Here is a 57,671-nt window from a genome sequence, read left to right on the forward strand (position 1 = left end):
TATTATCACTACCAAGCGACTCTTCTAAGCCTAAAAAGAAAAAATCCATAAAAATTAAAATACTAATATCTGTAACACCTGTATTTTACAAAATATATCTAACAATTTGGGATATTAATTCAACAGTCTTTAAGAATATTTATGATTGATATTAAGAGTATAACTCAGTATGTACTCTAGTATGTACTTTTTTGTGGGTTTAAATGATATCTTCTGATACAGTATGGTATATAAAATCTTCTCAAAGTATTGATTTTATTAGGATTATGATACTACTTGAAACAGTATGAAATAAGAATATGGTGCCCGGGGCCATCTTATAACAAATCTCTTCAAACCCTTTAAACTCAATAATCTTACTTAACTTAAATTAACCAGTCGTACAAATAGTCGTACAAATGAAACATAAATCATATTAATATAATCAAGTTTCTAGCAAAAAATTATACCATAATCACTGGAAATTAACTGACATTACTGACAATATTTTCAAATGCTTATATATCAATACTTTTAGCATATAATAATTAATCTACTTACTGACATTTAAATGACAAATATTCTTTTAGCAAATTTTCTATTATATTATCTTTTCTTATATCTTATTAATTATACTTTTTATGAGATAAATTTAATCTGTTGAAACCTCTGTATATAGTTGAGTAAATGATTCATCATAAAAAGTCCTCGATATATAAATTAAGTTTAACTTTTGCTAAGGATAACTTTTCTAATAGTATTTCACTATTATTAAGATCTACTATTATTAATAATTAATACCCTCAAAATCAATATCATCAAGAATACTATACGTTAATTATAACTAAACTTATATATTTATAGTCTCATTTTCACTCTTATAATATTCTGGCCTATATGCTATTTATAACTAGTAATTTATTATGTTTATTATAGTATTCAATACGATGAACAATATCTGGAATAGTCTCCGTGATATTTACTAAAAGGTAGATAAGCCTCGTAATAAAGTACATTATCTAAAATGTTATTTGCATTTATAATGATTTATTATTATCTCAGGTTACTTCTTTTGAAATCAGTAATAGCTATTGCAGCAAATACATTTTCATCAATATCAATGTTTGCTATTTTTGCTAACTTAGATACCAGGCTCACAGTTGTATCAATTAAGTTATAAACTACTGTCTAACCAATCAGATAGCGTTTCAGATTGCTTAAACTTATTATAGGTTTTTTGAAAATTAGTTGTAGAATTTTATTGCTAGTTCATTGATATATTTTTAGTTATTTCATTTAGATTCATATTATTATCCTTGTAGATTTATCTAAGCTATCGATACATTTTTTATAGCCTAATCTTTTTATAGTATATTTTTTAATGCCTCCAAAGCACCCTCTCTAATAGCCCAACCAGTGCCTGCTTCAACATAGTTATCATTAGGATTGATTCTAATTAATCTTGTATTACTACCATGTATTGTCAAAGTCCATTCACTATTCATTCGCACAGTTTGGACTGTTGTACCACAGCCTATTTCTATGATTGCTAGCTTTTGGTTTTTCGCCATAACAGAATCATGTAGCCACTCTTTATACTTATCTTTTTGTATGTCAGCACGACGACTTGTCCAATAATAATCACCAAACATTAATATATTTGGTCGAGCTATACCACCACAACCACTGCATCTTGGAAACTTATCAACTCTCATTTGCTCTTGGTTAACATAGATAGTTTCACGGTTATTCCATATTTCATCATTACAATCCATAGCACATTGTAAATGATGAATACTTCCGTGAACTTCATATACCCTATTTTCATCAAAGCCAGCTTTTTGAAAATGCCCATCAACATTAGATGTATATACAAAGTAGTTATTATTTTTACTCTTGACTAAATCTAATAGCATCTTAAAACCTGCATGAGGTTGAGTCTTACGATATAAATCTAATCTATGTCCATAAAACGCCCATGCTATATCAGGGTTTGAGAAAAACTGTTGTGGGCTAGCTGCTTCTACAAAGTCTATATCTAACTTCTCAAATAATGGATACTCTTTCCAGAAACCATTCTTACCTCTAAAGTCAGGTAAACCACTATCTACACTCATACCCGAACCAGTCGCTATAAGTACAGCATCGGCTTCTTGGATATAGTCTTTTACTTGTTGTAGTATTTCTTGCATAATATCTTAATAATTTTTTAAATAGGTATAAATATCAGTATCTATTTATTATCTTTTATATCCAATGCATATAACTTTTAGGATGTTCTACTTTAAATGAACAACCTTTCTCACTAAATGATGATGTTCGTGTTGAAATAGTCTTCTCATATTGCTTACCATTTATTGATATATACACTTTCCAAGACCCTTTATCCTTTGGAACAACTGCCTGAACTATAGCATTGCCAGATCTAGGAATTACTGCAGGTGTTGGATATTCCTCTTGTGACATTTTATTTGTTGCTTTAGCGCCTATAGCAGACCAAATCATTTTTGATATAAATCCCATTTTTGATTCCTCTTTCTTTTATTTAAAAAAATTCTTAAGCTAATTTCTTATATCAAATGCATATATAACATTTAATTGTTTTATCAGGAATTAATAGGATACTTGGATTTATTACTTGATTTATTCTATATAACATTGTTACACCTCTCGTTACTTTTTTGAAATTTTGGTCGGGCTGTTCAAAACTGGGTAACAAGTTCCAGCACTGTACCTTTCCCTATTGCTAGGTATTGTATGGGTACAGTCAACCCGATTAAACGAAAAGGTTTAATCAAGGTTAAGCTGTCTAGTGTTGCAGATAACTAAACTAGAGGAGTATTTATTAAATATAAATACTCCTCTAGCTATCCACAGACGTATAAACGCACCACACTACTTGTTACACGGCTTTTGAAGACCGACATGAATAGAATAAGCTCTTTGAATAAATTTGTAAAGACTAATTAATAATAGATAGCGAATCTAAATAATCACTAAGCAATTAATACAACTTTTTTATCTTGTTATAGTAACTTATATTATTAGCATATACTTTTAAGTTTTTATCTTTTAATAGTTCTTCATGAATAAATTTTCTATCTGACTGACTTAAGTTAATAATAATTGCTTCACTACTATTATTGTAAATATCATTAATAGAATTCAATTTTGTATCTTCACAAAAAATCTATTTTCACTTCTAGGAATTGGTTGTGCTGAGATATCTTGATCTTTAAATTCTTTTATAAGATCTATTTGATCTATTTCTTTATATTTCTTAAAGAAATAAACTTTATCCTTTAAGCTACTATCAATGTTATTTTGCACGCATTCAAGCATAAAATCATCATAGTCAGTTTTTGACTGCTGATCTAAATCATACTCTTTCATAGCATAATCAGGTCGGATAGTTTGAGAGTCTTTAGAATCAATAACTATATAGGCTAGAGCATATAATTTAGGTTTTTGTAACTCATTTAATAAATCTTCAGTATCAGCTTTATTTGGAGCTATTTTATTCGCGTGATTTCTTAAATATCCAAGAACTAATTTATAGTACTCTAATAAATCAGCTTTTGAACAAGTTTTTAAAACAGTATTTCCACTAGTGTTATTCTTTAGACCTTGGGATTGTATTGGTAATCTATAGCTAAAATCAAAAGTTTTTATATTAGCTGGAACTGTGCCATATGGACTAGCAACACTAGGAGCTATTTCGACCCCTACTTTACTAACAATATATAGATCAAAAACTATTTTAATATCTTTGGGATCTTCAGCAAGTTTAGGGTAGTTTAAACTTGCTGTTATTTGGTTATCATCAGAAATATCTATATCTACATCCAAAGGATCAAATATAGTCATACAAGTTTCTAATTGTTGTTCAGCATCTATAAATTTTTGCATTTAATTTCCTTTATAATCCTTTCAACTCTTTCTCAGCACTTGCTAAATTTAGCTTATCTGCACCTGTTTGGCAGTATTTAAGGTTTGCCTTTGTTGGTTTAGTTGTCTTGTATAGATCTATAGCTTGATTTAGATAATCTTTAGCTTTTGAGTTATCTTTAGGTAATCCAGCAAAGCCATTTATATATGCTTGGGCTACTAGTTGTTCTCCCATAGCTATACAATAAGGTGCTTGTTTTTTAAACCCATCTAAATTAACATTTAGAAAACCATTTTTTGCTTTTTGGCTACCATTTGCTATAGCTATTTCTGTCCATTTATAGCCAGTTGCTATATCTCTAGTTATTTCTCCATTCTGTCCACTTTGATACATACCTCCTAACTGATATTGTGCAAAAGCATTACCCAAATTAGCTGCTTTTGTAATATATTCCAAACCTTTGGCTTTATCTGGTTTGCCTGCTTGACCAAAGTAGTAGATGTTGCCCATCATATTTAAAATATTTGTATAAGTGGATTCGGCATCAGTTGTATTTAATGAATTATTTTTCTCATAATAGTTTACGTACCATGAAGCATAATTTAATGACTGCTTATAGTCAGGAGTTGCAGCTGCTAGAATGGCTGTCGCTTCAGGATATTTTTCATCTTTTAAATATGGTGTACAATACTCTATTTCTAATTTCTTATCATGACTGGTTGCAGCCGTTGCACAATCTTTTACACTAGCAAAAGAATATGCTGATACTGTTAATAGTGATGCTATTAATAATATTTTTTTCATTTTAATCCTTATATAAATTTGATAATTTAATCCATTTTTGATAAATATTATCTTTGTTTGCTTCTTCCCATGCACTCCATAAAGTTGTACCTATATCAATAACCAATAAGATTTCTCCCAAATAAGGTATAGATAAAGCTCCTGCTGCCTCGATTCCCAATCTTTCTAATAAGGTTATACCTGCCCTAGTTTCTACAAGCTCTCTAGTAGCACTGGTGCCAACTTTTATACCTGCATTAGCACCTTCTTCTAAAATATTACCTTTTACCTTTTTAGCTCCAGTTTCAGCAGCTTTCTCAGCTCCTTTTAGTGTATCAGCAATAGTCTTGGCAGATGATAGAGTAGTTGAGCCTGCATTTATCATATTAGCCATATCTGCTCTAATTATATGCTCATCATTGTTATTCATATTTTTAGCTAGCTCTCTTACACTTTGCATTAACTGTAAAGTACTGATACCTAAGCCTAATGTCCCAGATACTACATCGTGCATCTTAACTAATTCACTTAACTTAGCTTTCCTAGCCACCATGCCCTCTATCTTTCTATTATTATTTGTTTCCAAATCCCCAAATAGTTCGGTACATGGCACAACTTTTAGCATCTTGTTAAGTCTGTAATTATTCCACTCATTTATCAATGAAACACAGCTATTTTGAATATCAAATATTTGTTTATAAATACCTAAACAAAGTATTGTGTTTTGTATGCTGTTTTCTGATTTTAAATTTTTTAATTCCTCATTAAGATCATTAATAGCTGTATATGTACCATAAGCACTATCTATTATCCCTGTAACAGCTTTATATCTTATGCTACCTAGTGAGTTTTGTTTCAGGTCTTTATATTGCTTCTCATCTATTAGGTTCTTACCTTTAAATTGCTCAAGATAGTTTTTTGTCTCTTTATGAACATCTTGTTGGAAACTCTTATAATTCTCTTCTTTAAGATAATAATGTGTTTGACCTCTATAGAATCTCTCTTCGACATTTATATTTCTACTTCTAGCAGCTGAGGCTAAGATAGGACTAACTTCTTGGGCTACTGTTACATTACTCTCAAAAGCATCACTTAATAACATTCTTGATATTGGCTTACCTTCCTCTGCATCAAAGAAGTTCTTTAGCTCAAAGCTATCTTCTATCATTCGCGTGAACTTCTGTTTTTGAGGTTTATAACTAAGTAAGTTTTTTGTAAATGCAGTATTAGAGTATCTGATATGTACTTTATTAATGAAACTTGTAATAGCTGTCTCTACTTTCTCATCCTTTGCTATAGCTAATATACTCTCTGGTATCTTATCTCCATTTATTATGCTTTGTACCAAATCATATACTTTTACATTAGTCTCACCAGCTATCTTTTTAGCTCCTTTCTTTATATAGTCTTCGGAGTATTTTTTTACAGCTTCTTGGAATTGAGTTCTATCTATTGTGGCTGGTGTCGCTTGAGATAGTATTAGCTCAACACTATTACTTAAAGCTAGTTTCTTAGGGTTATATGTACCTTTAGCATCATCAATAGCACTTTGATTTGGTAGTAATAGTTCAGCTATCTCAGGTCTATCACCATCTAAGAAATCTTCAGCATTTTTACCTGTAACTTGTGATAATACATCAGCCACGTATGTACTAATAATATCATTATTATGTTCGTGTGGTTTAAGTGCTTTGGTAATGTATAGTAAACCTTTAGGAGTTTTACCTTTTATAAAGCTACCTAAATCACTTATCTGTGTATTTGGATTATCTTTTTGTACATGAGTAACCTTAGTATCAGATAGATCAAGTTTGTCATTATAAGTTTTTACAGTCTTTGTATAGTAATCAAGATTATACTCATACGTTGTAAGTGTATAGCCTGTTAAGGTATTAATATACTGATAAATAGGCTTACCATCAGCACCAATATTTATAGTCTTTGTAGAGTATGTAGCTTCTAGTTTATCTACTGGTCTATTTGCAATTACATCATATAAACTATCTGTAGTTCTAGGATCTATACTTAGATTATTAATACTATCAAACCACTTTTCAAAACTACTTGCATAGCCATAAGCTCCTTGACTGAATACATCTCGCCAACATTCTATTAAGCTATCTGTAGGATCTACCCAGGCTAAACCTTGATTTTGAAATGCAATCATTAGATTACGCATTAATTGTCTAGCATTAGATCTAAGATTGTATTTTAGATTATCTAAACTTATAGTTTGTTTGGCTCTATCAACTTCATTTAATTGATCTTTTCTATTATTCCAGGCAGTAACCTTTGACTTAAATACTTTTTCAACTGCATCACTTGAATAAAGATTAGCTTGCCCATAACTAGCTAAAATACTATCGGTATCCATTCCACCTAGATCAACATCTAATAAACCACTAGCTTGAGGGTTAAATAAATAATTAGCTACTAAAATAGCACTTTTACCATAGCCTGTAGCTTGGATATTGACACAAATATTACTTAGCTGAGTTTGTACCCATTGTATAGCACAGTTATTATTAGTCATTACCCCAAGAGGATTATCTAAGAGTAGATTCCACTTGATATTTTCCTTTACAAGGATAGGGTAGCTTTGTAACTTAGTCCATTCTGTCTGAGTAGCACCTTGAGTTTTATATTTCTTTTTTATATCTCTAGCTTTGGCTTTTGCAAACTCAATATTTTCAGACAAACTCATATCAAAATTATCTTTAAGATCTGAAACATCTAAAGTTTGAGCATGCTTAGTTTGTAATGTAGTATCTGTCTCAATCTTAGCTATCCTAGCAGCCGATAACTGTACTGTACTAAATAGCACTACAACCTTTTGTAGTTCAAAGGTCTCATTGTCTTTTGCATAGCAACTAGGTAATTCAATATTTGTAGTAGCTCCGCTTTCAGAGGGTTCTCTATAATCACATATCTTATATTCAGATATATCAACCTCTGCATAGTTTGTAGAGCCATTTTTAATTGTTGCTTTATATTCTTGATGTAATGCTAGTTTCTCAAAACCACTAACGTTACTATCTTGAAGGAAGATATAAACATATCCCTCTGCCATAGCTTCAGCATTTATAGGTTGTAGATCTTTTATTATCTGAGATTGTAGATTTAATTTAGTTGTAGAAACTCTAGTTTGATTAGATTCTTTTTCTTCTTTAAGTTTATTTTGCTCTTTATTGAGATTTATATAAAGTCGCTGACTTTTTTGAAGTGAAACGTTTATTTCAGCTAATTGTTGTTTTTTATACTCTATATCAGATTCACTTACACCTGTACTTTGAGCCATTAAGATAGCGTTTGAGCATCTTTGTCTATCTATATTAAGATCATCTATCTGAGATTCTAAATCTGATTTTTGCTTTTCAATATCATTAATAGCTACTTGTTTTTTAACAACAAAACTATGAACTGCTTTATCAATAATTTCATCTAAGTTTGTAAAATCTTTAGGGATTTGAACTTGCTTGTCCTCATCTGCTGACTCTGGCATATATAGATCAGCAATTTCTTTTAAAATATATTCTTGCTGCCCATAAGATAATCTACTTAAAACCTCAAGGCTCTTAATGCTATCTGCTTTTGTACTGTTGTTAGGTGTATTTTTACGCCATCTAGGATTTACTTTAAGGTATTGTAGCCCATCTGTTAAAGAAGTTGGTTTTTGATTCCCAGTTTCTCCTGTAGATGAATCATCACTAAGATTATCATAACTATTTTCAAAATCATCAACCTTATCAACATCTGATTTTTTACTATCATTTGTAATATGAAATGAAGATGTTGAAAATTTTTTATTTGAAATATCTGTATATTTAGACATTAAAATTCCCTATAAGTTATTGAGCAAATAACCCAAATTCTAAAATTATCTTATGTGTATCCATTTTAGTATAGTAGTACAAGTTATCTTACTCAATGATTTTTGATTTTTTTATTAATAAGTAAACCTTATATCAATTATTTCGTAATACTAAGAGGACTACATGATTACTTATAAAACTTGAAATACAATAGTTATAACAAAGTATAAACTTATTTTAATAGAGAATGTTAAAGACCTTTTAAATAACCTTCTAGCATACTTTTTAGAGAAGTATTTAGCGATTGTGGCTCTATGACTTTGATATCTGGTAACCATCTTTTGATAACTGGTAAAATCTCCATTTCATGACTAACTGTTACAGATATTACTAAACCATTTTCATCTTGCTTGATAATCTTTTGCGTTGGTGAACATGGTTTTCTTATTAGATATTTTGCAATGTTATTGGATATAGCAAGCTTTACTTCAAATGGTTCATTGCTCTCTTCAAACCATACATTTGTAGATTCTGTGAGCATCTTATTAATATTTCTAGTTATCTTAAAAGCCTGATCTGTGATAACTATATTACTGATACCTTTCAGATAGTACTTTTTGACAATCTCATTATGTACAGCCATTAGATACCAAAAACCATCATAATTAATAATTTTTAAAGGTCGAGCTTTGACAGTATAGCTAGCTTTATTTGAAGTATATTTGAACTGTACCCAAAGTTGCTGACTAATAGCCGATTCTAATTGTTTAAGCTCAGCTAAGTTTGCTGATACATCTTCTATATGTAGCTTTGCATAGATTGGATTATCTTGTTCATTTGTGATTTTAGCCAGTAGCTTCTTAGTACGGCTATAAAACTGCTCGCCAACACTCTCAGCAAATTTATCAAGGATTTTAAGCACAAGAGAATCTTCAGTATTTAAGTTCTTCTCAAGTGTATAACCTTTGATAAAATACCATTTTCCCTTTTCCTTGTAGATTGGAAACATCGCTAGCCTTTCGCTAAAATCTCTTTGGATAGTTCGTACCGAGACATTAAACTCTTCGGCGATATCTTTACTAGCTACCCCCTGCCCTGTATTTAGGATATTTAGGATACTTACAAGTCGTGTCAGAGTTTTGTCGTAGTCGTGTTTATATGGCATTTTGGAGTTCCTGTATTCCTAATATTTTAAGCATTTCATTCTGATGTTTACTGATCTCAGAAGTAGACCAACCCTCGGCTTTGTCCATCATTAGAAACTGTTTAGGACTAACTCCATCAAAACCGTTATAATGACTCTTCTTACCTTCTGGCTGTAAGTTTGAAAACTTTGAGTTTTTACTCGTACTAATCAAGCATAAATTTCCAAATGAATTTAATACTTCATCCTCCAATTTATTTTGACCATCTAAAGGATTTTGAGGATAAAAATGCTCGACAGAGCTTCTAAAGGTAAATTCAAACTTATCATATTCTTGCTTATTACTTTTCCATAATAAATAATCTAAATAGTTAAATACAAAGTTCTCAACTGCCGTACCTTTGTCCAACTCTTTTATATTTATGTCATTATTTAGACCACTGTCTGTAAAAATTATTTCATGATATTCAGCTGGTTCATTTGCTATATACCTATTCCTAAAAAACTTTTCTGCTAAATCTTCTAGATAATTAATGTAGTCATCTGCAGAAATATCACCAATATTTTCTCGATTATATAAATAGTTTAAAACTGCAGTTAACCAATGTTTATATATCATTGATGGATTCGATACATGAAACATTGAAAGAAGCTTTATTAATTTCTCATTTGGATTGTTATCTTCATCACTACCGAAACTATTATTATATTGAGCAGACTTATTTTGTATTAATTTCTTTAAGCTCCAACTGCCATCTTCTCCAGTATCTCCCGTATACTCTCTTTTTATAATAAAATTATCAAATAAGAACCTTAGTTTTAATAGGTTATAGACAAACTCTTTTACAAATCCTACTTTACCAATATAAACACTAAATATATCTATTAATCTTTTATCATCAAGTGGTATATCTTCTCTTTCATTAAATGATATATTTTCTCTCTTGTCATTCATGACTTGTATTCGTAATACATGCAGTAAAAAATTCTGGAAATTAATCGGTGATGTAAATCTTTCAGATATCTTTTTATCATTATCACTAATTGGATAATCTATTTTGTTACTCTTTATAATATTTTCTAATGTATTTTTATCCTTATTGTTATCACTATTGGTATCGGTAGAATTTTGTGATTGCATGTTAAATTCATCAAAACTTTTTAGTTCTAACTCACCCCAATTATCACCAAACACATGCTTTCTTTCATCAGGTGAAAAACCATATTGGACATATCTGCTCATATCAGAGCAAGCATCCCATATCTTAGCAAAAACTTTTCTATTAGCTTCATCAAGCTTACTTAACATCTGAGACTTTAAAACTTCGTGCTTTTCTAACTGCTCACCACGGTTATTCATAATCTCAAAATAGTGATTTAAATCGGTATCTTGAGGAACATTCACTCGTAAGATCTCTACTTTCTCAAGCAAATACCCTCTAAAAGACTCTCTTTGTGAGCATTCCATTTTAGAAAGCTTAGCCTTAATTGTTTCATATGCGTTTCTCATTGTAGCATTACAATCATCTGCAAAATCTCTATCGTTATAAATAGACTCAAATGTTTTATTTGCTATAGCTCTACTTTCATAACTCAAAATATGATTAAATCCAAAATCACTCTTAAAGTCATTTTTTAATACACTCAATAAAATAGACAATGTAGTAAGTCTCTGCTGCCCATCTATCGTTTCATATATAGTAGTATTACCATCTTTTCGCTCGAAGACTACTAAAGTACCAATATAGTACGAGTTAGCTGACTTACATTCAGAAAAATCTAATATATCTTGTATAAGCTGTTCAACTTGACCTTTACCCCATGCATAATTTCTTTGATAAATGGGGATTCTAAATTTTTCATTTGATTCGAAAAGAGCTTTTATCGTAAGTGATTGTATGTCGTTGTTATTTTGCATTAAAATACCCTAATATTTTGTTTTTAACACTCTCATCAATATTTGCTTTAATATCTGATTTATTAATAATATTAACTTTCATATTAACTATATCTTTATATGAAATCGCATCTCTTATTGTTTTGAAAACTTTTGTCTCTAATGCATAATTATCAATTGTTTCTAAATAAATAGCTTGCATTGAAAGTCTCTTACTATATGCCCAAACAAATAGCTTTTCGATAACCCTATCTATTTCTTTTTCGCCAAACTTATCGACATAAAATATTAATGCACAATCAAATAGCATTCTTATGTATTTATCACCTGTTCTATTTCTTTCAGGATAAGTATTTAGCAAATCAATAATTTTATTATCTTTTTTAAATTCACCATACTTATTTTGATAGTAACTAATCATCTCAAAAAATCTTTTACCATTTAGCACTGGTAAATCAAGTTGAAATGGATAAAACATCTCATTATTATCGAGGTATCTATCCTTGTTATTATTGTATTTATCTACGTAGATATTGGCTATCTGGTAAAGCTTAGCATACGGTTCTAAATCTTTTGTTTTATCATTAATTGATATACCTTTAAACAAATCAACATCATTCTTAGTAAAATACTTTGCACTATTACCTCTAGACCAATTACGAATGCGATATAATTTATCATTAAAAAGTTTGGCTAAGTCTGCTTGATCCATATTTTCCCATGTTTCAACTACCTTAGTCTTTTCAGCCGCAGTACTATCAGACATCTCTCTTAAATGAAAAGCTTTAAGCAAATCATGTGGCTCTAAATCCTTACCTCTAGCATTCTGTGAGTCAAAAAACTGAAATGCTTCAGATATATCACCAAGAGTTACTAATACAATTTGACATTTTTCAAGAAAAAAATCTATAACATGTATATCATTAAACTCACTAGTAACCCTTCGTTCTATTTCTCTATAATTTTTCTGTATATTATATTGCGATATTTTGTTATCAAACTCCAAATTACAAACAAAATTAATATTTTTATCTATATGATTACTCAATAGTGTTTCTTTTGTTTTGCTAATAGCTAAATATATTAAAAATAAGGTTGTAGTACGTTGTTGACCGTCTACTATACTCCAAAACTCTTGTTCTTCATGTAAAACTATAGTGCCTAGTCTATAAGATTTTTTATCTTTGAAATATAAAATATCATCTATTAACTGATTTACATTTTTTAACGTCCACTTATATGGTCTTTGATATTCTGGTATTTTGAGTTCTTTAAATCCTATTAAATCTTTTACTTTTACAATTTCAGCTTTCTTTATCATATATACCCTTCACAATATAAATATCCAAACTTTTACAGAACTGCTTATAATTCATAATACACCACAACTATGACAATATCATGTCGCAAAATTCTTTTTTATTTTAGAAAACTATGACAAAAGACTTTTTTAAGCTAAGTTTCTAACACTATAAGCATTAACAACCTTACCAATTATCTCAGCCTCATCAGGTTTGAGAATACTTTGGTTATCTTGGTATTTTGAGTTTAGGGGCATTAGTGAAATTTGATTATTTTCTTTATGAAGTAGCTTAACTGTAGCACCATCATTATTTCTTGCGACAACTACTTTACCCAATAGGTTTTGAATATTTTTATCGCTTGGATCTATGATTATATTCTCACCATCATATAGAGTGAACTTTGAGTATTTAGACTCTAGCTTTTGATGCTCAGAAGTATCATAGAGCATACTATCACCTTGTACCTTTAGTGAAAAACCATCTTTAGGCACTAATTCTTTTGGCACTTTGAGATAATCTATTGGTTCAACATCTATAGCGGAATCTGTAAACTCGCCAGCTTGTACATAGCTTAACACTGGAATACTAATAATATTCTCATCATTAGCATACTCATTCTCAATACCTAAAATTTCCATTAGTTCTAGATGTCTTTCGTAAGTAGGGCTATTGATCCCAGAAATCCAACCTTTGATAGCTCTAGTGCTAATACCTAGCTTCTCAGCTAATGTAGCTTGCTTGATACCTTTTTCTTTAAGTAATGGTTTTAGATCTTTGCTATATACAAACATTACAAGGTTTATGAAATATCTTATTAGTTAGATTATAAAACTCTCTTTGGTATGTATCAATATTAAAAGTGAAATAATACTTCACATTTGAATCTTAATCATCTATATTTTAAATAAGTGAAGTTATACTACACTTTATTAAGATTGATATATGAAATGGAATAGTGAAACCTGTATAGCATTAGTCGATATGCAGGCATTTTTCCCAAGTTGCGAACAGATAGATTTTCCAGAGCTAATGCATAAACCAGTAGCTGTAACTAATGGTGAAGCTGGTACTTGTATTATCTCGAGTAGCTATGAAGCTAGAGCTTATGGTATTAAAACTGGTATGCGTATGCAGGAGGCTCTTAGATTATGTCCAGAGATTATCAAAAGACCATCTAGACCCAAACGATATGCTGAAATTTCTGGGAATATAATCTCAGCCTTACGCAATATAACCCCAGATATAGAAGTATTCTCTATTGATGAGTGTTGGATAAACCTATACCCAGTTTTAGATTTATACAAGGGTGTAGAGAATATAGCTACTATGATAAGACAAGCTGTATATGATAGTAGTGGCGGTATTAACTGCTCTATAGGTATATCAGAAGGCAAGCTAACAGCTAAGTTTGTAGCAGGTGTTAATAAAGGCAAAACTACCATAGTTCCAGCAGATAAGATAAAAGAGTATATGGCACCATATCCATTGTACAAACTATGTGGTATTGGTAATAGAATATTACAATATTTAAATGATAGAGGTTTTAAGACGATTGGAGATTTACAAAAGATTCCCCATGATGTTTTAACAAATAGATATGGAGTAGTTGGTAAGCGTTTACATTCAACATGTAATGGTCATGATCCAATAGAGTTAATAACTAAAGAAAGCATGCCTAAATCGATCGGACATAGCAAGCAATTACCACCATTTCTAAGAGATAGAAATGTAATAGAATCAACTCTTCTACATCTAACATATCGACTTACTAGAAGAATGAGATTATTAAATATCCGTTCTAAGTCAGTAAGAATTTACCTATTAGCTAAACATAAGCTAATCCGTAATATATATGTCTTTGATCAAGCTAATAACTGTAATCATGAGTTTATCAAAGCTGTAAAAGCTCACATGAAACTATACCGAGGTGAACCACTTTTAAAACTAGGTATCAAATGCTGGGAGCTTGAATATAATGATTCTCAACAGTTAGATCTATTTGCGGAACCCTATGATTCAAAGCACCTTAGATGCGATATAGCTATGGATAGAATCAACCAAAAGTTTGGAGAAAATACTATTCGCCCAGCTATGGAGTACATTGTCGATAAATTAGATTTAGTACCTGTGATAGCATTTAATTTCAATGCTACTTCAAAGAGTAAGAATAGTTTGTAACCAAACTACCCTTCAAAGTTAGATACAACAATATTCAATCAAGTAACTTCTCTACCTTTGTTATAATATGAGAAAAAAAAAATCATTAATATTGAGATTTTAATACAAATATAGCTTATAAAAAACTATACAAACCGATAATCATTTTATTATGAATAATAATATTTCTATAACTCCGGATTAAGGATATAGTGCTTATATTTTTTAGTTTTTTTATTAAGGTTTATTAAATAATTATACTCTTCTAAAATATCTATAACTTCTTGAAGAGTATCATCGTCTTTTAAGCTACTTCGATTAAGTCTTCTAAAGTTTCTTTGTGCTAAGTATCCATTTGTCTCTTGTTCTTTTTTTAAAAAGTCTAAGCTTTCATCTAAGATATCCCTTGCTATTTTCATAGGTGCTGATAATTCTTCGTAATATAAGCATCTCGCATTATCAATAAAGAACTCTGTTAGCTTTATAGCTTGAGTTACCTCTTCTACACCTATTTCTTTATCATTATATTGGTTATTAATTAAATGGAATATTAATGCTAAAGTACAAACAGTGTTAGCCGCCTTAGATAAAAACTCAGCTATATAATCATTGCTTTCTACACATATATAATCTTGATTATTATCAAACCAAACACGGAATTTATCGTATGCTTTGTCCGAATATTTATAAATCAAAGGATCAGTTACTAACAATTTGTTATTTTCAATATTAAAGCAATGAGGTAACGAGTTAATTTTATGAAAACATTGTTCATAATCTTTATATGAATTATAAATAATATTATCTTCTGGTAATGTTTTCTTTGCCTTAGTATGGACTAAAATAGGTAATTGAAATCTTGCAAGTAATCCAGAAGAGTCATCTTTCGTGATCACTTCTTTCATTTTTGCAAGCTGAATACCACCAACTATAGAGAGTGCACCATTTTCAACTATATCATTTCCTCGTGATACTGTTTTATTATTGATATTTGTGTAGCCATTATATAATGATAAGTATATTGCTTTAACTTCTTGATTATCATATTTATTAAGTTTTGCAAAAAGACCACTTAGCTCATCAATCATCATAAGCATTCCTGATGGACTTTCTTTCTCTAATGTCTCATATATACCCTCAATTGACCCTGAAGATAACATAAAGTTTCTACTAAAAGGACATAGGATTTTTTCTCTTTCCAAGCTTTCTATCTGCTTCAAGACCTCATTCTTTGACTCATCAGAATTATTATTTTTAGAGTTATATTCTCTTTTGAGTTTAGTCATTTTGATTTCTTGTGTCTTTTGCTGTACTTTAAATTCTTGCTGCAACTGCAAAAACTGCTCATTATTTACCTTACTTATCTCTTTTAAAGGTTCATATGCCAACTCCATACATGGACTTTTCCCTGAACCAGAAGCGCCGATAAGACATGCCCACAAAACTGGAGTTACTTTATATTTAGAATTAACTTCAACTCTTGCCCTGTTTCCTAATAGTCCTGCTAAATATCCTAAAGCGGACCCAACAAGATATTCTTTGGGTAGCTTTGTATTTTCTGATATCTCAAATAAATAATCTGATAATGCTCTAGGAAGCATATCCTTAGTTAGCTCTTTTATAGAAATTTTACTCTTAGGCAGTTCGATTATAGTTTTTTTATTTGTATTCAATTTAGACATGTGTTTGTACCTCCTTATGTTTGTTTTGCTGATTAAAATAGTCGTTCCAATCTGTTAAGCCTTGTGATTTCTCGAACTCATTAAATGGAGGAATTTTTATGGTTGCCCCTACCATTTCTTGCACTTCTTTTGCTTTTCTTTCACCGATTCCAGAAGAATCATTATCTGCCCAGATTTCTATATTTGATGAACGAAAATTCTCCCTTATATACATACCGACATCTAAAAGGTTGTGACAATTAAACGCAACTATTACAGATGCTGCTATTTGATTCTGCTTAAGATGCTCTAGAATACTTACTCCAGTTGCATACCCTTCGCATATAACAAACATATTTGTACTACCATTATCTAAAAGCATATAACCCTTTGAGATTCCTCCTTTAGCAAATCTTTTACTACCATCAGGATATATAAACTGAATGCTTTGTAACTCATCAGCAGGCACTATGCCGCCTATACTATAAATTGGAATTATCAACATATCATTAATCTGTTTTATATCTACAGGATCTATGCCTTTTCGCAATAAATATGGATGCTCATTAGAAGCATCATGAGCCATCTCAAATATGGTTTTTAATTTGTTTGCCACCTCCATTTTTTTACTCTCAGCTTCTTGTTTTGCTACAAGTGATCTATATGCATATTCAGCTTTTTCTGTATATGAAATAGTCTTTTTCTCACTTATTACTACTTTTTCACCTGTGCTCCAATTACCCATAATGTATACATCCCAATCAACTTGAGTTGCCCAAATATCTCTGTTATCTTTAGATTTCATGGGATCACGAAATCTAGTAATTTCACCATAGCTAAGAGAATATTTACTACTCTCTAATAAGTTTTTTAAATCATACATAACCACTACCCTCTTGACTCTTGAATTTTCTTCTCAAGAAAAGAATCTATTTCTGTTGATACCCAAACCGTTGTTTTTTCAGTAAGTTTTATTGGTTGTGGCATTTCTTTAGAGTTTACTAGTCTGTAAATTGTTGATCTTGATAGACCTGTTTTTTCTATTACTTGATTTATTCTTAGCATATTCATTTATTGTTTCTCCTTTTGTTATTAGTTATTTGTTATCTCTCGTAATGTGCACTTACGAAAGACTATTTAGCGCTAAACTTCAAAAGGAATATTATCAATATTTTAAGAGCAAATCTTTTTGACTAATTAGACTAACTTCAAAAAAATAAACTTTTTTTGAAAGCTATATATAGCAATGGTTGTAGAGGGTTTTCATTAGGTGTAAATTATTAGTTTGACTAATTAGCTAGTAGTTAAAAAGTTATTTAGTTTTATGTTTATAGTCATTTGGAGATACACGAACTAATCTACTAGAAAGTTCTTGTTTTGCACTTGTTTTATCAGGCAATCCTAACTTCTCCTTCATATAGCTAGCAATAATCGCTGACTCTTTATTATTAAACTTTCCTCCTTGGGGAGAGGTTAGTAAGTCTCTGAACTTCCCTTCATTTGATAACCAACTTGCAATATCAGTTTTACCAATATCTTTTAATGTAGGCATCACAGGCTTATCAGGTTCATATCCCTCCTTAATTTTTTCTTCATATTTTTCTTCTAGCTCATCATATTTTATTGAAAGAATATCATCTAAAGCATTTTCGATAAATTCTTGAACTAGCTCATCTATCTCTCTATCAGTAATTCCGTAAATCAAATCATCTTGACTAAATGAGTTATCTTTTTCATATACTTGCATTATCTCTTTCTGCAAAGAAAAATTTAAGCTTGAAAGTTCTATGATAGTTTGATCCACCCTAAAATATAAATCACTATCATAGAGCAATATTTCATTACTTAAGCTCGTTTTTGCCCAAAATAATGGTTTTTTACTAAACTGAGATGAAGTAAGTTCATCGATCTCTTTTTCTATCTTTTCTTTTTCATCTAAGAACATTTGATCATTATAATCCATTCGATGATAATCAATTCTTTTATCTAATAGCTGTACTTCATCATATAATTCAAAAATATAATGATCTAAATCATGGTTTTGCTGAAAACTACTTTGGGATATATCTCTAGGTATAAAAGTATACTTGATATAATTGCAACTTTCTTTGACATAAAATGTAAGTTTAGCTAGTTCCACCAATTTGATAATATCATGTTTTTTAAGACCTTCACCTTTATATAAGTCCAACAACTCATTAAGACTTATATATTCTTTCATAAGTATTATTTTAGAGTGATACATATAATAATATATTAGTTATTAGTATCTTTAATAATAAATTATTTCATATACTGATGATACTTAATTAGCACTAGTTCAACTATCTTATAACAACATTTGTCACTCTATTGTCAGTAAGATATATTATTTGAATTTGCTCAAAGCATTGCACCCTAAGTCTTATAGATATTTGTCAGTAATGTCAGTTAATTTAACCAACTTTATCAAAATAAATTTTATTAGAGAAATCTTTTATACTATCAATAAAATCTGCCCATCTAGATAGAATTTCTCTCCTTTCATCTAAATAATCATAATTATTATATACTGCCTTTACCTTATTTCTCTCTTGGTGATCTAATACCATTTCTATTGCTTCACTTTGCCATTTATATTTTCTTTGTAAATAATATAAACCAGTACTTGTAACATGTCTCCATCCATGTGTAGTAAATCTTGGTTTATCATTCTTACCATCATAACCCAATCTAGTTTGTAGTGCTGCCCTTAATGAATCCGGTGTTATATGCTTACCCTTTCTATTAGTAAATATATATTCACTTTTACCAGTTAATTGTTTTAATTCTAACAATATATTAAATGCTTGATCACTTAATGGTTGTTTGAACTCTTTTTTCATTTTCATATTATCACCATCAATAACAAGTAATCTTTCTTTTTCATTAAAATTATTCCACTTAAGACTTACTATCATACTAGGCCTAAATGCTAAGTATGGTGCTAACTGTAATGCTTTTTTTACTAGGTAACTACTATTATAGTTATCTATATCATTTAATAATCTAGATAAATTATATTTATCATCTATTGGATGAATAAATGAATAGTTATTATTAGATTGTCTTTCCATAACTATACATAAATCTTCATTTACTGGGTTTATATTACATAAACCATTAGCTTTAGCTAACTTATATATACCTGATAATGTTGTTTTAATTTTACTTTGTTTAGTTGGTGTTGATTTATACTCTTTTAACAAAGATACTATTTCTATATATTCTATTTCATCAATATCTCTATTTTTAAATACTGGTAATATGTCTTTATCTAGATAACCTTTTATCTTTTTATATGTATTAGGTGACCATTCTTTTTGTTTCTTTTCTAACCATATATTAACCATATTAATAAACAGTTTATTCTTTTGGTTTTTTTGTTTTAATATCTCTGACTTAGGATCTATTCCTTTTGCTTTTAAGATATTAAATTCATATACTTTTTCTCTAGCTTCTTTAATTGATATCTTTGGATATCCTCCTAAGCCAACCTTATTAGTTCTTCCATTCATATAGTATCTATAAGTCCAACTCTTTGTATTACTTGGTTTTATTTCTATGTATAAATTTTCTATATCTTTTATTACATTATTATTTTTACTCTTACCACTATGTTTTAACTTTTTAAGTTGTAACTCTGTTAATTTAGCCATATTATTTTCCTCTTATTAAATTAATTAAACTTATACAAACTAGTTGTATTCGTGGTTAATCTAATGAGAAAAATTAAGTCTGTAAATTTGACTAATTTGACCAATTAAACTTTTTTAGATTTTTTTATATCTAGAGTATATATAAACCCAACAATATTAATTTAGTCGTACAAATAGTCGTACAAATAAATGTTAGGTTTTAATAACACTATATAAAACTATATGGAATAATAAATCCCTAAAAGTATTGATATATAAAGGTTTAATGAAACAATATGAGATTATATGATTTGAATAAATGGTGCCCGGGGCCGGACTCGAACCGGCACGGAGGTTAAGCTCCGAGGGATTTTAAGTCCCTTGTGTCTACCAATTTCACCACCCGGGCATTTGTTGGAGGCTGAGGCCGGAATCGAACCGGCGTCCAAGGCTTTGCAGGCCTCTGCATAACCATTTTGCTACTCAGCCACACATGCAAGAGTATGGAGCGGGAAACGAGGCTCGAACTCGCGACCCCAACCTTGGCAAGGTTGTGCTCTACCACTGAGCTATTCCCGCTTTATAGAGAGATATATTACCTTATTTTAAAGTTTTGTCAACACTGATATACACTAAATAGCTATAATATTTATGTATTTTAAAACTAACTATTAACATCAAAAGTTATTTTAAATATCTTTTGAAGATCATTTATTAATTTAATATCTGGAGATTTACTTAAATCAACTCTACCATTACTATTTTTCATTGGATTTTGTTTTTTCAATGACTTAGTATCATCAACTAACATATTTAATAAAGCTGTTTGATTCACAGGTTTATTTGCTTTTGCATGGATACTTATGTTTTTAGGATTTTGTAAAAACATTGCAAAAGATGACAGTGTTTCTCTTAAGAATTGATCTTGTTGTTGTACTGCAAAAAGCTGTAACAATGCTCCATATGAACCAAGTATTTGCTGAGGAGTTGTATTAGGATCTTTATTAGTATATCTTGCAATCTTTTCTAAGAATCCATTATTTACAAAGCTAAGATCAATATTTGTCAAACATAATTGATTATTACAGTTATAGAGATCTTTTTGGTTTTTATCTGCCACACCAAGATATGGTAATAAACTTAACTTACCATTGACTACAGCTTGAGTACTAGCACTCAAACTTGCTAAGCCATCTGTCTTCATATTAAAGTTATTATTATACTTAGAATCTTCATAACTACTGTTTGAGGTTATTTTTATATCTAGTTGTTTTTTACCTAAAAGATCAAGAATCTGCTGGAATGGAGATTTTTTTGAAAAAGAATCTTTATCAAAGTTTAATTCAATTGCAGCATCTGCTGTATTTGACTGAATATATGCATTTTTCAAAAATGCATTAGATCCATTTAATATATCTTTTACTTGAGTATTTTTCAGATCAATACCATCAACTACAGCATTATACTTAACATGGCTTTCTGAACCTAAATTACCATCAACATTTAATTCAAACTCACCAGTCGTTTTCCCTAATGTTCCATTAATATCTAGGTTAGGAGTTTCTTTATAGTCTTTACCCAAATATTGAGATGTTATTTCTTTCAAAACTTCTGAAAAATTAACATCAAACTCCAACTCTTTTATCTTTGAAGTCATTGCTTTATTTCTTAAGCTTGCCAAAAAGTCATTATCAAAAGCTGTATCTGACAAATCAAAATTAGTTAATTCAAAATCTTCTTTTACAAAAGGTTTTTTATTAACTGTAGAATCAAGAGAAAATTCTAATGTACTATCGCTATAATCATAGTCAAATTCAAAGTTATAAACACTTTTCCCTATAGTATCCATAGCTATTTTATATAGATTATTATCACCTGATAAATTTTTAGAATTCACATTTGCACTAACTGCATTACTATTAGCAACAGAGGATGCTAAATTAGTGATTCTTAAACCTTCAACTTTTATCGATACATCTTTAGTGATTTTTTGGTTAGCTTTTAGGCCTTTAACTTCCAACTTATCTATAGATACATTGGGATTATCATTTCCACTACTTACTATTAGAATATCAGAAGCAGTAATATCACCATTGCTATCTTGATCAACTTTACCAACTGTAACGTGCGTTTGGAATGGGAATAAAGAATCCAAATTACTAATAAGTGTATTTTTTATTAGACTACTATCTTGAGTCGCTGTTTTCTGTGAAGGTACAGCTGCTGCAGCATATAAATTAGTTGTAGCAAAAGTAGCTGTACATATTGATGTTACTAAAAGTACTTTTTTAAAACTCATTTTACCCTCTTTTTAATTTATTTTTTCTAATTTTAAAAAATTTAAGTCTTTTTTACGTAATGAAAAGATCCCACAACTAGTCTCGAATGCTACAGGACCTCCAAATATTGATTTATTTATAACTCTCATTTGTTGTCCTTCTATAACTCCCATTGCTATTATCTTATCTTTAAAAGCATTTGGGCAACTTTCATGGAAACCTTTAATAATAAATTTATCATTTTTATGGTAGCTCATAACAAAACCCTATATATTTTTATATCACTATTAATTATAATCTTTCTTTAGTATAACACTAATAAAGTAAACCTTAGTTTAGTTTATAAAAAAATTATTGCCAAAACAAAGCTTATGAAAGATCTATCAAAATTAGATATACCTAAAAAACAAAAAAATGAAATTCAGCAACCACCTGAAAAACCTAAATTAAATAAGAAGAAAAAAATACTTATAATTGTAGTTATCATACTTTTAGGTGTAGCAGTTACCTCAAAACTGATAAATAAGCACTTGAAAAAAATCAAAGCTGAAGAGAAAGCTAAAATAGAGCAACAAATTGATAAAAAAGAAACTAAAAGCTCTACTAAAAATACTGCTAATGAGCAAAAAACAAATAGTGAACATGATGAAGTCTCTGAGAACACTCCAAGTGGTAAAATGGTATTTACATTTTATGATAATCTTAAGCATGATAGTGTTAGTGTAAATGTAAAACCTGAGTCTAAAAGAGCGCAATATAAATATACCTATATTTATCAAGTAGCATCTTTTAGAAATCTGGATGAAACTTTATGGTATGTTAAAAAAATGAAAGAAGATGGACTAAATCCTAAGTTTCAACGTGTTGGCAATTGGATTAGAATGTATATAGGTCCATATGATAGCCAACGTGCTATGGCTCCAGATATTATTAAACTACAAAGATTAGGATTAAATGGTGGATTCCCTAGGGAAATCAGTCGAACCAAAATAGAGCCTAAGGATGATAAAAAAGAAACAAAGACAGAAGCATCTACAACAGATGAAAAAAATAATCCTGATAAAAAAACACCAGTAACTAAAAATTAATTTTTAAAATTTATTCTTTAACTCTCTTAGTTTAACAAACATTTCTCTACCAAGAGAATGATTTGGTAAGGCTTTTTCAAGGCCACTATCACTTAGTGATCTAATAAAGATATTAAGTTTACTTTCCTCAGCCAAATTAACTATTGGTTTTTCTTCAGCTTCTAAGTTAGCTACCTGATCCCTATAGTAATTAAAGTTTTTATCTTCAGGAAGTATACTTAATGCAAAATCTAAATTACTCTGCCAATAATCATGTGCTGGATATGATCTAATGTCACCATCTAAATCTACAATTTTAACTAATGATTCATATAATTTATTTACATCTGCAGTCTCCGCATGAATACCACCAACTCCTGCATTAAACAAAGTATCACCACAAAACAGAGCTTTCTCACCTTCAAATAAAAAACTTACATGATCAGAAATATGTCCAGGAGTGTATAAAACCTTAAAAGTAGTGAATCCCAAATCAATAACATCGCCTTCTTTAACATATATATCTGGTTTAAATAGTTCATTGTCAGTATAAGCATATATCTTGGCATCAGGATAAAGTTCAACTAACTTTCTAACTCCGGCAATATGATCACCATGTTTGTGAGTTATAAGAATTGCTTTAAGCTGAAGACTGTTTTGTCTAATAAAATCATCAAAAACATCAGCTTTCAGAGGATCAATAATAATTGCATTATTACTATCATACATAAGGTATTGATAATTTCTCAGACTATTATTTAAAAACCATCTTTTGATTTGCATATATACCTCTTATCAATTATTTCTATAAACCAGTCTTGCTTCTGATAAATCTATTCCTGCAACTTCACCATTTTTTATAAAAAACTTACACAAAATATGTGAATATCTTTCTAAATCTAATTTAGACAATAAATCTTTAATATTTCTTTCAATATAATCATAAATCATTTTAAAGCTAATATTATCTGACTTAACCACTGCAAGTTCTAACAATGTGATAATGCTACTATAGTCACTATTACCTTTATCAAGAACCTTACTTGTTAATTTAGAAATAGGTATATTAAAAGCGTTAACATAAAGCCTCAACATTCCTGCAGATATATTAGAGTTATTAAATTGCTTCTTAGCAAATTTCTCTGCAAAAACCATTTCATCTAAAGCTACTAACTGCTCTAAATAAACTCTACTCAACGTTGGGGTAGCATCTGCTTTGTTATAAACATCTGATAGTTTATCAATATCTTTTGCCGATTTTAATGCTAGTATTATCAGCTTTTCTTCAATATCTTCCTTTAAAAAAGCATCATACTTCTCTAAAATCTTCAACGCAAAGGTATCATCTTTATCTGTTAAAGCAATACTTCCAGCCAAATTAGCAATATTTGGCATAAATCTATTATCTCCACATTCTAATAAAACCAATACTCTTGTTCGAGCTTCCGTTAGCTTCTGAACTAAGTAAAGCTTGTACACTTCAAAGAACTTATATGTAATACTATCATTACTTAAGTGTTTCAAAGACTTTTCTAGTTCTTTAATATCTTCTGAATTAGATATTATTTCAAGTTTCCTAAATAAAATATAATCTCTCAAATATTTAGGAGTTATTTTTACTAAACTTGAAATACTTGTCTGTCTTATTAATTTATCATTTTTTAATGAAATATCTGCTATTACATCAACAAATTTTTCTTGTTTATTAACCATAAACAATCCGAAGAACCAACTAAATAATAGGTAAGGAAAGCTAAAAGCAAACTTAATTACCCTAATGCCAAAAATCATTAAGAAAAGTAGTACTGCGACTACAAAAACAAATGCTACCAAATTCATTTTTATAGTCTTATCTGATAAAACAAGCATAATGTAACCATGGTATTTGGTAGCCCAGATACCTACCAATGTAGCTATGATAACTGCTATTATAAGCTTTATAATATTTATCATTTGTTACTTTCCTTTTTACTTGCATTTACTTTAAATACTGATTCTTTAGTTAAAAGCTCATTCTGCTGATTTGATAGCTGGGTAATAACTTTATCAAGAGCATTATCTAGATCCTGAGTTTTACGAGCTTGAATACCTTGTATAGTTTTTTCTAAATCCTTGGCGTTACTATTTTGGACAAAATATTTTCCTAGAATATCGATAAGATTCGCCTTAGCTTGAGCAATATCTGTCTCATTATTTGTATACATCGCAGTTTGCAAAGATATTAGAGACTGATATAAGCTATCAGAAATAAACTGTTTTGCCTGCTTAGTCGATACAAGAATCTGATTTTTAGGAATATCTTGAATTTCAACAATTGAGCTTAGCAACTTCATATATTTATTCTTAGGTTGTGTGGCTTTTTCTAAACTAGTATTTTCAGGAGTAATATATTCTAATTTGCCGAATTGCTGCTCAATGTTAATAAACTCTTTTATAATATCTTCTCTAGATGAGTAACTTTTTAAAATATTTTTTATATTCAGACGATCACTTGCACTAATGTTTGCAACTTTACTTGCCTCAATTTTATCAAAAGCCATGCTAACCAAATCATTAGCTCTTTGAGTATCTCCACTAAAAATCACAACATCTTTAGCTAAGATTAAATAATCAATAGCTGATTGAATATTTATAATACTCATTTGCATATATAAATCTTTAGCAGGAGTTGATAGTTGGCTATTTACAAGCGAAAGCTGTGTCTGAACTGCTTTTATACTATCTCGCTGTGAATCACTTTGATTACCTATATCATTAAGAATAGCATCTTGATTACGCTGATCTTCTTTAAGTTTATTTATTTGCTTTTCTAAAGCTGTATATTGATAATTTTCATTATCAATTCTTTTTGACTTAATTATCGAATCAACTGTTACATAACCAGCCATACCTATAGCAACCAATGACAAAACAAAACCAAGTTTAGAAACAATCGCCTTTGGACCCTTAGCTTGATTTTGTTCTACAAGAGCATTTTCAGCATCACTACTTTGCTGGTGAGATTCTTTTGTTACTGACATTTATACTAGCCTCTGTAATTTCTAATATTTTTCTACAAATATATTCATTATTTATTTCTTCAAGCTTCAAAGTATTTTTAAAGCCTTGCTTACTTACAAATTCTAGCATTTTTGAACTAGTTATGGTAATAATTGCACCTTTTGGAGCTGATGTTTTTGCAAAAACTCTAATTAATGATCTAAATACATCAAGACTTGTAGCAACTATCAGATCAGGATTTTTATTCGAAAATGATTGAGCATACTTCATCATTAAATAATCAAGATCTTCAAAAACCCGCTCATAAACCTCAAACTTATTACACCTAGTGTATTTAGAAAGCTCTTTTACTAAAAAATCATTACCTCCAATACCAGAAATAATAGCAAAGCTATCTTTCAATACATTTTGTCGATAAATTAATTTAAATAATTCTTGAGAGTTATATTTCTCGTGAGGATATTGTGAGCTTAGCCCAAACTCCTTGAGGAGATTTGCAGTACTCGCTCCAACTGCATATATTTTTTTATTTGCTAATAGTTCTGGAGGATATTGCTTAAACAAACTTTCAACAGCATATTTACTCGTAAATACAATTACACTATATTGAAAAATTTCTTCAGAAATATCCTTATAGGAAATTTTTATAACTGGTAAGCTAATAGCCGTGTGATTCTGTGAGTTAAGTAACTCTACTAAACCCTTAGCATCTTTTTCTGGTCTACAAACAAGTATTTCCATCTACTGATTTTTAGATGCTGTTGCATATATATAGTTAAGCATAGACTTCAAGCCATTTGCCCTATTTGAACTTAAATTATTCCCAAAGCCAATTTGTTTGATAAAATTCATATCTGAACTTAATATATCATCAGGCGTTACATCATTGTATACACGTAATAATACTGCTATGAGCCCAGAAACAATCAAAGCATCACTTGTTGCAATAAAGTTTAATTTACCATTTTCAACTACACTGTCAAACCAAACTTGAGATTGGCACCCTCTGACTAAATTATCCTCAATCTTCTTACTTTCTGGAAAATCTGGTAATTGTTTACCTAAAGAAATAATATAATCATACTTATCTTCCCAATCATCAAAGAAAGATAGTTCTTCTACTAATTCCTGCTGTCTTTGTATAACTTGATTTGTCATATCTAAGTAAATAATCGACTTAAAACTTAGCGGATATATTAACACAAATATACAATCATATGAAAGCTTATAAAAAGCTATAAAATTTCTAAAAAAATATTGACAGTATATAAAAACAATCATATAATACGTCTCGTTACTCCCCGATAGCTCAGTCGGTAGAGCAGTTGACTGTTAATCAATTGGTCGGCGGTTCAAGTCCGTCTCGGGGAGCCAACAAACAATATTCAAAAATATTTTTTATTACACTACAATTAAAGTTTTGACTTAGAGCTGTTTAGTAGTTTATATTTTTCTCCTCCTTTCTTATCTCTAAATTTATGAATTCTAAACAGCTCTAAGTATGCACTCACATTATATATAAATATTACTTATATATTATTAAATAAATATTTATTTAATTTATATTAAATCTCCATATATAATTCATTTTATCTTCATAAATTGGAAAGATAAAATGATTACATTAATATTCATAACTACTCTACTAAGCCTCATACTTGCTGTAACAAATAAATATAAAATAGCTAAGATACTTTTTCTTATATCTTTAATATTATTACTATTAGTCTTTATTCCTCACACTATCAGATATATAAATATTCAATTATAGGAGAATATATTATGAAACAGAATATATTAGATTTTTTTGATTCTATAGCTCTTATCGGAATATGTGTAGTATTAACTTCTGCTTTTTACTATCAAATTTTTCTTAGTGAGTTGCCATGTGCACTATGTGTATTTCAAAGAATGGCATTAAGCCTAATTAGCTTTGGAATAATACTAAATTTAATTCATGGAAATAAATCTGAACATTACTTTTTTGTAATATTAGTCGCATTATTAAATTCTGCAATGGCTATCACGCAGATTCTTTTACATATTGTTCCAGGAACAGGCAGTTATGGAGATGCAGTTTTTTCATTACATATGTATACATGGAATTTCATCATAAGTATCATATTTATCTTATACAGCACAATTTGTGGTCTTATAACATCAAATCAAGAAAAAATAAAAAAAGGTAACAATATCCTTGTGAAAATAGCTGTTATATTAATTATATGTTTAACCTTAGCAAATACCATAAGTGTTCTTATTGAGTGCGGACCTCATTTATGTCCTTCAGATCCGAATAATTACTGGCTCTTAGAAGTTTTTTCTAAATAACCCAAATTAAACAAAAAATATTTATTACGCTACAATAAAGATTGACTTATTTTATTTTTAACATAAAATAAATACTTCAAAAAGTTACAAATATTAATATCAGACTACAGTATTATAGTATGTAACTTAAATGTTTAAAATTTGACTTTAGATATTGGCTCTTTTTAGTTTTTTCATATCTCCTTACTTTCCCATATCTAGAGTCATTTTTTATATTTTATAATATTTTTTTTGCTATAATTTAGCTCATATCTTTATTTATAAATTTACAAAATATATGAAAGCAACTCAAACTCTTATTGCAACAACAAAAGAGCTTCCTAAAGAAGCTGTTCTAATTAGTCATCAATATATGTTAAAAGCAGGTCTTATTAAGAAGCTTGCTTCTGGAATATATACATGGATGCCAATGGGTCTTAAAGTCTTACAAAAGATCCAAAATATTGTCCGTGAAGAAATGAACAAAGCTGGAGCCAGTGAATTACTTCTGCCAAGTGTTTTACCATCAGAACTCTTACAGGAGACTCACCGTTGGGATAAATTTGGTCCAGAACTTCTAAAATTAAAAGATAGACATGAAAGAGATTTCTGCTATGGCCCAACACATGAAGAACCTATAGTTGATATGGCGAGAGATACTATCAAAAGCTATAAGCAACTACCTCTAAATTTATACCAAATCCAAACAAAATTTAGAGATGAAATTCGACCTCGATTTGGTGTAATGCGAGCTCGTGAGTTTATAATGAAAGATTCTTATTCATTCCATGAGAATATTGACTGCTTACATAATACTTATGAAACTATGTATCAAACCTATTGTAATATTTTAGATAGAATAGGCTTAGAATATCGTCCTGTTAAAGCAGATACAGGCGCAATTGGTGGTGACAATAGCCATGAGTTTCAAGTGCTTGCAAATGCTGGTGAAGATATTATTTGCTATAGTAATAATAGTGATTATGCTGCCAATATTGAGTTAGCAACTTATGCTAAACCTGATTTAAGTAAAAAAGAAGCTTCTAAAAATACTATAGTAAAAATCCATACACCAAATATTAAGACTATTGAAAAGCTTTGTAACACAATGGGGTTTGACATTAAAAAAACCATAAAGACTATGGTTATTAAAGATGCTGAAGGAAGCTTTTTTGCGTTAGTTGTTAGAGGTGATCATGAGCTTAATGAAACAAAGATCAATAAACTCCCACAAATAACAGCTCCATATAACTTAGCTTCACATGAGGAAATCTTTAAGATTTTTAATGCTAATCCTGGTTCACTTGGTATATATAACAGTCCTATTCAAATAATCGCAGATTATAGTGCTGTAGCAATTTCAGATTTATGCTGTGGTGCTAATGAAGATGATTACCACTTAACAAATGTAAACTGGGATAGAGATGTTACTAACTATCAAGTCGCGGATATACGCAATGTAGTAACTGGTGATATATCTCCAGATAATAAAGGTACTTTAGAGCTAACAAATGGAATAGAAGTTGGGCATATTTTTGAACTTGAAGATGTATATTCAAAACCAATGAATGCAACAGTGATTGGCCAAGATGGTAAATCAAAACCTATTTTAATGGGATGTTATGGTTTTGGAGTATCTCGAGTTATAGCTGCTGCAATTGAACAATCTCATGATGATAATGGTATAGTATGGCCAGAGGCTATAGCTCCATATGAAGTTGCTATACTTCCAATCAATTACAACAAATCAGAAAATGTAAAAAAAATTGCTGATGAGCTTTATAAGGAGTTATTAGTTAAAGGTATTGATGTATTACTAGATGATCGCGGTGCACGACCTGGAGTAATGTTTGCTGATGCTGATCTTGTGGGATATTCTCATCATGTTGTAATTGGTGACAGACTTCTTGAGCAAGGACTTATAGAGTATAAAAATCGTAAGACTCAAGAGAAGCAAGAAATAAGTATAGGGCAATTACATAATATACTAAAATAAACTCTTTAATTTTTATCTACATTCTTTATTAATTTTAAAATAGTATGCCAGCAAAATTTGTAATATAATCAAACTAATATATTATCCTAAATAGAGTAATAATTATGATACAACCTAAGCCATACCTTAATACCTCTCCATCGATATATGGTAAATTTGGAACATTAGCAGCACAATACAAAGCTCTTAACTTTACACAAGGAGCTCCTGATTTTGATACTCCTGAATGGTTAATTGATCGCACTAACTTCCATATGAAAAAAGGAGAAAATAAATATTCCCCAATTCCTGGAGTTATAAGTTTACGTCAAGCAATGGTTCATAAAACTAAGGCCTGTTATGATGTAGACATCACTGTTGATAATGTAGCAATTACTGTCGGTGCACAAGAAGGCTTATTTACTACAATATCTGCATACCTTGATAAAGGTGATGAGATTATAATGTTTGATCCTGTATTTGATGCTTATGAAGGTATTACTAACTTTAATCAAGGTAAATGCATAAGGTTGAAGCTACTATCAAATGGCAATATAGATGTACAAGCTATAGCTAATGCTATCACTGATAAAACAAAAATTATACTTTTAAACTCTCCTCATAACCCAATGGGAACAATTATTTCAAAACATGAGTATCAAGAAATTGCTAAAATTGTTAAAGATAAAAATATCTTAGTAATATCTGATGAAGTTTATGAACATATTTATAGTGGTGATAGCTTCACAAGTGCTATACAAATTCCTGAACTACGCGATAAGCTTGTTGTACTACAGTCTTTTGGTAAAACATTTAATCTTACAGGCTGGCGCCAAGGATCAATGATTGCTCCTGCAGATATTATAAAAAGTGTTCTTGCTATAAAACAGTTTTCAACTTTCTCCGCATGCACTCCTATGCAACTTGCTTTAGCAGAAGGAATTATGGAACATCCGGAGTTTTATGAGAATTTACATAAAATATACAAAAAACAAAATAACCTATTAAGGGAAAATCTAAAGGGATCGCGATTCAAACTTTTAGAATGGCAAGGTTCTCCTTTTCAGGTACTAGACTATAGTCAAATAAGTGATGAAGATGACCATACTTTCGTGACAAGGCTTGTTAAAGAACATGGTATAGGACTAATTCCATTATCATCATTATTTGAAATACCTAAAAATGGCCTCTTACGATTCTGTTTTGCTAAAAAAGATGCTGATATAATTAAAGGCGCTAAAATATTGGCTCAAATATAAAATAAAACTAACTAATTTTCCTGTATCAAACTAATAAGTGTTGCTGACTTAATCGAGTCTCCTTGTTTACCATATTTTACAGACAACCTTGTTGTATTCGCTGATGTCTTTTGCATTACTGCTTCTATAAAATCATTAGGATTATTATCATTAACTGCTAATACAAATGCTTTATTCTCATTTTTTTGATTTGTATTCATTGTATAAGCGCTACCAGATAAGCTTGGAGCTTGTCCAGACTCTATTAATCTTAATACTTCATTATAAACATTATCTAAGCTTTTATTAACATTAGCTATAGAATAACCATTTTTATATTTAATATCATTACCATCAAATGTTGTACACGCTGATATAAGAGTTAAAAAAATAGCTAAACTAAAAAATTTAAAGTTTGTTTTTAAGATTTTCATTTTACGGAACAAAATTATAAAGATAGATTTATTATGTTATCAGATTTGTAGTTTGTCAATATTTGATAGTTAAAAGCTAACTTAGAAATTTATTTATGATTAATATTCTGCTTTATAATAGGAATTAAAGCTGATGATCTTATTGGATCGCCATTTTTACCATATTTTATTGATATTTGAGTTTGATCTTTTGTTTTTTTCTCGATTGCAATTTCAATAAAGTCTGCAGGATTGTTATCACTTTCTGCTGCTATCACAGCTTCGTTTGACATTTTTTTATTTATTTTAATATCATATGGATCACCATTTAGATCATATGTTTGACCATTTTTAATAGCCTCTACAGAACCATTATAAACATTATCAAAACTTTGATCTATTGTTGTTGTAAAATATCCATCTTCATAATGAGTTTTACCAAAAGTAGAACATCCTGACACTAATAAAGTTAAAACCATAACGACAACTAAAAGATTAATTTTTGACTTTAAATATTTCATTTTTTATACCCACAATTTGAATGAATTGATTATCTTACTAGATTTTTGATTTGTCAATATTTAAATACTTTAACTTAATCTACAATATTATACAGCTAGAAATCTCTAAGATTTACTAATATTTTTTTGTATTATAGGTATTAACGCTGATGATCTTATCGAGTCTCCATCCTTACCATACTTTATTGATAATCGTGTTTTATCAGCAGACTCTTTTCTAATTATAATTTCAATATAATCAGAAGGATTTGTGTCATTCTGTCCAATTATTACTGCTTCATCAGAAGTTTTCTTGTTTATTTTAATATCATAGCTTTGATTATTAGTATCAGCAGTTTGACCCGTTTTAACAACTTTTAGTGCTCCATTATAAACATTATCAAAACTTTGATCTATCGTAGTTAGATAGTAACCATTATCATTATAGTCACTACCTTTATATGTTGCACATCCATATATTAACCCTATAGCTATTGCTAAAACCAAAATAATGCTACGCGACTTTAAACTATTCATCTCATACTCAAAGTTTAAACTTATAATATCTTGATTATCTTTATGGACTTTCTTGTTGTCAACGTTTTTAAAAGCACTTTTATATTTTTTTATTAATTAAATATAATAATTAAACATCATCACTACGGCTCAAAAAATGTTAAAATTTGAGATATTAGCGTAAATGCAATCTACTTTAAGGTTTTAAGATGTCAAATTTAAAAGTTAGCATAATCCAAACAGATATTATTTGGGATAATAAACCACAAAATTATAAAAATATAGAAAAAAAACTAGCTCAAATCGATAGTGATACAGACCTTGTTGTTTTACCTGAGATGTTTAATACTGGCTTTATAATGAATCCAACTAATGAAGCTAGTACTCAGCAAGATATTATCGACTGGATGTTTAGCCAGGTAAAAGATAAAAACTATGCTATTGTTGGAAGCGCTGCTACATTTACAGATGATAAAATAGCAAATAGATTATATTTTGTTACGCCTAAAAAAGAAATTTATACTTATGATAAAAACCATCTATTTATTTATGCAGGTGAGAATAAAAAATATTCTAAAGGTAATCAGCGCAAGATTGTAAACTATAAAGGTTTTAATATACTGCTTACTGTATGTTTTGATCTACGCTTTCCTGTATTCAATTGCAATAATAATGACTATGATATTCTACTAAATGTTGCTTGCTGGCCAGAACCTCGTCGCCAACATTGGCAAGCACTTCTCAAAGCTAGAGCGATAGAAAACCAGGCTTTTGTGATTGCATGTAATCGGGTGGGGAATGATCCTAAACTTAGCTATGCTGGAGATAGTATGATTATCAATTATAATGGTGATCTTTTAGATCACAGAGAATATGAAGAAGCCATATTAACAGCTACTTTAAATAAAAATGAACAACAAAAATATAGAGAAAGCTTTGGATTTTTAGCCTCTCAAGATAACTTTACTCTGCATCTCTAATAGTTTTAGCAAGCTTTTGTAACACTGCGTTAATAAACTTATAACCCTCTTCAGTTCCCATACTATAAGCTATCTCCACATACTCTTTTATAATTACTTGATATGGATTTTCTAAACACTCTATAAGCTCTGCTATCGCAACTTGCAAAACAGCATAATCAACATAATTGATAAACTCAACACCTTCATCTGAGTTCTCTGATATATAACTATCAATTGTATCTTGATTTGACTCAATAGCATCCATGAGCCTATAGAAAAGTTCCCAATCTGTTTGGTGACGATCAGCATTATCAGCATAGTATTGTACTTTTAATTCAGCAAAAGTATTATCTGCAACTTTTTTTTGATATAAAGCCTGTACAGTATATAATCGAGCATTATTTCTAGCTCTAGCAGTAGTTTTCATAAATTCCTTTGATGTTTTTTTAGATAATTTAAGATATTATTATTTCGCAAATAACTATTATAACCTATCAATAAAAAATATGTATAAATGGTGGCAAGAAATTGATCTAAAAGATATGACAAATGAGCAATGGGAATCTATTTGCGATAGATGTGGCTTATGTTGTTTAAACAAGCTTCAAGATGATGAAACAGATAAAGTTTATTACACCAAAGTTAGTTGTAAACTTTTAGATATTGGAAAATGTCAATGTAGCATGTATGAAAAAAGAAAACAGCTTGTCCCTGAATGTATAAACCTAACTTATAAACAACTAAAAAATCATGCGCATAAATGGTTACCAAACAGTTGTAGCTATAAACTATTGCTTGAAGGTAAAGACCTACCTGAATGGCACCATTTAAATAATAATGGCTCAACAGAAAAAATGCATCAGCTACAGAAATCTGCTAAACATTTTGCTATTTCAGAATATGAACTAGATGTTGATGAGTATTTAGAAGATTTTATAATAAAAATAGATAACTAATTTTTAATTTCTAGTATATACTTCGCTCACTATTTCTTATTGGGCATAAAATTGTCTAATTTACCAAAAATAAATCCTTTTTATGAAAATATAATAGATACCTATCTAAATAAAGGATTTTGCATAATTGATAACTGGTTAACTTACCCTGAAACAGCTGTTCTAAGAAATGAGTTAGAAGACTTATATCAAGAAAATCTTTTTAAAAAATCTGCTATAGGCAATAGACTAAATGAAAATCTTGAAAGATCTATCCGTAGTGACTTTATTTTTTGGCTTGATGAAACAAGATTTGCTCAAACTTTTTTCTCAAAAATAAATAGTTTTATTGAGTATATAAATAAAACTTGCTTTGCTGGTATTGTTACAAAAGAATTTCATTATGCAATATACCCTCAAGGCTCTTTTTATAAAAAACATATTGATACTTTTCAAAATGATGATAGAAGAACCATATCTATAGTTTGCTATCTTAATGAAATTTGGCAACCTAGCTTTGGTGGCCAACTAAAACTATATTTAGATGATAAAGATTTAGAAATATTTCCTACTAATGGAAAAATAGTACTTTTTAATAGTAAAGCAATAGAACATGAAGTATTACCTGTACTTACTGAAAATAAAAGGTTAAGTATTACAGGTTGGTTAAAGACTAATTAAACTTATCTATTTTTCTTAGAACTGCAATATTTTTTTCTAGTGATTTTACTAGTTTCTCAATATCACTATCGGTTGTGTAGCAGCCAAATGATATTCTTAGTGTATTTGCAGCTTGTTTTGCATCTAAGCCAATAGCACTAAGCACATGAGATGGTTTATCAGCATTTGAAGTACACGCAGAGCTCATAGATAATGCAAAATCTGGCATTAAGGAAAACAAAATATCCCCAGGAACTCCTTTTATTGTCACACTTAGAATACCAACATAACTTTGTTCTAAAGGAGTATTAACTATAACATTATCAAACTTTCTTAAGCACTCAACAACAATCTCTCGATACTTTTTCAATTTTGCTAAATCTGTTTTTTCTTTCAATAGTTCAATAGCTGAAGCGAATGCTACAATCTGTTGAGTTGACAATGTACCAGAACGCATACCATTTTGATGCCCTCCTCCATGTATTTGCTCTTCTAGCTCTATTCCATTAGCAACATACAACGCACCGATACCTTTTGGACCATAGCATTTATGTGCTGACATAGATAACAAATCAATATTCATTTTTTGCACATCAATTTCAACTTTACCTACACCTTGAGCCGCATCAACATGAAATACAATATTTTTCTCTTTAGCAATTTTACCAATTTCTTCTAAAGGATTTGCTACACCTATTTCATTGTTTACCGCCATTATAGAAATTAACATAGTATCAGAGTTTATTAAGCTTCGTAATTCATCTAAATTTATGCGTCCATGCTTATCAACATTTAGATAACTTACACTAATTAAATCATCTTTCTTAGATAGGTATTTACAGACATCTAAAACTGCTTTATGCTCAATTGAAGTTGTTATAATATGCTTTTTATCTTTGTGACTTGCCTCAACTAGGCCTTTAATCGCTAGATTATTTGATTCTGTTGCTCCAGATGTCCAAACAATATTTCCACCTGGTGCATTTATAAACTTAGAGATAATTTTTTCAGCTTCATCGATCTTCTTCTTAGCTAGTCTTCCTAAGTAATGTGTTGAAGCTGGATTCGCAAAAAATGTATCGATTTCCATATACTTTTGCATTTCTAGGACAACTTCATGGAAAACTGGAGTTGTTGCGGCATAATTGAAAAATAAAACTTTCTCAAAATCAAAATACTCAAGTTTAGATGGGACAATAGTTTCATTACCATTATCACGCCAGCTTGAGATACCACCTAATAGACAGTTAGCATCTTCAAAAAGATTTTTAAAAAAACTATGTACTTTACTTGTTCTATTCGCAGTTTCACAATATATAGTTACACTCTTATGATGCTTATACCTATCATAATTAATTAAAAATTCACTTATATGAATCGCTCCAGGGATAATATCAACTAAATATTCTTGATAACTACGAATATCTACTAATAACACGCCTTTTTCTAATTGTTCTTTTAGAACTTGATCTGTAATCATTGCCATAACTTATTCATCCTCAAAATTCTAACTTTTAAATTCAAAATACTACAGATAATGCGACTAGACTAGGTTTTTTACATCAAACTACAAATATAATAATCTCTTGTCGCTTTAAATAGATTATATAAATATTATTACCTACAAAAAGTCCTTTATAAGGCTATTAATCTCATCTACAGCATTTAGCATAACAAAGTGACCTGCATTTAACTGAACATATTTAGCTTTATCATATAAACATAAAATATCATTTTTTGATGTTCGTGGTGATGCACTAGCTATATATAAAAAAGGGATATCTAGCTTATCAAATAGATCACTCTTATCAAAATAAAAGGCTTCTCTAAGAACCCTATTAAAAAACTTTGGTAGCCTTTGCCAATAAGTCAACATTTGCTGAGCCTTATCCTGCATAATAGTATAATCATCAAAACGTTTATCTATTATATAGTTATGTATATAATCTGTCAGAGTTTCTAAACCACGCTGACTATCAAGTGCCTCTAAAAAGCTCTTTTCATTATCTGTAAGTTTTAATTTTAACGTAGTATCAATTGCTATAACTTTTCTAATATTCAAATCAGTTTGAGCTAAATTTAGAGCTAAAAAACCACCCATACTATGTCCTATAAAGATAATATCTTCATACTTAGATAATTGATCATATAAATATGTAACTACTTCTTCTAGGTTATTTCTTCCTTGTAAAATTATTTCAGAATAATTAGGAGCTACTACATTGTAGCCTTTATTAAAAAAATTAATCTGGGCATTAAAATCTGATGGCTGGCAACACCAACCATGCAAAAAAACTAAAGTAGTTTTAGACAAAGTACTCATTCCTTTAACACTAAAAATAATTCAACATTATAGAAATAATAACTTAGAAAAACTAATTACTAAAGAATATAAATAGACCTAAAACAACAAGCATTATTGCAAATATAGTTTGCAGAACTTTATCATTAAGCTTTTTCTTAATTTTATTAGCCAAAAGCATACCAATAGCTCCACCAATTATAAACATACTTGCAACATACCAATTTACACTTGTCTCACCATAGTGTGATAAAAAGCCTGACATAGATACAACAAATATTACTAGAAGTGACGTATTAATAGCTTTTTTTATAGGCATTGCTGTAATGAAAACTAGTGCAGGAACTATTAAGAACCCTCCGCCAACACCAAAGAATCCTGTTAAGGTACCAACAATACCTCCACTTATTAATAGTGCAACTATGCACTTAGGACCTATATGTTTACAGACAGATTTATCTGAACTAGACATCACTTTTGCTTTTATTAAACTCCAAATACCTATTACAATCATAAGTACTGAAAAGCTAAGCATCAGCAGCTTATCAGATAACGCTTGTGAAATATAACTACCTATCGGTGCAAAAATGATACCTGTAAGAATCATCACTATTGCAGCAGTATAATGAATATCCTGATTCTTATAATTTACTGCAATTCCAAAAATTGCTGTAAATCCAACCACTAGTAAAGATATAGTAACCGCGCTATGAAAATCTAAACCAACACCATAAGTCAAAAGAGGAACAGCTAATATAGAACCTCCTCCTCCAGTAAGACCAAGAGCAATACCACAAATAAACCCAAATACTATCAAAATCATTTTATTACTACTCTTCTACACCACATTTTAAATTAGCTGGCACCGCAATATTAATATAGTTTGGTGGTGGTAATTTTAAATCATCCATAAGTTTTGCATACTCTTCTGCTGAGCTAACTTGCAACCTTGGATTATTTTTCTTTTCCTCAGCAACACTACTACTAGTTATACCGTTATAGTCATGGCCTGGGTAGATAATAGTATTACCTGGTAATGTCATTAGTTTATTCATGATACTATCATAAGCAGCATAAGAATCACCATTTTGAAAATCTGTTCTTCCTGATCCTCTTATAAGCAATGTATCACCAGTGAAAAGCTTATTTTCTGTCATAAAACAGTATGAATCATCAGTATGACCTGGAGTATAGATAGCTTTTATTTGATAATGCCCAAACTCAATAATATCTCCATCAAAAACTTTCTTAGTCGTATGTTTTGCTTTAGTTTCTCCACCAAGCACAATACCACAACCAGTTTCTTGTCTTAACAGTCCAGCAGCCGTTACATGATCAGCATGAACGTGAGTATCAATTGCATATAGTAACTTAAGATTAAGTTCTTTTAAAAGTTTAATATATTGCTTAATATTAAACCTTACAGGATCTATTATTACAGTTTCTCTAGTTTCCTCACACCCTAGAATATAAGTGTAAGTATAAGTGTCTCTATCGATTAACTGTCTAAAAATCATATTTTCTCCTTCTCTATACTAGTTAAAATTTGCCTTATTAAAAGGTGCTTTTTCTTTAGTCAGTTTTTCAATAGTATCATAATAGTATGACATCATAATATATGATCCTGCGATATTATAAACATCGTAGCCTTTTTGTTGTAACATAAGAGCAACATTATAAGAGCGTTGACCTGTTCGACAATGCACATATACAGGCTTTGATTTATCTATTTCTGCTAGTCTGTCCCTAATTTCAGCCATTGGAATATTTTTTGCACCATTTAACATACCATTTACAACTTCTCCAGGATTTCTAACATCAATAATCTGAGCATTTGCTTCTATTAACTCTTTTACTTTGGTAAATGGCACCTGCTTAAACTCACCATTTAAGATATTATTAGCAACATAACCTGCATGATTTACAGCATCTTTACCAGTAGAGTATGGTGGTGCATAACAAAGTTCAAGATCCTGAAGATCTTCTACTGTCATACCTGCTTTTATAGCTGTAGCAAGCACATCCATTCTTTTGTCAACAATACCTTGACCTATTGCTTGAGCACCCAATAATTTACCAGTATTTTTCTCAAACATAATTTTCATAAATATCGGCTTAACACCAGGCATAATACCTACTCTATCTACAGGCACTACATAAGTATAATCATAGTCAATATCTAGATTATGAAACTTAATCCAAGCCTCATTTAAACCTGTACTTGCACCAGTATAGTTAAAAACTTGTATTATTGATGAAGCTATATAGCCATTGTTTACAATCTTTTTACCATTTATATGATCTGCTATTAAACGTCCCTGCTTATTCGCTGGTCCTGCTAATGGTAGATTAAAATCTTGATTAGTCAGAGCGTTCTTGACTAAGATAGCATCACCTGCAGCATAGATATCTTCATCTGATGTTTGATAGTTCTCATTAACTTTAATATGACCACTCTTAGCTAGATCTATTCCAACACCTTTCAAAAACTTAGTATCCGGAGCTACGCCTATAGATAAAACTACCAAGTCAGATTTGATTTCTTTACCAGACTCAAGTAAAACTTTATCAGACTCAAAACCAACAACTTTTTCTGATAGCATCAACTTAATATCATGATCGAGTAGTTCTTTTTCTAAAAACTTAGCCATCTCATAATCAAAAGGACGCATAATTTGGTTAGCCATCTCAATGATAGTTACATTAAAACCTCTTTCTCTAAGGTTCTCAGCAACTTCTATTCCAATAAATCCAGCTCCAATAACAGTTACATCCTTGATTGTTTTGTTAGTATTAAAAACTGAATCATGTATCTTTTTAACATCTACTACATTTCTTAGGATAAAGTGGTCTATCAAATCAAGACCTTCAAATGGAGGTACTATTGGCTTAGCTCCAACAGCTATAATTAATTTATCATAACTCTCTGTATATTGCTTATTAGTTTGAAGATTTAAAACTGTAACAAGCTTATTTGTCTTATCAATATCTATAACTTCAGAGTTTGTACGAGCATCAATACTATATTGCTTATCAAACTTCTCTGGAGTCATTAAAATTAGCTTCTCAGCTGGCTCAATATGCCCACCAAGGTGATATGGTAAACCACAATTTGAGAATGATACATGAGGACCTTTCTCAAACATGATAATCTCTGCTGATTCATCTAATCTTCTTAGTCTAGCAGCAGCTGACGCTCCTGCAGCAACTCCACCAATTATTAGATATCTCTTAGTCATAATAAGCTCCTTTGTACTTGTAGTTATTTTCTTTTGTTATATGGTAAAAACTCTAACATTATTGCTAGTCCACAAGTTCCTGATAATCCTGCAAATAAAAGCCCAGCTCCAAAGAAGCCACTTAAAATTGCAAAATATTGTGATACCGTGAACGAAAGCACAACACCTAAAAGCACCATAAAGCCTACTATGATCTGTACTTGACGCATAATTGGTAATGGCTCTTTAACATTTTTTTGTGTTGGCTGCTTATGCTGTTTCCAAGCATTAATACCACCATCTAATAAATAAATTTTCTTTGCCGTTAAACCTGCGACTTTTTCAGCAGCTTGATTAGTTCTATTACCAGATTGACAATGAAGTACAACAACTTCATCAGAATCAATATTAGCATCATAAATATCTTCTACTAAAATATTTTCCGCGCAATCAATACACTCTCTTTTATGTTCATGAGGAGTTCTAATATCAACTAGTCTTACCTTTTCTTTCTTTTTTAGATCTAGGTATTCTTTAACAGATATTTTTTCTACTTTATGCATCTACACTCTCCTTTAGATTTTACTAATTTAGATATTTCTAATATATTATTCAAATTTTTTATCCACAATATATACTATATAAAGCTTCTAATATTTTCTCAACAGATGGGTCTTTAATACTATAGTAAACATTTTGTGACTCTTTTCTAAACTTTACCAATCCTTTATTTCTCAAAACAGATAAATGCTGAGAAAAAGCTGATTGACTAAGATCAGAATACTCTGCCAACTCTCCAACTGTCATTTCTTTTCTTAAAAGTAAACATAATATTAATAGTCTAGATTCATGCGAAATAGCTTTTAATAATGAAGATGCTTTAGCTGCATTATCCTTTATTTGCATTAAATCCATATCTAAAATTTACTTCATAAAAACTTTCAATAAAAGTATATTAGCAAAATCTAATTTAGAAATCAATAATATATTTACTTTTATAGATCTTTGTCTATTTAGATCTTATATTTAGTTTATGGTGAATTATTGTAAGGATAGGAAAAATATAAATATCTATAAAGATAGATTAATTATGTTTTTAAAAAACTTCTGCAAACTCTTTTGCATAATAAACTGTTTGACCTTTTAACAGATCTAACTTATTAGTTAAATCTAATACCATAAATACATCACTAGGCACATCATATTGGCATTTAATTACATACTCGATCGCTGGTTTAAAACCAAATCTAGGATAATAACTCGGATGACCTAAAACAAATATAGCATCAATATTATTTTTCTTAGCTTCTTTTATTACAGCTTCAACAAGCTTAGTTCCTATACCTTGATTTTGATATTCTGGAGATACACTCATTGGAGCTAAACCATATATATTTATACTACTAGTTTTCGCTTCCATTTTAGAAAGCACTATTTGACCAACAATTGTCTTATCTACTTCAGCAACTAATGAAATTAGACTTTGATGATCTGTATGTAATAACCTGACTAGCTTCTCTTCATCATCTGCTTCAAATGCTGAAGCAATAAGCTGATAAACTGTCTCTTGATCTTTTAATTGCTCATAACGAATATTTATATTCATAAACTAATCCTTTATAACGAGATCTCTTGTTGAACGTATTTCGATATTTAAAAACTTTTCAGTCTTTTTAATTCTTCCAAAAACTGCAAATTTAGCTCTTTTACTCTTATCAAAATCTAGATACTTAACTTGATTTGGCACTATAAATATTGAAAACCTTGAATCTTGATCAATTTTGAAAAGAAGCCTTTTACTCTCTCCCACATCTGAAACTGTGATCCCTGCAACTCCATATATAATACAGTATTTATTATTAATGCTTTGTATATTTATATCAGCCAATTCCAAACCATTTATAGTATAAATATCTTGTTTCGCGTATTCTCTATTGCGATTTTCAACAATTTGTTGCTTTTTAAAAGGCATTAGATTTAGTTCATCTTCTTTTTTAAGTACACCATCATTTTCAATTTTCGTAAGAAGATTTATACATTTTTCAAGATTTTTATTTACTAAAAAATTAAGCTTACTCATATCTTTTTTTGAATCACTTGAAATGAGCTCTTTTATTTTATCATTAGCTATTGGCTTAGCAGATTTAGGACATAGTTGATCATGCTCACTCTCGCCTTTGATAAACTCAAAATATGAGTCTTGATTTGCTTTACGTATTAGTTTTAGCTTAGCTTTACCACAGTCTGGGCAAAAAATATTATCAAAATGTAATTTACTACTATATTCATTAGCTTTTATAAAACCTTTTTTATATCTAGCTATTTTCACTATTTATCCTTAAACTTTTTTAAAAAGTATATCTGATATTTGATGATCGAGGTTTTGTCCTCTTTTCTCAAACTTTGTTAGAGGTCGCCAATCTGGTCTTGGTGCAAATCCAGTATACATATTCTGATACTTAGCATCATTATCAAGAAGCTCTAATACCTCCTCAGCATAAGGTAACCAATCACTAGCATAATGAAATACTCCGCCAACTTTAAGCTTCTTAGCAAAAAGATCTATATTTGATTGATTAACTAATCTACGTTTATTATGTTTTTTCTTATGCCATGGATCTGGAAAATATACTTGTATCCCAGATAAAGACTCATCCATAATCATATCATCTAAGATATCAACAGCATCATGACTCATTATCAAAAGATTAGATATATTTTGATGTTCTATTTCATATAAAATATTTCCAACCCCTGCCTTATGTACCTCTATTCCTAAATAATTTTTTCCTGGATTTTCTAAAGCCATCTGAATCAATGAGCTACCCATTCCAAAACCAATTTCCAAAATTACTGGATTATTATTTGAAAATACCTCTAAAAAATCTAATTTCCTATTTTGATCATAATTAATCATATATTTTTCAGCATAGTTTTCGAGAGCTTGTTGTTGCTTCTTCGTTACTCTACCAGCTCTTTGCACATAACTTTTTACTTGGCGTAAATTTTCTTTAGATTTATCACACATTTTTCTAGATTTAGAATTTTATTAGTACTATTCTATATCAACTAAAATAAAAATAAGAGTATATCTGTGTTAATATTTTTAACAATTCTTGCTTTACAAATCAGCTGCCTTATACTTCCAGGACCTGACTTTTTTGTTACTATTAGTAATTCTATCAAATTTGGACAAAAACAGGGTATTTATACAGCTTCTGGTGTTGCATCGGGAATACTTCTAAACACATTTATTGTTTATTGGTTTGGATCATTTTTATTATATAAAGAACCTATATTGTTTAAAGGACTGATTCTAATTGGAGCAATTTATTTATCATATTTGGCTTTTAATTTATATAAAAGTATTTTCACAAAACCACAAGCGCTTAACCCAAATGCAAACGAACATATCAAAAACTTAAATAGCTTTAATACCCCATCAAGTTTAAAGCTTTTTTTAAATGGTGCTTTTACTAATCTAGCTAATGCTAAAGTATTAGTTTTCTTTAGCTCTATGTTAAGTCTAGTTGATGATTTATCTAGTTTTGGTAAAGTTGCTATATGGATATGCATAGCTCTTACAACTTTTATTTGGTTTACTATAGTTGCTACTTTTTTTGGTAATAATAAACTTAGACAGATCTTCTTTAGAAATATCAAGAAGCTTGAATTTATATCAGCAGTATTTATAACAGTTTTTGTAATAATTATCTTAATTGAACTTTTCTAAAACAGAACCTTACTCCAACCCAATTTTTCTCTTAAAGTATCATAATAATTATAATCTTTTGTATGTAGGACAGTGACTTTCTTTTCTGCCTTTTTGATAGTTACTTTTTGGTGAGATCTTAAAATAGTATCATGCCTACCATCTATACTTAAAACAGGCTCAGGATCATTATATTCTGTTATATAAATATCTATAACACTTTCATCTGATATTACTAATGGTCTACTATTTAATGAATGTGAACATATCGGCACAAGAACTATACTATTTTGATTCGGATTAAGAATCGGACCACCTGCTGCCATAGCATGTGCTGTTGAGCCCGTAGGTGTTGATACAATAAGACCATCTCCACGTTGGTCAAAAGCATATCTGCCATCAATGTAAACTTTTAAACCAAACATTAATCCTCGACTTGAAGTTATCGCGATCTCATTAAGTGCTATTGATGCTTCTAAAGGAACACGTAAATTATCATCAACTCGACACTTAAGCATACTTACATTAGAAACAGATACTTGACCTTGCAAAATATTCAAAAGGTCATCTTTTAAAGTTCTATCATTTGGTGCTATAGTTGTTAAAAACCCAAGCTTACCCTTATTGATACCCATAACAGGTATGCTACTATACAAAGCCAAGACTCTAGCTGCTTTTAAGAAATTTCCATCCCCGCCAACGACTATCGCAACATCACATTTAAGAGCTATTTCTTTTAAGCTGCCAATCTCAATATCTCTTAGATGAATATCCTCTGCAGTCTCAGTCTCTACAACTATTTGCAATCCTTTTTCAACAAGAAAATTACATAGCATTTCAACTGTTCGACTAACATCCTGTTTATAGTGCTTCCCTATAATAGCTACTTTTTGGTATGCAAACATTATTTTAATTTTAGAATTTTATTAACGCTAGTATAACAAAAGAAAAAATAAATTAACTAACAAATATTACTCGTAATTTATCAAGACTTTAAACGAATACCTTTCTCTAAAAGATACCAGCAAAGATAATATAATAAAAATGTGAAGATAATTATTGCAGCAAATGCAAAATAAGGATTAACTGTTGAAATACCAAGAAAACCATATCTGACAAAATCAACTATATAAAATAATGGATTACATGATGATATAAAATGCCAAAAACCAGTAAGATTATTTATATTATAGAAAACTCCTCCTAAATAGATAAGTGGAGTCAATATAAATGTTGGAAATATCGTAGTATCATCAAATTTCTGTGAAAATATAGCATTTATTAACCCTCCTAAAGAAAATAAAGCTCCACAAAATATAAATCCTGCTAATACTAAAAACACACTATGAATAGTACTAAAACCACCTAAAATAAATGCTGCTATACTTACCAATACACCAACCACAAATCCTCTGAAAATTCCTCCAGATATATAGCCTAAAACTATCACATGATTACTAACAGGAGAAACTAATAGCTCCTCAATTGCCTTACTAAAGCGTATACCAAAAAATGAGCTGACAACATTACCATATGAGTTTTGAATCACCGCCATAATAATAAGACCTGGAGTAATATACTGCATATAAGTAATACCATCACCCATAGTCCCAATACGTGAACCAACAACCTTACCAAAAATTAGAAAATATAAAACTATAGTTATTACTGACGGTAATAATGTTTGTGGCCAAATTCTAAATACTCTTTTACACTCACGATTAAAAATCGTTATATATGTTATCCAATAATCTCTTAAATTCATAAATTTACCTATTTATTCCTCGCAACATCGATAAATAATTTCTCAAGCTTTGCTTCTTTAGTACGTACATCTAAAACATCTAAATGGTACTTACTCGTCAATTCTGAAAATATCTCATTTAAAACTACACCCTTTGGAACTTCGACTTCTAATGTATATTCATCAACTAACTTCACTTCACCAAAACTAAGCTTTATATCTTCTTGACATTTGTCTTTCAAATCAAAAATATATGTATGCTTATCTGCTGATTTTAAGAATGTCTTCATATCAGTGTTCACATGAACTTTCCCTTTATGAATAAGAGCAATACGGTTACACATTGATTCTGCTTCTTCTAGATAATGCGTTGTTAAAATAATAGTTAATCCCTCTTTATGAAATTCAGAAATCATTTCCCATAAAGAGTTTCTCAACTCAACGTCAACACCCGCTGTTGGCTCATCTAATATTAATAGTTTAGGCTTGTGTATCAATGCTCTAACAACCATTAATCTTCTCTTCATACCTCCTGATAAGAATCTTACTTGGGTATCTTTTTTATCATAAAGATCAACTTTTTTAAGTAATTCCTCTGCATAAGGTATCGCATCTTTTTTAGAAATCCCAAAAAAACCAGCTTGAGTAATTAATATATCGATTGGTTTTTCAAAAATATTAAGATTTATCTCTTGAGGCATTACACCCAGGTGTTTTCTGGCACTTATAAAATCATTGTCAATATCATGGTCAAATATTTTAATCTGCCCAGATGTTTTATTCACAAGAGAGGAAATCATTCCTAAGGTTGTTGATTTACCTGCCCCATTCGGACCCAAAAGAGCAAAAAAATCTCCCTTTTTAACATCAAAACTAATATCATCTACGGCTTTTAAACCACCTTTATAGATTTTAGTTAGATTTTTTATTTCTAAAGCTTTTTCTAATGACATTTTGAAATGTTATTTTTATAAATTTTGAAAGAATTATACCATTTCAGTAAAAATATTGTTGAAATTCGCAGCTTTACATAACTTCGGCATAAAATTTTTTTATACAAATTTAGAAAAAATAAATGATAAAACAGTTACTCCTACAACTATTATAAATATTGGCCTAACTAACTTTGATCCTTTTAAGATAACCATTCTTGATCCTGCAATACCTCCAAAGAAACTTCCTATAGCCATCAAAAATCCAAACGCATAATTCACATGTCCCGATAAGATAAATACGATAAGTGAAAATACATTACTTTTCAAATTTAGTACTTTTGCATATCCTGAAGCCTGCAGAAATGTATAGCCAAGAAAATAAACTATAGCAATAATCCAAAAATTACCTGTTCCTGGCCCAAAAAAACCATCATACGCACCTAATAAAAATCCAAATAATGTAAAAAATGTAATTTCTGACATCTTTTTTTTACCAGGATTAACACCTAGATTTTTATTCACAATACTAAAAATAAAGACAAAAACTAAAAGTATTGGGACAAGCTTATTCATAAAATCATTATGAATAATAACTGCTAATATGGTACCTAAACTTGCTCCAATAAAGCCAGCCACAAGCCCTCTCAAAACAGTTTTAAAATTTATCAGACCATTCTTATAGTACTTTAAAGTAGCCATTGCTGTACCAATACTTGCTTGAAGTTTATTTGTACCTAAAACCATAGTAATCGGTAGACCTGTCATACCTAAAGCAGGGATACTTATAAGCCCTCCTCCACCAGCAATAGCATCAATAAAACTAGCTAAAAATCCCATCAACACAATAAATGAGCAAAGAACTAAAAAATGATTCGCAAAGAACTCTTGCATATTTTTATTTACCTCTAAAATGTATAGCTAACCATATAGTTGGATTAGCTGTATACGTAACCCAATGCTTAGTGTCTTTAGGAATCAGTAAATGCTCACCTTCTTCAAGAATATATTCTCTAGTATCTAGTCTAAGCTTTGCTTTACCTTTTAATACTAAAACCCACTCATCATAGTTTTGAATATATGGTTTATTTAAATCTGTAACTTGTCCATAAGAAATAATTTTTTCAACATGAACATTATCATATTTTAAAAGATCTAAAAAAACTTCATCATCTGAAAATTTTGGGAAAACACTATAAATATTGTCCTTTGCATTTTCTTTAACCATTTCTACTTAACCTTTCTTATAACCCTATTCTAATTTGGCATTACTTTAGCAGAAAACATATTAGACTATCATAGCACTCTTTTAGTAGAAATACTTATCAAACATACTAAGAGATATATTAAACAAAATATTTGTTATAATTCATCATATCTGAAATAAAACCTTTATCTAATATGATAATAGATTCTCACTGCCATCTTAATTATTTAAAACTCGAAGATACAAACCTTGATAATGTCATCTCAAATGCCAAAAATGCGAACATAGATAAAATAGTTTCAATTGCTGTAGCATGGCACGAGATCGATGATATTCAAAAGATAGCTGAAAGTTATAAAGATGTATATTTCTCAGTTGGCGTTCACCCAAGTGAGCTAGACTCTCATCAACCAAGTACTGAAGAAATTATAATAAGATCAAACCATCCAAAATGTGTTGCTATTGGCGAAACAGGTTTAGACTATTATTACAACGATCAAGAAACAAAGCATAAACAAATATCTAAATTTGTAAATCATATCCACGCTGGTATTGAAACAGCTAAACCAATAATAGTTCATACTAGAGCTGCTAAACAAGATACTTTAGACATTTTAAAATCTGAAAATATTCAAAAATGTGGTGGTATCTTGCATTGTTTTACTGAAGATTATGATATGGCAAAGCAAGCTATAGATATGGGAATGTACATCTCTTTTTCAGGAATCTTAACATTTAAGAATGCTAAAGATATTCAAGAAATAGCAAAAAAACTTCCTTTAGATAGAGTCTTGATAGAAACTGATGCCCCATATCTAACACCAGTACCATATAGAGGCAAACCAAACTATCCAGAATATGTTAAATATGTTGCAGAGTTTCTTGCTGAATTAAGAAATGAAAGCTTCGAAAAAGTAGCTAAGCAAACGTATGATAATACTTGTGAAGTTTTTAAATTAAGATAAAAATTTATAACAAGCCTAATTTATCAAAACCTATATTATTTAAAGCTCCATATAAAATAACTGCTACTGAATTAGACAAATTAAGACTTCGACTATTCTTATGCATAGGGATTTTAAGTTGAGTCTGATTTAATAAGTTTAAAATGCCACTAGGAAGACCTCTTGTTTCAGGTCCAAATAGTAAAATATCATCTCCATCAAAATTTACTTGATGATAATACTGTTTTGCCTTAGTGGTACAAGCCCAAATCTTTTTAGTTTTATTTTTCTCATAAAACTCGTCAAAATTTTTATAAACTTTAAGATCTGCAAATTCATGATAATCTAAACCTGCTCTTCTTAATTGCTTATCATCTAATTTAAATCCTAAAGGCTCTATCAAATGCAAATTAGCACCTACATTAGCACAAAGTCTAATAATATTACCTGTATTTGGTGGTATTTCTGGCTCATATAATGCTATGTTTATCATATAAAAATTCTAACCTTATAAGATTTATAATTCGTAATTTAACTCTTGAGATTCTATATGAAATTATTTTAAACTCAAGCATCAGCTATAACATCATATATGCAAATCATCATCTAAGAAATGCTCAAAATTGCTATCTCTTTCTTTTACTTTTTTTAAATTTTGATTATATATCTCTTCAAATTCTTTTATTGCCTTCTCATTCATAACCTTTTCTAAATATTCTGGATCTATTAAAAATGGTTTCGTTGAGGTCTTCTGTTTATGAATAATTCTTGGAATCCTTATAGAATATAAAACTCGAACATGTTGATGCTTAAGATCATCAAGCATAACTATTAAATTAACTTTTACTTCATATTTGTTTGGAACTAAGTGATATTCTTTTTTACCGTATACATTGATTTGTTTTACAGGCCTTGCTTTAAATTCAATTTTAGCAGGACGTTTAATATATTTCTTATTATATTTTTTTAAAGCTTCTATAATTTTCTCTCTATCATCTCTTTCCAATCTTTGCTCAGTATCAACCATTTGTGGCAATATCTGTTTAATAAAATCATCAACCTCTTGATGACTCAAAGCTATACATGTACCAGATCCATTTTTACTTTTATCAAAACAACCATGCTTATCTATAAAAAGATATAGTTTTTGTGTTTTATCATAATAAATTTGGTAATCATATAGTTTTGGTGGATGACCTAGATATACAAAGTCATGATTTGTAATAATCGCACATGCTGAAATAACTACGGCTAAAGCTATTAAAGAAAGAAACTTAATAAATTTATACATTATTAGCTTAGAAACCCTGCATTACTTCCCTAAGATTTTATATAAAATAATACTTATTACAATTTATTTTAACCAGTACTAAATCCAACTAGCTACATCTAAAGCTGTATATGTAAGTATAATTTTTGCTCCGGCACGCTTCATTGATGTTAAAGTCTCTATAGTAATTGCTTTCTCATCAACTAATCCTGCTTGAGCTGCAGCTTTTATCATGGCATACTCACCGCTTACATGGTATGCAGCTATTGGTAAATCGACAATATGATTTAATTCATTGATTATATCAAGATAGCTTAATGCAGGTTTAACCATGATAAAATCTGCACCCTGTTCTATATCCGCAATAGCTTCACGAATAGCTTCTTTTTTATTGCGATAATCCATTTGATAAGTTTTACGATCACCTTTTAAAGATGAGTCACAAGCACTTCTAAATGGCCCATAATAAGCTGATGCATATTTAACCGAATAAGACATAATATTTACAGTTTCAAAATCAGCCTCATCTAAAGCTTGACGCATAGCCATAATCATACCATCCATCATACCACTTGGAGCAACTATATCAGCCCCAGCTTCTGCATGAGATACTGCTGTCTTTTGCAAGATCTCTAATGTCTTATCATTATCAACATATTCATCTTCATTTAGTATTCCACAATGCCCATGCGGTGTAAAACTACACATACAAACATCAGTTGCAACAACTAGCTCTGGGGCAAGTTGCTTAATTTTTCTAATAGCCTGCTGAGTTATGCCATTAGGATCATAGTTTTCAGATGAAACCAAATCTTTAGTCTTTGGAACTCCAAATATCATGATACTTTTTATACCAGATTTTAAAACTTGCTCAACAAGTTCTTCTAGCCTATCAATGGACCAATGATATTGATTTGGCATACTTGATATTTCTTTTTTAATGTTTTGTCCATGCACGACAAATATTGGATACATTAAATCATTGATATTTAAAGTCGTCTCTGCAACCATATCTCTAATATTCTGAGTAACTCTAAGCCTACGTGGGCGTGATATTGGAAAACTCATATATGACCTATTTTTTATTTTTGTTTGGATTTTTTCTATATAAAACTAGGATATTACCAATTATTTGCACTAACTCTGATTTTGTTGCCTTAACAATCTGTGTTGCTATTTGTTGTTTTTCTTCTTTTGGTAAACGCCCTGCCTTTACTTTTATAAGCTCATGAGATGCTAAAGCTAGATCAATTTCTAGCATTACATTCTCTGTAAGGCCTTTTTCACCCATTAATACTACAGGTTTTAAGCTATGAGCTTCAGCTTTTAGCTTTTGTTGCTGTTTTACTTCCATTTTTTACCTACTTTATAATTTTTAATATTAAATTTTCTAAGATTAGTTCTTTATCAACATTTTTAAAATTAAGAAAATAATCATTAGCTTCCAATGTTTTTTGATATAACCTATATATCTGATTTTCTGACAACTTAGCAGCAAGATACTTAACAACAGCTAGTTTATCATAATTAGCAATATTTATGCTCTGATCATCTAGCTTATAATAATACACATCAATTATTAAGCTTGTTAACCAATAGAGGACATCTTTAAAGTTTGGATTAGCTTCTTTAAGAAATACATTTGTGTTTAACTGATTTACTAAAACTCTCATCAAACTATTTCTAATTTGCCAGAAATGTTGTTCTAGTTTAATTTTAGCTATCACGTTAATATCATCTCGAGCCATAAGTAATGACTTTTCTATAGCTTCTTTCGACATATCAAATGTATATTTTAGATAACTATACTTATCTTGATCACTAAAGCTTATATCATAGACTAAAGATCTACTTCTTACTGTTGCTAAAATATTATTATAATTACGCGTAAACATTAAAAAAAACGTATCTTCCGCAGGTTCTTCCAATGTTTTTAAAATAGCATTAGCTGCGGATTCATTTAGAAAATCTAATTCTGGAATTATAATAATTTTAGCTAGGTTATTATGCCCAGTTAATTCACATTTTTTTATTATTTTCTTAACTTCAGCAACTCTAATCTCATCATTTTCTGGATTTGCTACAGTAATATATGGAGACTCATTATAATCATCTACTTTTTGACCTAATAAAACTTGGCATAAAGAATTTATAAAACTGTCTAACAATACAGCATCTTTTACTCTAAAAATAAAAGCATGATGTAACATGCTCTTAGATTTTTGTTCAAGAAAATTCTCCAAAATTTTTTGATGAGTATTTAAAGAAAACACTTTATTCCTACAATATTTTACGTGCGTATAAGAAATTTGTTAGAGCATTTTTGATCATTGTAAGTTTAGATTTCAATAATCCTTTTTCTTTTTTTCTAACAAAACTAACTTCATATACATCATGCTTTTTATTAACTAAATTTATTAAATAATCATCATAAGTTTGAATCTCATCTACCAATCCAAGTTCAAGAGCATCCTTACCAAACCAGTATTCTCCAGTAGCAACTTTATGCATATCTAGATTAGGACGATAATTTAAAATATGTTTTTTAAACAATTCGTGAATATTCGCTAAGTCTTGCTTAAACTTCTTACGACCTTCTTCTGTATTTTCACCAACAGTAGTTAATGTACGCTTATACTCACCAGAAGTGTGCATCTCAACATTAATACCATTTTTTTCAAGTAGATCTCTAATATTTGGAACAGTTCCAACTACACCAATAGAACCAACTATTGCAAATGGTGCAGAAATTATTTTATTAGCAACTGCAGACATCATATAGCCACCACTCGCAGCCACTTGATCAATACAAACAGTCAAATTAATACCTAATTGGCGAATTCTTTCTAATTGCGCTGCTGCAAAACCATAACCATTTACTACTCCACCAGGGCTATCTATTCTTACAATAACTTCATCTGCTGATTTTGCAACTGCTAAAATAGCAGATACTTCTTTGCGTAAATTTTCAACTTGTGAAGCATGAATATCGCCTTTAAAGTTAATTACAAAAACTTTTTCTTCAGGTTTATCATTTTGCTTTTCTAGTTTCTTCTGCTCTTTTAAATAATTTTTATAATCTTTTTTATCTAATAAAGTTTCTAAAACTTCTTCTTTGGTTTCTTTATAATCTTTATCAATTTTATTAATTTGTAACTTACCTTTAGTAAGTTTAGTAACTTCTTGTTTTGCCTTTGCTAATAATGAAAAAAAAGTTCCAATAACAAAAATAACTGCTACTACAATTAGTACTACACTAAGAGCAAAAAAGACAAAATTTACAAAACCTTGATACCACATATAACCTTACCTACCTGTGTGCTCTTAAAGTTTTCAGTAATGATTCATTAGCATTACCTTTTAAATTAGCTTTTTTAACAGAGTCTCTAGCAAAAACTCTTTTCTTATAATCATATATAGCACCAAATGTTTCATCGATACTAAACCCTTCAGCTTCTAAAGAAATCATTAATGCCGCAATATAGCAATCTGCTAAAGTAAAATTAGATGATATAAAATAATCAAACTCACTAAAAGCTTTCTCAAGAGTTAAAAAGCTTTCTTTAAAGTCTTTAAAAATAACACTAAGTTTTTCTTTGTCATCTCTATTTTTTCTAATTTGATCAAGCACTGGATACCATTCATTATCTATTTTTTCTAAAGATAAACGAATCTTAATACGCTCATTTACTAAACTTGGTAATAGACTAGGCGCAGGAAATCTTTCATCAATATATATTAAAAGAGCTTTTCTATTATTTATACTATAACCCTTTTCTTTTAATACTGGGAAAATACCATTAGGTGATATTTTCTTTAATTTTTCTGGTGCAAGATCACCAGCCTCAACAACATCCATACTCATTTTTTTCTCAGCTAACGCAATTCTTGCTCTAAGAGAATATGGACAATATTTAGTAGTATATAAAGTAACTTTCATTGAATATGCCTTTTTATAGATTAAAACAATTAACCTTATTTGTTATAATTGTCAGAATAGTAAAAACTAGTAACAAATTTTATCATATTTGTGGATAACTACAACATAGACGAACATGGCTTTTTAGTAGATTTCGAAAGTTGGGATATGGATTTTTGTAAATTGGCAGCAATTAGCGAAGATATTAACCTCTCTGAAGATCATATACTTATCATAAACTTTCTAAGAGATTTTTATAAAAAAAATAAAAAATCTCCAGCAATTAGAGAGCTTGTTAAAGCCTTAAAAGAAAATTATGGGGAAAAAATAGGTAATAGCTTATATCTACAGATACTATTTCCTATATCCCCAGCTGTGCAAGCTGCTAAGCTAGCTGGATTACCAAAGCCTAAAAGATGTATTTAAAAGTTTTAAAGGAGAAAAAATGAATACCGTTTTTTGTAAAAAGTATAATCAAGAGTTAGATGCAATACCATTTCAACCTCTACCAGGAGAGTTAGGTAAAAAAATACATGCTGAAATTTCAAACAAAGCTTGGCAAGCATGGCTATCACATCAAACTATCTTGATAAATGAATATCGCTTAAACCTTATGGATCCAAAAGCAAAAGAGTTTTTACAAAAGGAAATGCACAAATTTTTATTTGAAAATAAGGAAGATAAACCTGAGCAGTTCAGTGAGATTTAATTTTTCCTAAAAACAAGCATTCTAAGATAAATTACAACCTTTAGCACTAATTTTTATTTAAGATAATTCTCTTGAAAAAGTTACAATTAAAAGATACATTAAGTCATTAATTTATCTTTTTTGAAAAACTTAAATGAATAAATTCAAGAACTCTTATGCTTATGACATTTTAATTTTATTAGTAATTTATGCTATATATTTTATTATATTTCTTGGCCATAGACACTTAAGTATCCCAGATGAGGGACGTTACCCTGAAATTGCTAGAGAAATGCTTAGCTCCGGTAATTGGGTTACCCCTTTTATCAATGGAGTACCTTTTCTAGATAAACCTCCTCTTTATTACTGGCTAGAAGCTACTTCTATGCATTTCTTTGGCGTAAATGCTTGGGCTATTCGCCTACCTCAAGCACTTTTTGGCATATTAGGCTGTATATCAATATACTCATTTGGTAGATATTTTTACTCACGTTTTGCCGGACTATTAGCCAGTTTCATTTTAGCTGCGAATGTCCTATATTTCTTTGAATCTCATTATGCGAATATGGATCTTATAGTTGCAAACCTACTTTGGACAGCATTCTTTTTATGTTTAGTTAGCTTAAAACAACAAATAGGCTGTAAAAAAAGATTCTTCATGTATGCTGCATACTTTGTCTCGGCATTAGCATTTTTAACTAAAGGATTAATGGCTATAGCATTCCCATGTATGACTATCTTTGTATGGATGCTTGTAACAAATAACTGGCATAGAATAAAAGAGCTATATATCCCTACTGGGGCAATTATATTTGTAATTATAGTAACTCCATGGCTAATTTTAGCTCAACAACAAAATCCCGATTTCTTATATTTCTTCTTTTACTTCCAACAATTTTATCGTTTTGTCGGCAGTGGTTTTAATAACACTATTGGACCATGGTTTTATTTTGTAATTATTTTAGCTGTATTTTTACCATTTAGTGTATTACTACTTAATCGCTTACCTAAAGGTTTTAAAACTATTTGGCAAAATAGAAAACAAGACCATACTACATTCTTAATTGCTCTATGGTGCTTACTTATACTAATATTCTTCTCAATTCCAAATTCAAAAATTGTAAGCTATATATTGCCTATTTTTGGACCATTATCACTTCTAATGGCACTATCATTTGAAAAAATAATTAAAGAGCATGATAAAATACAATCTTTAAAAAAAATGCATATAATAGCTAGCATAATATTCTTACTTGCAGCTATTGGTATACTAATTTTCTCTGTTATAAGACACTTATCCTTAGATGTACAAACACCTTTAATTTATACAATTTTAGTAATTATATGTGCTCTACTAATATCTTATAGTTTAAGATCATCTCTAAAAAATCAATTTAAAAAAGCTATAATAATAATAACTTCTTCTTTGATGTTACTAAATATTTTAGGACAACTTTTAATTCCTTACTTTGATCTTAGAACTTCCGAGCCTTTAGTAGCAAAAGTAATAAAAGACTCTCCTAAAGATACTATATTTGTTTACTATAATAGACCTCAGCCGAAACACTTTATATTAAAAGAAGAGATAAAGAAAAAAG

At 29.7% G+C, this 57,671-nt stretch carries 60 protein-coding genes and 4 tRNA genes (1 of these 64 running past the window's edge); 14 read left to right on the forward strand and 50 right to left on the reverse strand.

Annotated features, from left to right (window positions below; translation table 11 throughout):
* Nucleotides 1-1,343: 1,343 nt before the first annotated feature.
* From R8535_RS00935 to R8535_RS00975, 9 genes are all read right to left on the reverse strand, one after another.
* Nucleotides 1,344-2,171, reverse strand: coding sequence for an SIR2 family NAD-dependent protein deacylase (locus tag R8535_RS00935; RefSeq protein WP_329495669.1), 828 nt, complete (start codon nucleotides 2,169-2,171; stop codon nucleotides 1,344-1,346).
* A 55-nt stretch (nucleotides 2,172-2,226) separates the two neighbouring features.
* Nucleotides 2,227-2,502, reverse strand: coding sequence for a hypothetical protein (locus R8535_RS00940; protein WP_329495671.1), 276 nt, complete (start codon nucleotides 2,500-2,502; stop codon nucleotides 2,227-2,229).
* A gap of 642 nt (nucleotides 2,503-3,144) precedes the next feature.
* Complete coding sequence (locus tag R8535_RS00945) at nucleotides 3,145-3,888, reverse strand: hypothetical protein (RefSeq protein WP_329495673.1); 744 nt, start codon at nucleotides 3,886-3,888, stop codon at nucleotides 3,145-3,147.
* 10 nt (nucleotides 3,889-3,898) lie between these two features.
* A complete protein-coding gene (locus R8535_RS00950; RefSeq protein ID WP_329495674.1) occupies nucleotides 3,899-4,672 on the reverse strand; it encodes a tetratricopeptide repeat protein in 774 nt (257 codons plus the stop codon).
* Nucleotide 4,673: 1 nt separating this feature from the next.
* A complete protein-coding gene (locus tag R8535_RS00955) occupies nucleotides 4,674-8,483 on the reverse strand; it encodes a hypothetical protein (protein WP_329495675.1) in 3,810 nt (1,269 codons plus the stop codon).
* Nucleotides 8,484-8,713: 230 nt separating this feature from the next.
* Nucleotides 8,714-9,628: a helix-turn-helix transcriptional regulator gene (locus R8535_RS00960; protein ID WP_329495677.1), complete on the reverse strand. Its 915-nt coding sequence runs from the start codon at nucleotides 9,626-9,628 to the stop codon at nucleotides 8,714-8,716.
* The gene (locus R8535_RS00965; RefSeq protein ID WP_329495679.1) at nucleotides 9,618-11,525 is read right to left on the reverse strand and encodes a DUF262 domain-containing protein; all 1,908 of its coding nucleotides are present in this window, start codon (nucleotides 11,523-11,525) and stop codon (nucleotides 9,618-9,620) included. Before R8535_RS00965 ends, R8535_RS00960 begins: the two co-directional genes overlap by 11 nt.
* Nucleotides 11,515-12,825 (reverse strand): DUF262 domain-containing protein, encoded by a 1,311-nt coding sequence (locus tag R8535_RS00970; protein ID WP_329495681.1) that lies wholly within the window; start codon nucleotides 12,823-12,825, stop codon nucleotides 11,515-11,517. Before R8535_RS00970 ends, R8535_RS00965 begins: the two co-directional genes overlap by 11 nt.
* A gap of 129 nt (nucleotides 12,826-12,954) precedes the next feature.
* Nucleotides 12,955-13,599 carry a LexA family protein gene (locus tag R8535_RS00975; RefSeq protein ID WP_329495683.1) on the reverse strand — a complete coding sequence of 215 codons (645 nt, stop codon included), beginning with the start codon at nucleotides 13,597-13,599 and terminating at the stop codon, nucleotides 12,955-12,957.
* Nucleotides 13,600-13,750: 151 nt separating this feature from the next.
* Between R8535_RS00975 and R8535_RS00980 the strand changes: the two genes are divergently transcribed.
* Nucleotides 13,751-14,986 carry a Y-family DNA polymerase gene (locus tag R8535_RS00980; RefSeq protein ID WP_329495685.1) on the forward strand — a complete coding sequence of 412 codons (1,236 nt, stop codon included), beginning with the start codon at nucleotides 13,751-13,753 and terminating at the stop codon, nucleotides 14,984-14,986.
* Nucleotides 14,987-15,153: 167 nt separating this feature from the next.
* Here R8535_RS00980 and R8535_RS00985 read toward each other — a convergent pair whose 3' ends face one another.
* From R8535_RS00985 to R8535_RS01030, 10 genes are all read right to left on the reverse strand, one after another.
* Nucleotides 15,154-16,647 (reverse strand): DUF3987 domain-containing protein, encoded by a 1,494-nt coding sequence (locus tag R8535_RS00985; RefSeq protein WP_329495687.1) that lies wholly within the window; start codon nucleotides 16,645-16,647, stop codon nucleotides 15,154-15,156.
* Nucleotides 16,640-17,509 carry a toprim domain-containing protein gene (locus tag R8535_RS00990; protein ID WP_329495689.1) on the reverse strand — a complete coding sequence of 290 codons (870 nt, stop codon included), beginning with the start codon at nucleotides 17,507-17,509 and terminating at the stop codon, nucleotides 16,640-16,642. The genes R8535_RS00985 and R8535_RS00990 overlap by 8 nt, the downstream gene beginning before the upstream one ends.
* Nucleotides 17,510-17,514: 5 nt before the next feature.
* Complete coding sequence (locus R8535_RS00995) at nucleotides 17,515-17,697, reverse strand: helix-turn-helix transcriptional regulator (protein ID WP_329495691.1); 183 nt, start codon at nucleotides 17,695-17,697, stop codon at nucleotides 17,515-17,517.
* A 241-nt stretch (nucleotides 17,698-17,938) separates the two neighbouring features.
* Nucleotides 17,939-18,847 carry a hypothetical protein gene (locus R8535_RS01000; protein WP_329495693.1) on the reverse strand — a complete coding sequence of 303 codons (909 nt, stop codon included), beginning with the start codon at nucleotides 18,845-18,847 and terminating at the stop codon, nucleotides 17,939-17,941.
* A 214-nt stretch (nucleotides 18,848-19,061) separates the two neighbouring features.
* Nucleotides 19,062-20,303: a tyrosine-type recombinase/integrase gene (locus R8535_RS01005; RefSeq protein ID WP_329495695.1), complete on the reverse strand. Its 1,242-nt coding sequence runs from the start codon at nucleotides 20,301-20,303 to the stop codon at nucleotides 19,062-19,064.
* 299 nt (nucleotides 20,304-20,602) lie between these two features.
* Nucleotides 20,603-20,691: transfer RNA gene (locus R8535_RS01010), tRNA-Leu, on the reverse strand.
* 6 nt (nucleotides 20,692-20,697) lie between these two features.
* Nucleotides 20,698-20,771, reverse strand: a tRNA-Cys gene (locus tag R8535_RS01015).
* A 15-nt stretch (nucleotides 20,772-20,786) separates the two neighbouring features.
* Nucleotides 20,787-20,861 (reverse strand) — tRNA-Gly (locus tag R8535_RS01020).
* Between the two features lie 85 nt (nucleotides 20,862-20,946).
* The gene (locus R8535_RS01025; protein ID WP_329495697.1) at nucleotides 20,947-22,581 is read right to left on the reverse strand and encodes a hypothetical protein; all 1,635 of its coding nucleotides are present in this window, start codon (nucleotides 22,579-22,581) and stop codon (nucleotides 20,947-20,949) included.
* Nucleotides 22,582-22,593: 12 nt separating this feature from the next.
* A complete protein-coding gene (locus R8535_RS01030) occupies nucleotides 22,594-22,818 on the reverse strand; it encodes a FeoA domain-containing protein (RefSeq protein ID WP_329495698.1) in 225 nt (74 codons plus the stop codon).
* A gap of 114 nt (nucleotides 22,819-22,932) precedes the next feature.
* On the opposite strand from R8535_RS01030, the gene R8535_RS01035 reads away from it, so the two are divergent.
* Nucleotides 22,933-23,649 carry an SPOR domain-containing protein gene (locus R8535_RS01035; RefSeq protein ID WP_329495700.1) on the forward strand — a complete coding sequence of 239 codons (717 nt, stop codon included), beginning with the start codon at nucleotides 22,933-22,935 and terminating at the stop codon, nucleotides 23,647-23,649.
* A gap of 3 nt (nucleotides 23,650-23,652) precedes the next feature.
* On the opposite strand, the gene R8535_RS01040 is transcribed toward R8535_RS01035, so the two are convergent.
* Genes R8535_RS01040 through R8535_RS01060 form a run of 5 tightly spaced genes read right to left on the reverse strand, consistent with a single transcriptional unit; the run spans nucleotide 23,653 to nucleotide 27,786 of the window.
* Nucleotides 23,653-24,411 carry a hydroxyacylglutathione hydrolase gene (locus tag R8535_RS01040; RefSeq protein WP_329495702.1) on the reverse strand — a complete coding sequence of 253 codons (759 nt, stop codon included), beginning with the start codon at nucleotides 24,409-24,411 and terminating at the stop codon, nucleotides 23,653-23,655.
* A 12-nt stretch (nucleotides 24,412-24,423) separates the two neighbouring features.
* On the reverse strand, nucleotides 24,424-25,581 hold the full coding sequence (locus R8535_RS01045) for a heme biosynthesis protein HemY (RefSeq protein ID WP_329495704.1): 1,158 nt from the start codon (nucleotides 25,579-25,581) through the stop codon (nucleotides 24,424-24,426).
* A complete protein-coding gene (locus R8535_RS01050; protein WP_329495706.1) occupies nucleotides 25,578-26,648 on the reverse strand; it encodes a hypothetical protein in 1,071 nt (356 codons plus the stop codon). Before R8535_RS01050 ends, R8535_RS01045 begins: the two co-directional genes overlap by 4 nt.
* Nucleotides 26,614-27,369, reverse strand: a complete 756-nt coding sequence (locus tag R8535_RS01055; RefSeq protein ID WP_329495707.1) for a uroporphyrinogen-III synthase — start codon at nucleotides 27,367-27,369, stop codon at nucleotides 26,614-26,616. The genes R8535_RS01050 and R8535_RS01055 overlap by 35 nt, the downstream gene beginning before the upstream one ends.
* Entirely contained in the window at nucleotides 27,370-27,786 is a 417-nt protein-coding gene (locus R8535_RS01060; protein ID WP_329495708.1) for a SufE family protein, read from the reverse strand.
* Nucleotides 27,787-27,926: 140 nt separating this feature from the next.
* Here R8535_RS01060 and R8535_RS01065 point away from each other — a divergent pair.
* From R8535_RS01065 to R8535_RS01080, 4 genes are all read left to right on the forward strand, one after another.
* A tRNA-Asn gene (locus tag R8535_RS01065) sits at nucleotides 27,927-28,002 on the forward strand.
* A 408-nt stretch (nucleotides 28,003-28,410) separates the two neighbouring features.
* Nucleotides 28,411-28,959: a disulfide bond formation protein B gene (locus R8535_RS01070; protein ID WP_329495710.1), complete on the forward strand. Its 549-nt coding sequence runs from the start codon at nucleotides 28,411-28,413 to the stop codon at nucleotides 28,957-28,959.
* Between the two features lie 277 nt (nucleotides 28,960-29,236).
* Nucleotides 29,237-30,934, forward strand: coding sequence for a proline--tRNA ligase (locus tag R8535_RS01075; RefSeq protein ID WP_329495712.1), 1,698 nt, complete (start codon nucleotides 29,237-29,239; stop codon nucleotides 30,932-30,934).
* A 104-nt stretch (nucleotides 30,935-31,038) separates the two neighbouring features.
* Nucleotides 31,039-32,172, forward strand: coding sequence for an aminotransferase class I/II-fold pyridoxal phosphate-dependent enzyme (locus tag R8535_RS01080; RefSeq protein WP_329495714.1), 1,134 nt, complete (start codon nucleotides 31,039-31,041; stop codon nucleotides 32,170-32,172).
* An 11-nt stretch (nucleotides 32,173-32,183) separates the two neighbouring features.
* On the opposite strand, the gene R8535_RS01085 is transcribed toward R8535_RS01080, so the two are convergent.
* The 3 genes from R8535_RS01085 to R8535_RS01095 form a co-directional block, all read right to left on the reverse strand.
* Complete coding sequence (locus R8535_RS01085) at nucleotides 32,184-32,585, reverse strand: DUF3568 family protein (protein WP_329495716.1); 402 nt, start codon at nucleotides 32,583-32,585, stop codon at nucleotides 32,184-32,186.
* Between the two features lie 89 nt (nucleotides 32,586-32,674).
* Nucleotides 32,675-33,085, reverse strand: coding sequence for a DUF3568 family protein (locus R8535_RS01090; RefSeq protein WP_329495718.1), 411 nt, complete (start codon nucleotides 33,083-33,085; stop codon nucleotides 32,675-32,677).
* Between the two features lie 105 nt (nucleotides 33,086-33,190).
* Nucleotides 33,191-33,601 carry a DUF3568 family protein gene (locus tag R8535_RS01095; RefSeq protein ID WP_329495720.1) on the reverse strand — a complete coding sequence of 137 codons (411 nt, stop codon included), beginning with the start codon at nucleotides 33,599-33,601 and terminating at the stop codon, nucleotides 33,191-33,193.
* Nucleotides 33,602-33,789: 188 nt separating this feature from the next.
* Between R8535_RS01095 and R8535_RS01100 the strand changes: the two genes are divergently transcribed.
* On the forward strand, nucleotides 33,790-34,560 hold the full coding sequence (locus R8535_RS01100) for an amidohydrolase (protein WP_329495722.1): 771 nt from the start codon (nucleotides 33,790-33,792) through the stop codon (nucleotides 34,558-34,560).
* On the opposite strand, the gene nusB is transcribed toward R8535_RS01100, so the two are convergent.
* Entirely contained in the window at nucleotides 34,544-34,969 is a 426-nt protein-coding gene (nusB, locus tag R8535_RS01105; protein WP_329495724.1) for a transcription antitermination factor NusB, read from the reverse strand. The two genes, R8535_RS01100 and nusB, sit on opposite strands and share 17 nt — an antisense overlap.
* A gap of 79 nt (nucleotides 34,970-35,048) precedes the next feature.
* On the opposite strand from nusB, the gene R8535_RS01110 reads away from it, so the two are divergent.
* Both R8535_RS01110 and R8535_RS01115 read left to right on the forward strand, forming a co-directional pair.
* Nucleotides 35,049-35,498 carry a YcgN family cysteine cluster protein gene (locus tag R8535_RS01110; RefSeq protein WP_329495726.1) on the forward strand — a complete coding sequence of 150 codons (450 nt, stop codon included), beginning with the start codon at nucleotides 35,049-35,051 and terminating at the stop codon, nucleotides 35,496-35,498.
* 51 nt (nucleotides 35,499-35,549) lie between these two features.
* On the forward strand, nucleotides 35,550-36,158 hold the full coding sequence (locus tag R8535_RS01115) for a 2OG-Fe(II) oxygenase (protein WP_329495728.1): 609 nt from the start codon (nucleotides 35,550-35,552) through the stop codon (nucleotides 36,156-36,158).
* Here R8535_RS01115 and R8535_RS01120 read toward each other — a convergent pair.
* The 10 genes from R8535_RS01120 to trmB all read right to left on the reverse strand — a co-directional run bounded on the left by R8535_RS01120 (nucleotide 36,151) and on the right by trmB (nucleotide 44,685).
* Entirely contained in the window at nucleotides 36,151-37,623 is a 1,473-nt protein-coding gene (locus tag R8535_RS01120; RefSeq protein ID WP_329495730.1) for an aminotransferase class V-fold PLP-dependent enzyme, read from the reverse strand. The genes R8535_RS01115 and R8535_RS01120 overlap by 8 nt on opposite strands.
* A gap of 135 nt (nucleotides 37,624-37,758) precedes the next feature.
* Entirely contained in the window at nucleotides 37,759-38,451 is a 693-nt protein-coding gene (locus tag R8535_RS01125) for an alpha/beta fold hydrolase (RefSeq protein WP_329495732.1), read from the reverse strand.
* A 61-nt stretch (nucleotides 38,452-38,512) separates the two neighbouring features.
* Entirely contained in the window at nucleotides 38,513-39,262 is a 750-nt protein-coding gene (locus R8535_RS01130) for a sulfite exporter TauE/SafE family protein (RefSeq protein WP_329495733.1), read from the reverse strand.
* 7 nt (nucleotides 39,263-39,269) lie between these two features.
* Complete coding sequence (locus tag R8535_RS01135; RefSeq protein WP_329495734.1) at nucleotides 39,270-39,956, reverse strand: MBL fold metallo-hydrolase; 687 nt, start codon at nucleotides 39,954-39,956, stop codon at nucleotides 39,270-39,272.
* Nucleotides 39,957-39,974: 18 nt separating this feature from the next.
* The gene (locus R8535_RS01140; RefSeq protein WP_329495736.1) at nucleotides 39,975-41,678 is read right to left on the reverse strand and encodes an FAD-dependent oxidoreductase; all 1,704 of its coding nucleotides are present in this window, start codon (nucleotides 41,676-41,678) and stop codon (nucleotides 39,975-39,977) included.
* Nucleotides 41,679-41,701: 23 nt separating this feature from the next.
* On the reverse strand, nucleotides 41,702-42,220 hold the full coding sequence (locus R8535_RS01145; RefSeq protein WP_329495737.1) for a rhodanese-like domain-containing protein: 519 nt from the start codon (nucleotides 42,218-42,220) through the stop codon (nucleotides 41,702-41,704).
* A 58-nt stretch (nucleotides 42,221-42,278) separates the two neighbouring features.
* Complete coding sequence (locus R8535_RS01150; protein ID WP_329495739.1) at nucleotides 42,279-42,572, reverse strand: ArsR/SmtB family transcription factor; 294 nt, start codon at nucleotides 42,570-42,572, stop codon at nucleotides 42,279-42,281.
* 181 nt (nucleotides 42,573-42,753) lie between these two features.
* Complete coding sequence (locus tag R8535_RS01155; protein ID WP_329495740.1) at nucleotides 42,754-43,263, reverse strand: GNAT family N-acetyltransferase; 510 nt, start codon at nucleotides 43,261-43,263, stop codon at nucleotides 42,754-42,756.
* A 3-nt stretch (nucleotides 43,264-43,266) separates the two neighbouring features.
* On the reverse strand, nucleotides 43,267-43,986 hold the full coding sequence (locus R8535_RS01160; RefSeq protein WP_329495742.1) for a hypothetical protein: 720 nt from the start codon (nucleotides 43,984-43,986) through the stop codon (nucleotides 43,267-43,269).
* A 9-nt stretch (nucleotides 43,987-43,995) separates the two neighbouring features.
* Nucleotides 43,996-44,685, reverse strand: a complete 690-nt coding sequence (trmB, locus tag R8535_RS01165) for a tRNA (guanosine(46)-N7)-methyltransferase TrmB (protein WP_329495744.1) — start codon at nucleotides 44,683-44,685, stop codon at nucleotides 43,996-43,998.
* A gap of 66 nt (nucleotides 44,686-44,751) precedes the next feature.
* Here trmB and R8535_RS01170 point away from each other — a divergent pair, with 66 nt between their 5' ends.
* On the forward strand, nucleotides 44,752-45,390 hold the full coding sequence (locus R8535_RS01170; RefSeq protein ID WP_329495745.1) for a LysE family translocator: 639 nt from the start codon (nucleotides 44,752-44,754) through the stop codon (nucleotides 45,388-45,390).
* On the opposite strand, the gene R8535_RS01175 is transcribed toward R8535_RS01170, so the two are convergent.
* The 5 genes from R8535_RS01175 to R8535_RS01195 form a co-directional block, all read right to left on the reverse strand.
* Nucleotides 45,387-46,277, reverse strand: a complete 891-nt coding sequence (locus R8535_RS01175; RefSeq protein WP_329495824.1) for an NAD(+)/NADH kinase — start codon at nucleotides 46,275-46,277, stop codon at nucleotides 45,387-45,389. The two genes, R8535_RS01170 and R8535_RS01175, sit on opposite strands and share 4 nt — an antisense overlap.
* Before the next feature lie 77 nt (nucleotides 46,278-46,354).
* Nucleotides 46,355-47,134, reverse strand: a complete 780-nt coding sequence (locus R8535_RS01180) for an ABC transporter permease (RefSeq protein ID WP_329495747.1) — start codon at nucleotides 47,132-47,134, stop codon at nucleotides 46,355-46,357.
* Between the two features lie 8 nt (nucleotides 47,135-47,142).
* Entirely contained in the window at nucleotides 47,143-48,066 is a 924-nt protein-coding gene (locus R8535_RS01185) for an ABC transporter ATP-binding protein (RefSeq protein ID WP_329495749.1), read from the reverse strand.
* A gap of 99 nt (nucleotides 48,067-48,165) precedes the next feature.
* Entirely contained in the window at nucleotides 48,166-48,939 is a 774-nt protein-coding gene (locus R8535_RS01190) for a TSUP family transporter (RefSeq protein ID WP_329495750.1), read from the reverse strand.
* A gap of 4 nt (nucleotides 48,940-48,943) precedes the next feature.
* Entirely contained in the window at nucleotides 48,944-49,273 is a 330-nt protein-coding gene (locus R8535_RS01195; protein WP_329495751.1) for a cupin domain-containing protein, read from the reverse strand.
* 173 nt (nucleotides 49,274-49,446) lie between these two features.
* On the opposite strand from R8535_RS01195, the gene R8535_RS01200 reads away from it, so the two are divergent.
* Nucleotides 49,447-50,217 carry a TatD family hydrolase gene (locus R8535_RS01200; RefSeq protein WP_329495753.1) on the forward strand — a complete coding sequence of 257 codons (771 nt, stop codon included), beginning with the start codon at nucleotides 49,447-49,449 and terminating at the stop codon, nucleotides 50,215-50,217.
* Between the two features lie 4 nt (nucleotides 50,218-50,221).
* Here R8535_RS01200 and trmL read toward each other — a convergent pair whose 3' ends face one another.
* The 7 genes from trmL to sspA form a co-directional block, all read right to left on the reverse strand.
* Entirely contained in the window at nucleotides 50,222-50,689 is a 468-nt protein-coding gene (gene trmL, locus R8535_RS01205; protein ID WP_329495755.1) for a tRNA (uridine(34)/cytosine(34)/5-carboxymethylaminomethyluridine(34)-2'-O)-methyltransferase TrmL, read from the reverse strand.
* A 93-nt stretch (nucleotides 50,690-50,782) separates the two neighbouring features.
* Complete coding sequence (locus tag R8535_RS01210; protein WP_329495757.1) at nucleotides 50,783-51,487, reverse strand: FTN_0109 family protein; 705 nt, start codon at nucleotides 51,485-51,487, stop codon at nucleotides 50,783-50,785.
* Nucleotides 51,488-51,565: 78 nt separating this feature from the next.
* Entirely contained in the window at nucleotides 51,566-52,534 is a 969-nt protein-coding gene (gene hemB, locus R8535_RS01215) for a porphobilinogen synthase (protein WP_329495759.1), read from the reverse strand.
* A 7-nt stretch (nucleotides 52,535-52,541) separates the two neighbouring features.
* A complete protein-coding gene (gene yhbY / locus R8535_RS01220; RefSeq protein WP_329495761.1) occupies nucleotides 52,542-52,820 on the reverse strand; it encodes a ribosome assembly RNA-binding protein YhbY in 279 nt (92 codons plus the stop codon).
* 7 nt (nucleotides 52,821-52,827) lie between these two features.
* Complete coding sequence (locus tag R8535_RS01225; protein ID WP_329495763.1) at nucleotides 52,828-53,739, reverse strand: DNA polymerase III subunit delta' C-terminal domain-containing protein; 912 nt, start codon at nucleotides 53,737-53,739, stop codon at nucleotides 52,828-52,830.
* A 7-nt stretch (nucleotides 53,740-53,746) separates the two neighbouring features.
* Nucleotides 53,747-54,766: a protease SohB gene (sohB, locus tag R8535_RS01230; protein WP_329495764.1), complete on the reverse strand. Its 1,020-nt coding sequence runs from the start codon at nucleotides 54,764-54,766 to the stop codon at nucleotides 53,747-53,749.
* A 10-nt stretch (nucleotides 54,767-54,776) separates the two neighbouring features.
* A complete protein-coding gene (gene sspA / locus R8535_RS01235) occupies nucleotides 54,777-55,406 on the reverse strand; it encodes a transcriptional regulator SspA (protein WP_329495765.1) in 630 nt (209 codons plus the stop codon).
* 90 nt (nucleotides 55,407-55,496) lie between these two features.
* Between sspA and R8535_RS01240 the strand changes: the two genes are divergently transcribed.
* From R8535_RS01240 to R8535_RS01250, 3 genes are all read left to right on the forward strand, one after another.
* A complete protein-coding gene (locus R8535_RS01240) occupies nucleotides 55,497-55,811 on the forward strand; it encodes a TusE/DsrC/DsvC family sulfur relay protein (protein WP_329495767.1) in 315 nt (104 codons plus the stop codon).
* A 19-nt stretch (nucleotides 55,812-55,830) separates the two neighbouring features.
* Nucleotides 55,831-56,094, forward strand: a complete 264-nt coding sequence (locus R8535_RS01245) for an oxidative damage protection protein (protein ID WP_329495768.1) — start codon at nucleotides 55,831-55,833, stop codon at nucleotides 56,092-56,094.
* A 133-nt stretch (nucleotides 56,095-56,227) separates the two neighbouring features.
* On the forward strand, nucleotides 56,228-57,671 hold the 5' portion of the coding sequence (locus tag R8535_RS01250) for an ArnT family glycosyltransferase (protein ID WP_329495770.1). The gene runs 323 nt beyond the window's last position; 1,444 of the gene's 1,767 nt are visible here — the first part of the coding sequence; its start codon is at nucleotides 56,228-56,230; its stop codon lies off the right edge, out of view.

Source organism: Francisella sp. 19S2-4, assembly GCF_036281795.1.
GTDB lineage: Bacteria > Pseudomonadota > Gammaproteobacteria > Francisellales > Francisellaceae > Francisella.

Bases quoted from the DNA above. Each gene is read 5' to 3' on its own strand.
- R8535_RS01100 (WP_329495722.1), top strand. From the start codon at position 33,790: ATGTCAAATTTAAAAGTTAGCATAATCCAAACAGATATTATTTGGGAT.
- R8535_RS01095 (WP_329495720.1), bottom strand. From the start codon at position 33,601: ATGAATAGTTTAAAGTCGCGTAGCATTATTTTGGTTTTAGCAATAGCT.
- R8535_RS00960 (WP_329495677.1), bottom strand. From the start codon at position 9,628: ATGCCATATAAACACGACTACGACAAAACTCTGACACGACTTGTAAGT.
- trmL (WP_329495755.1), bottom strand. From the start codon at position 50,689: ATGATAAACATAGCATTATATGAGCCAGAAATACCACCAAATACAGGT.
- R8535_RS01080 (WP_329495714.1), top strand. From the start codon at position 31,039: ATGATACAACCTAAGCCATACCTTAATACCTCTCCATCGATATATGGT.
- R8535_RS01055 (WP_329495707.1), bottom strand. From the start codon at position 27,369: ATGGAAATACTTGTTTGTAGACCAGAAAAAGATGCTAAGGGTTTAGTA.
- nusB (WP_329495724.1), bottom strand. From the start codon at position 34,969: ATGAAAACTACTGCTAGAGCTAGAAATAATGCTCGATTATATACTGTA.
- hemB (WP_329495759.1), bottom strand. From the start codon at position 52,534: ATGAGTTTTCCAATATCACGCCCACGTAGGCTTAGAGTTACTCAGAAT.
- R8535_RS01040 (WP_329495702.1), bottom strand. From the start codon at position 24,411: ATGCAAATCAAAAGATGGTTTTTAAATAATAGTCTGAGAAATTATCAA.
- trmB (WP_329495744.1), bottom strand. From the start codon at position 44,685: ATGTGTGATAAATCTAAAGAAAATTTACGCCAAGTAAAAAGTTATGTG.
- R8535_RS01200 (WP_329495753.1), top strand. From the start codon at position 49,447: ATGATAATAGATTCTCACTGCCATCTTAATTATTTAAAACTCGAAGAT.
- R8535_RS00980 (WP_329495685.1), top strand. From the start codon at position 13,751: ATGAAATGGAATAGTGAAACCTGTATAGCATTAGTCGATATGCAGGCA.
- R8535_RS00935 (WP_329495669.1), bottom strand. From the start codon at position 2,171: ATGCAAGAAATACTACAACAAGTAAAAGACTATATCCAAGAAGCCGAT.
- R8535_RS01145 (WP_329495737.1), bottom strand. From the start codon at position 42,220: ATGCATAAAGTAGAAAAAATATCTGTTAAAGAATACCTAGATCTAAAA.
- R8535_RS01070 (WP_329495710.1), top strand. From the start codon at position 28,411: ATGAAACAGAATATATTAGATTTTTTTGATTCTATAGCTCTTATCGGA.
- R8535_RS00985 (WP_329495687.1), bottom strand. From the start codon at position 16,647: ATGTCTAAATTGAATACAAATAAAAAAACTATAATCGAACTGCCTAAG.
- R8535_RS01190 (WP_329495750.1), bottom strand. From the start codon at position 48,939: ATGCAAGAGTTCTTTGCGAATCATTTTTTAGTTCTTTGCTCATTTATT.
- R8535_RS01045 (WP_329495704.1), bottom strand. From the start codon at position 25,581: ATGATAAATATTATAAAGCTTATAATAGCAGTTATCATAGCTACATTG.
- R8535_RS01155 (WP_329495740.1), bottom strand. From the start codon at position 43,263: ATGAATATAAATATTCGTTATGAGCAATTAAAAGATCAAGAGACAGTT.
- R8535_RS00945 (WP_329495673.1), bottom strand. From the start codon at position 3,888: ATGCAAAAATTTATAGATGCTGAACAACAATTAGAAACTTGTATGACT.
- R8535_RS01135 (WP_329495734.1), bottom strand. From the start codon at position 39,956: ATGATTTTTAGACAGTTAATCGATAGAGACACTTATACTTACACTTAT.
- R8535_RS01110 (WP_329495726.1), top strand. From the start codon at position 35,049: ATGTATAAATGGTGGCAAGAAATTGATCTAAAAGATATGACAAATGAG.
- R8535_RS00995 (WP_329495691.1), bottom strand. From the start codon at position 17,697: ATGAATATGCTAAGAATAAATCAAGTAATAGAAAAAACAGGTCTATCA.
- R8535_RS01075 (WP_329495712.1), top strand. From the start codon at position 29,237: ATGAAAGCAACTCAAACTCTTATTGCAACAACAAAAGAGCTTCCTAAA.
- R8535_RS00955 (WP_329495675.1), bottom strand. From the start codon at position 8,483: ATGTCTAAATATACAGATATTTCAAATAAAAAATTTTCAACATCTTCA.
- R8535_RS01130 (WP_329495733.1), bottom strand. From the start codon at position 39,262: ATGATTTTGATAGTATTTGGGTTTATTTGTGGTATTGCTCTTGGTCTT.
- R8535_RS01185 (WP_329495749.1), bottom strand. From the start codon at position 48,066: ATGTCATTAGAAAAAGCTTTAGAAATAAAAAATCTAACTAAAATCTAT.
- R8535_RS00990 (WP_329495689.1), bottom strand. From the start codon at position 17,509: ATGTATGATTTAAAAAACTTATTAGAGAGTAGTAAATATTCTCTTAGC.
- R8535_RS01210 (WP_329495757.1), bottom strand. From the start codon at position 51,487: ATGTATAAATTTATTAAGTTTCTTTCTTTAATAGCTTTAGCCGTAGTT.
- R8535_RS01140 (WP_329495736.1), bottom strand. From the start codon at position 41,678: ATGACTAAGAGATATCTAATAATTGGTGGAGTTGCTGCAGGAGCGTCA.
- R8535_RS00950 (WP_329495674.1), bottom strand. From the start codon at position 4,672: ATGAAAAAAATATTATTAATAGCATCACTATTAACAGTATCAGCATAT.
- R8535_RS00975 (WP_329495683.1), bottom strand. From the start codon at position 13,599: ATGTTTGTATATAGCAAAGATCTAAAACCATTACTTAAAGAAAAAGGT.
- R8535_RS01050 (WP_329495706.1), bottom strand. From the start codon at position 26,648: ATGTCAGTAACAAAAGAATCTCACCAGCAAAGTAGTGATGCTGAAAAT.
- R8535_RS01195 (WP_329495751.1), bottom strand. From the start codon at position 49,273: ATGGTTAAAGAAAATGCAAAGGACAATATTTATAGTGTTTTCCCAAAA.
- yhbY (WP_329495761.1), bottom strand. From the start codon at position 52,820: ATGGAAGTAAAACAGCAACAAAAGCTAAAAGCTGAAGCTCATAGCTTA.
- sspA (WP_329495765.1), bottom strand. From the start codon at position 55,406: ATGAAAGTTACTTTATATACTACTAAATATTGTCCATATTCTCTTAGA.
- R8535_RS01180 (WP_329495747.1), bottom strand. From the start codon at position 47,134: ATGAATTTAAGAGATTATTGGATAACATATATAACGATTTTTAATCGT.
- R8535_RS01000 (WP_329495693.1), bottom strand. From the start codon at position 18,847: ATGAAAGAATATATAAGTCTTAATGAGTTGTTGGACTTATATAAAGGT.
- R8535_RS01245 (WP_329495768.1), top strand. From the start codon at position 55,831: ATGAATACCGTTTTTTGTAAAAAGTATAATCAAGAGTTAGATGCAATA.
- R8535_RS00940 (WP_329495671.1), bottom strand. From the start codon at position 2,502: ATGGGATTTATATCAAAAATGATTTGGTCTGCTATAGGCGCTAAAGCA.
- R8535_RS01120 (WP_329495730.1), bottom strand. From the start codon at position 37,623: ATGGCAATGATTACAGATCAAGTTCTAAAAGAACAATTAGAAAAAGGC.
- R8535_RS01150 (WP_329495739.1), bottom strand. From the start codon at position 42,572: ATGGATTTAATGCAAATAAAGGATAATGCAGCTAAAGCATCTTCATTA.
- R8535_RS01005 (WP_329495695.1), bottom strand. From the start codon at position 20,303: ATGGCTAAATTAACAGAGTTACAACTTAAAAAGTTAAAACATAGTGGT.
- R8535_RS01030 (WP_329495698.1), bottom strand. From the start codon at position 22,818: ATGAGCTACCATAAAAATGATAAATTTATTATTAAAGGTTTCCATGAA.
- R8535_RS01025 (WP_329495697.1), bottom strand. From the start codon at position 22,581: ATGAGTTTTAAAAAAGTACTTTTAGTAACATCAATATGTACAGCTACT.
- R8535_RS01085 (WP_329495716.1), bottom strand. From the start codon at position 32,585: ATGAAAATCTTAAAAACAAACTTTAAATTTTTTAGTTTAGCTATTTTT.
- R8535_RS01035 (WP_329495700.1), top strand. From the start codon at position 22,933: ATGAAAGATCTATCAAAATTAGATATACCTAAAAAACAAAAAAATGAA.
- R8535_RS01060 (WP_329495708.1), bottom strand. From the start codon at position 27,786: ATGACAAATCAAGTTATACAAAGACAGCAGGAATTAGTAGAAGAACTA.
- R8535_RS00970 (WP_329495681.1), bottom strand. From the start codon at position 12,825: ATGATAAAGAAAGCTGAAATTGTAAAAGTAAAAGATTTAATAGGATTT.
- R8535_RS01090 (WP_329495718.1), bottom strand. From the start codon at position 33,085: ATGAAATATTTAAAGTCAAAAATTAATCTTTTAGTTGTCGTTATGGTT.
- sohB (WP_329495764.1), bottom strand. From the start codon at position 54,766: ATGTGGTATCAAGGTTTTGTAAATTTTGTCTTTTTTGCTCTTAGTGTA.
- R8535_RS00965 (WP_329495679.1), bottom strand. From the start codon at position 11,525: ATGCAAAATAACAACGACATACAATCACTTACGATAAAAGCTCTTTTC.